This window comes from Mucilaginibacter psychrotolerans (assembly GCF_004519315.1).
GTDB classification, from domain to species: Bacteria; Bacteroidota; Bacteroidia; order Sphingobacteriales; family Sphingobacteriaceae; genus Mucilaginibacter; species Mucilaginibacter psychrotolerans.
This window is the reverse complement of the sequence record NZ_SOZE01000007.1, coordinates 1-57,671: the sequence shown is the minus strand read 5'-3', so window position 1 is coordinate 57,671 and position 57,671 is coordinate 1. Positions and strand designations below refer to the sequence as shown.

General features: G+C 48.6%; 32 protein-coding genes and 1 pseudogene (1 of these 33 running past the window's edge). 29 read left to right on the top strand and 4 right to left on the bottom strand.

The window, feature by feature from the left end; translation table 11 throughout:
* A protein-coding gene (locus E2R66_RS09135) for a sensor histidine kinase (RefSeq protein ID WP_158288365.1) crosses the window boundary here: on the bottom strand, positions 1-163 show its start. 926 nt of this gene lie to the left of the window's left edge; 163 of the gene's 1,089 nt are visible here — the first part of the coding sequence; its start codon is at positions 161-163; the stop codon falls past the left edge of the window.
* A 158-nt stretch (positions 164-321) separates the two neighbouring features.
* Between E2R66_RS09135 and E2R66_RS09130 the strand changes: the two genes are divergently transcribed.
* The 4 genes and pseudogenes from E2R66_RS09130 (at position 322) to E2R66_RS29260 (ending at position 6,305) form a co-directional block, all read left to right on the top strand.
* Positions 322-1,032 carry a LytR/AlgR family response regulator transcription factor gene (locus E2R66_RS09130; RefSeq protein WP_133230107.1) on the top strand — a complete coding sequence of 237 codons (711 nt, stop codon included), beginning with the start codon at positions 322-324 and terminating at the stop codon, positions 1,030-1,032.
* Between the two features lie 263 nt (positions 1,033-1,295).
* Positions 1,296-4,127, top strand: a complete 2,832-nt coding sequence (locus E2R66_RS09125; protein ID WP_133229854.1) for a TonB-dependent receptor domain-containing protein — start codon at positions 1,296-1,298, stop codon at positions 4,125-4,127.
* A complete protein-coding gene (locus tag E2R66_RS09120; RefSeq protein ID WP_133229852.1) occupies positions 4,127-4,909 on the top strand; it encodes a DUF4249 family protein in 783 nt (260 codons plus the stop codon). Before E2R66_RS09125 ends, E2R66_RS09120 begins: the two co-directional genes overlap by 1 nt.
* Before the next feature lie 631 nt (positions 4,910-5,540).
* Positions 5,541-6,305 (top strand): annotated as a pseudogene (locus E2R66_RS29260) (SGNH/GDSL hydrolase family protein).
* A gap of 21 nt (positions 6,306-6,326) precedes the next feature.
* On the opposite strand, the gene E2R66_RS09110 reads toward E2R66_RS29260, so the two are convergent.
* Positions 6,327-7,334, bottom strand: coding sequence for a LacI family DNA-binding transcriptional regulator (locus E2R66_RS09110; RefSeq protein WP_133229850.1), 1,008 nt, complete (start codon positions 7,332-7,334; stop codon positions 6,327-6,329).
* Positions 7,335-8,016: 682 nt separating this feature from the next.
* Between E2R66_RS09110 and E2R66_RS09105 the strand changes: the two genes are divergently transcribed.
* The 18 genes from E2R66_RS09105 (at position 8,017) to E2R66_RS09020 (ending at position 39,020) form a co-directional block, all read left to right on the top strand.
* On the top strand, positions 8,017-8,838 hold the full coding sequence (locus tag E2R66_RS09105; protein ID WP_133229848.1) for an alpha/beta fold hydrolase: 822 nt from the start codon (positions 8,017-8,019) through the stop codon (positions 8,836-8,838).
* A gap of 218 nt (positions 8,839-9,056) precedes the next feature.
* A complete protein-coding gene (locus tag E2R66_RS09100) occupies positions 9,057-10,445 on the top strand; it encodes an SGNH/GDSL hydrolase family protein (protein ID WP_133229846.1) in 1,389 nt (462 codons plus the stop codon).
* A gap of 212 nt (positions 10,446-10,657) precedes the next feature.
* A complete protein-coding gene (locus E2R66_RS09095) occupies positions 10,658-13,210 on the top strand; it encodes a glycoside hydrolase family 38 C-terminal domain-containing protein (RefSeq protein WP_204985895.1) in 2,553 nt (850 codons plus the stop codon).
* Positions 13,211-14,215: 1,005 nt separating this feature from the next.
* Complete coding sequence (locus E2R66_RS09090) at positions 14,216-16,549, top strand: GH92 family glycosyl hydrolase (protein ID WP_133229842.1); 2,334 nt, start codon at positions 14,216-14,218, stop codon at positions 16,547-16,549.
* Positions 16,546-17,931, top strand: coding sequence for an SGNH/GDSL hydrolase family protein (locus tag E2R66_RS09085; RefSeq protein ID WP_133229840.1), 1,386 nt, complete (start codon positions 16,546-16,548; stop codon positions 17,929-17,931). Before E2R66_RS09090 ends, E2R66_RS09085 begins: the two co-directional genes overlap by 4 nt.
* Positions 17,932-18,198: 267 nt before the next feature.
* A complete protein-coding gene (locus E2R66_RS09080) occupies positions 18,199-19,026 on the top strand; it encodes an alpha/beta hydrolase (protein WP_133229838.1) in 828 nt (275 codons plus the stop codon).
* A gap of 301 nt (positions 19,027-19,327) precedes the next feature.
* The gene (locus E2R66_RS09075; protein WP_133229836.1) at positions 19,328-21,067 is read left to right on the top strand and encodes a RagB/SusD family nutrient uptake outer membrane protein; all 1,740 of its coding nucleotides are present in this window, start codon (positions 19,328-19,330) and stop codon (positions 21,065-21,067) included.
* 18 nt (positions 21,068-21,085) lie between these two features.
* Complete coding sequence (locus E2R66_RS09070; RefSeq protein ID WP_133229834.1) at positions 21,086-21,523, top strand: DUF5004 domain-containing protein; 438 nt, start codon at positions 21,086-21,088, stop codon at positions 21,521-21,523.
* Between the two features lie 31 nt (positions 21,524-21,554).
* On the top strand, positions 21,555-22,556 hold the full coding sequence (locus tag E2R66_RS09065) for a DUF4961 domain-containing protein (protein WP_133229832.1): 1,002 nt from the start codon (positions 21,555-21,557) through the stop codon (positions 22,554-22,556).
* Between the two features lie 97 nt (positions 22,557-22,653).
* On the top strand, positions 22,654-25,746 hold the full coding sequence (locus E2R66_RS09060) for a SusC/RagA family TonB-linked outer membrane protein (RefSeq protein WP_133229830.1): 3,093 nt from the start codon (positions 22,654-22,656) through the stop codon (positions 25,744-25,746).
* Positions 25,747-25,773: 27 nt separating this feature from the next.
* Complete coding sequence (locus E2R66_RS09055; protein ID WP_133229828.1) at positions 25,774-27,489, top strand: RagB/SusD family nutrient uptake outer membrane protein; 1,716 nt, start codon at positions 25,774-25,776, stop codon at positions 27,487-27,489.
* 38 nt (positions 27,490-27,527) lie between these two features.
* Positions 27,528-30,653 (top strand): SusC/RagA family TonB-linked outer membrane protein, encoded by a 3,126-nt coding sequence (locus E2R66_RS09050; RefSeq protein ID WP_133229826.1) that lies wholly within the window; start codon positions 27,528-27,530, stop codon positions 30,651-30,653.
* A 230-nt stretch (positions 30,654-30,883) separates the two neighbouring features.
* On the top strand, positions 30,884-32,050 hold the full coding sequence (locus tag E2R66_RS09045; protein ID WP_133229824.1) for a prolipoprotein diacylglyceryl transferase: 1,167 nt from the start codon (positions 30,884-30,886) through the stop codon (positions 32,048-32,050).
* A gap of 29 nt (positions 32,051-32,079) precedes the next feature.
* The gene (locus E2R66_RS09040; RefSeq protein ID WP_133229822.1) at positions 32,080-33,258 is read left to right on the top strand and encodes a DUF4185 domain-containing protein; all 1,179 of its coding nucleotides are present in this window, start codon (positions 32,080-32,082) and stop codon (positions 33,256-33,258) included.
* 187 nt (positions 33,259-33,445) lie between these two features.
* Positions 33,446-34,108, top strand: a complete 663-nt coding sequence (locus E2R66_RS09035) for an SGNH/GDSL hydrolase family protein (RefSeq protein WP_133229820.1) — start codon at positions 33,446-33,448, stop codon at positions 34,106-34,108.
* A 113-nt stretch (positions 34,109-34,221) separates the two neighbouring features.
* Positions 34,222-36,498 (top strand): GH92 family glycosyl hydrolase, encoded by a 2,277-nt coding sequence (locus E2R66_RS09030; protein WP_133229818.1) that lies wholly within the window; start codon positions 34,222-34,224, stop codon positions 36,496-36,498.
* A gap of 141 nt (positions 36,499-36,639) precedes the next feature.
* Positions 36,640-37,863, top strand: coding sequence for a sugar MFS transporter (locus tag E2R66_RS09025; protein WP_133229816.1), 1,224 nt, complete (start codon positions 36,640-36,642; stop codon positions 37,861-37,863).
* A 134-nt stretch (positions 37,864-37,997) separates the two neighbouring features.
* Positions 37,998-39,020: a LacI family DNA-binding transcriptional regulator gene (locus E2R66_RS09020; protein WP_240049270.1), complete on the top strand. Its 1,023-nt coding sequence runs from the start codon at positions 37,998-38,000 to the stop codon at positions 39,018-39,020.
* A 196-nt stretch (positions 39,021-39,216) separates the two neighbouring features.
* Here the strand turns inward: E2R66_RS09020 and E2R66_RS09015 are convergent, their stop codons facing one another.
* On the bottom strand, positions 39,217-41,883 hold the full coding sequence (locus E2R66_RS09015) for a glycoside hydrolase family 2 protein (protein ID WP_133229812.1): 2,667 nt from the start codon (positions 41,881-41,883) through the stop codon (positions 39,217-39,219).
* A gap of 91 nt (positions 41,884-41,974) precedes the next feature.
* Between E2R66_RS09015 and E2R66_RS09010 the strand changes: the two genes are divergently transcribed.
* The 6 genes from E2R66_RS09010 (at position 41,975) to E2R66_RS08985 (ending at position 52,113) form a co-directional block, all read left to right on the top strand.
* Positions 41,975-44,323: an alpha-L-rhamnosidase-related protein gene (locus tag E2R66_RS09010; protein ID WP_133229810.1), complete on the top strand. Its 2,349-nt coding sequence runs from the start codon at positions 41,975-41,977 to the stop codon at positions 44,321-44,323.
* 338 nt (positions 44,324-44,661) lie between these two features.
* Complete coding sequence (locus E2R66_RS09005) at positions 44,662-47,970, top strand: SusC/RagA family TonB-linked outer membrane protein (RefSeq protein WP_204985894.1); 3,309 nt, start codon at positions 44,662-44,664, stop codon at positions 47,968-47,970.
* A 34-nt stretch (positions 47,971-48,004) separates the two neighbouring features.
* The gene (locus E2R66_RS09000; protein ID WP_133229806.1) at positions 48,005-49,588 is read left to right on the top strand and encodes a SusD/RagB family nutrient-binding outer membrane lipoprotein; all 1,584 of its coding nucleotides are present in this window, start codon (positions 48,005-48,007) and stop codon (positions 49,586-49,588) included.
* Positions 49,589-49,653: 65 nt separating this feature from the next.
* Positions 49,654-50,478 carry a tyrosine-protein phosphatase gene (locus E2R66_RS08995; RefSeq protein ID WP_133229804.1) on the top strand — a complete coding sequence of 275 codons (825 nt, stop codon included), beginning with the start codon at positions 49,654-49,656 and terminating at the stop codon, positions 50,476-50,478.
* 31 nt (positions 50,479-50,509) lie between these two features.
* The gene (locus E2R66_RS08990; protein WP_133229802.1) at positions 50,510-51,487 is read left to right on the top strand and encodes a metallophosphoesterase; all 978 of its coding nucleotides are present in this window, start codon (positions 50,510-50,512) and stop codon (positions 51,485-51,487) included.
* Between the two features lie 215 nt (positions 51,488-51,702).
* On the top strand, positions 51,703-52,113 hold the full coding sequence (locus E2R66_RS08985; RefSeq protein ID WP_133229800.1) for a VOC family protein: 411 nt from the start codon (positions 51,703-51,705) through the stop codon (positions 52,111-52,113).
* Positions 52,114-52,123: 10 nt separating this feature from the next.
* Here the strand turns inward: E2R66_RS08985 and E2R66_RS08980 are convergent, their stop codons facing one another.
* The gene (locus E2R66_RS08980) at positions 52,124-55,690 is read right to left on the bottom strand and encodes a VCBS repeat-containing protein (RefSeq protein WP_133229798.1); all 3,567 of its coding nucleotides are present in this window, start codon (positions 55,688-55,690) and stop codon (positions 52,124-52,126) included.
* Between the two features lie 260 nt (positions 55,691-55,950).
* Between E2R66_RS08980 and E2R66_RS08975 the strand changes: the two genes are divergently transcribed.
* Positions 55,951-57,270 (top strand): vanadium-dependent haloperoxidase, encoded by a 1,320-nt coding sequence (locus E2R66_RS08975; RefSeq protein ID WP_133229796.1) that lies wholly within the window; start codon positions 55,951-55,953, stop codon positions 57,268-57,270.
* Positions 57,271-57,671: the final 401 nt, after the last annotated feature.

Sequence of the window (57,671 nt, the reverse complement as noted above, 5' to 3'; positions counted from 1 at the left end):
CCAGCAACACGATGTTCGACGTAACGATATTAGTTACGAAATGGTGCCGCATCCATTCGGGCATGTTGGGCGGCCCGTTTACGAAAGGCAGCACCAACAGCAGGAACCACGCCAGCACCGGCAGCAAATTATATACCCAGGGCTTATAGTTTGGCTTGTTCATAGGGCAAAATAGCTTGAAATGCAATAATCCGCAAAAACACTCGACCAATGGCCTCATTGACGAGACCAAACGCGTTAAATAATGTTAAAAAAATAATAATTCGCGCGGCATACTGTTTCTTTGGATAATGCAAGCCCCTAATGCTTGTACAGGTAGATATGCGGTGTATAATTATTGACGACGAACCCCTTGCCCTCGAGCTTTTAGCAGATAATTTGCAACAGGTGCCACGCCTGCAATTGGTAGCCAGTTGCCGCTCGGCTGCGCAGGCCATGGAGGTACTGCGAACTGAAGCGGTTGACCTGATATTTTGCGACATACAAATGCCGGGCATCACCGGGCTGCAGTTTATCAAAAGCCTGGCGCAAAAGCCCATGGTAATTTTTATAACTGCCCACCACGAATTTGCGCTGGATGGCTTCGAACTGGATGTGGTAGATTACCTGCTGAAGCCAGTGCCCCTGGAGCGTTTCCTGAAAGCTTGCAACAAGGCCCTGCACCTTTACGATATGCATAACAAGCCGGCAGCCGCAGCGCCCGAACGCAACCGCGATCACCTGTTTGTATATGCCGATTATAACCTGGTGCGCATAAACCATGGCGAAATTACCTACATAGAAGGTCTTAAAGATTACGTTAAGCTGCACCGTACGGGCGTGGCCAAGCCGCTGTTGTCGCGCATTACCATTAAAGCGTTGGAAGAACAACTTCCTGCCGACCAGTTCTTCCGTACCCATAAATCATACATCGTAAACCTCGGCTATGTGCAATCGGTACGTAAGGGGCGTATTAAACTGAACGATGTGGAAGTGCCTTATACCGATAACTACCGCGATGTGATCAGCCGAATGACGGGGAAAGTATTTTAGGCGCCACTAACCAATAAAACTCTCGTCATGCTGAAATTTTTTCAGCACCCCATCATAAAAATCAACGATTGCAAAGCCGGGGATGCACAGCCACGAATGCAAAGCTTATGAGCTGCCGTGTGGGGTGCCGAAATAAATTCGGCATGACGGCCTGGAATATTCCTCCCCCAATCTCCCCATTGGTCTATACAATACCCCGCTTCATCTCTTTTATTTGATAGGCAGGTATCCATCATCCAAATTAGCAGCATCATGTTAATTTGATGGATAGAAAACTACGTTACACGCTGCTGTTTATTTTGATGAGTGCGGTTGCCTACGGGCAACACCAAAACACCCGCGAAAAACTCAAAAAGATCAAAATCGACCATTTTTTTACCTGCACGCTGGACCAGATGATGGATACCCTTGCGGCTAACTACGATCTCGCCATCGTTTTCGAGCGCGATTCGCTGGTGCAGATGGATATCACTGAACACTTCTTCGATGAGTCGTTGGCCAAAGTGTTCAAATTTGTGTGCAAAGAGAACCATCTGCAATATTGGATTGAGAACGACGGTACCATTTACATACTACAGCAACCCGATGATTTGCCCCGCCTGAAGCTCAAGTACGAGCTTAACCAAACGGCCCGCAATTTTAAGCCAGCGATTATACCCCCACCCGCTGCGCCGCCAAAGCATTACATGTTTGCCCTAACCGGCCGCATTACCGACCAAAAAACAGGCGAATCGCTGCCCGGAGCCAGCGTTCGCATCCGGGGAACAGAGTTGAGCGCGCTAACCAATACCAGCGGCAATTTTACCATCCTCAATATCCCATCAGATACCTCCCTGGTTGATGTATCTTTCATAGGGTACCAACCCGATGTGTTTCGGCTGGACAGCAGCAGCGTAAAGGGCGGCGTTAATTTCTCGCTTTATCCATCGTTGAATGCGCTTAGCCAGGTGGTCATCACCGGTAAAAAGAAGGGGGTACTCAATACCGATAGTAAAAAGGTAAGTGTTATACAGCTTACGCCTGCCTTATTGGATAAGCTGCCCAATATAGGCGAAAAGGATATCATGCGCGCGTTCCAGCTGATGCCGGGCGTTGCAGCTACCAACGAATCCTCATCGGGCATCTACGTACGTGGCGGCACGCCCGATCAGAACCTGGTTACCTTTGATGGTTTTACCATTTACCAGGTAGATCACTTGTACGGTTTCTTCAGCGCGTTCAATAGTAATGCGGTGCGCGATGTGGAACTTTACAAAGGTGGTTTCTCTGCCAAATACGGCGGTCGCTTATCCAGCGTTACCGAGGTGCGCGGCAAGGATGGTAACAAAAAAGAAGTGAATATCGGCGGCGATATCAGTTTGCTCAGCACCAACGTTTATGCCGAAACGCCGGTGGGCTCCAACGCGTCCGCACTGATAGCCATCAGGCGCTCGTACCAGGGGCCATTGTATAATAAGTTGTTCGGGCAGTTTAACAGCAGTACGGCCAATACTGGCGGTGGTGCTACCAGGGGTGGTCCGGGTGGCGGCGGCGGCCCAAGTGGCGGCGGTTTTGGCGGCGGCGGTTTCAATAACCAAACTACGCCCTCTTCTTACTTTTACGATTTAAATACCAAGTTCACCTGGTCGCCATCAAGCAAGAATTCATTTAGCTGGAGTATGTACAACGGTACCGACCGTCTGGATAACAGCCGGGAGATGACCTTGCCGTCCTTCCTCACCTCATCGGGCGGTACGCTTAACATCAGCGATGATACGCACTATGGTAACTTTGGTACCAGCGTAAAATGGACCAGCAGCCCGAGCCGGAAATTATTCGGCAATACGGTGCTTAGCTATTCCAGCTTCTTTAGCGACCGCGACCGTGGCACCAACGGTACAATTACGGATAGTGCTACCACCACTACCATCAATAGTGGAATGTTAGAAAATAACCGTTTGAAAGATGCGGGTATCAAAACCGATTGGGAGTGGAATGCAGCATCAAAAATAAAAGTGCTGTTCGGCGGCTTCAACTCCAACGTAAAAATCGATTATACTTACCTGCAGAACGATACCACAACACTCATCAACCAGCATAACAGCGGTTCTACCGCAGGCGGTTACGCGGAGTTAGAATACGAACCGAACGACCACTGGCACATACAGCCGGGTATCCGTAGCACTTATTTTTCGCCTACTGGTAAATTTTACTATGAGCCAAGGTTATCGGCCATTTACCACGTTACAGATCGCATCAACCTTAAAGGCGCCACAGGCAGGTTTTACCAGTTTACCAATAGGGTAATACGGGAGGATGTAAGCGGCGGCGACCGCAACTTTTGGGTGCTGGCCAATGGCAGCAATATTCCGGTAGGGGTATCCGACCATTTTATAGCCGGGGTCAGCTACGAAACCTCAAAGTTCCTTTTTGATGTAGAGGGTTATTACAAGAAACTCAGCGGCCTTACCGAGTATTCTATACGCCAGTTGGGCGGCGGCACAGCCGGCGGTGGCGGTTTCGGCGGGCTTATGGGCGGCGGAGGCACCACCACTACCGTCACCGAGAACTTTTACAATGGCAGCGGCTATGCAAAAGGCATCGAGTTTTTATTGCAAAAGAAAACCGGAGTGTACACCGGTTGGGTAAGTTACACCCTGGCCGAGGCCAAAAACAAGTTTGATGTCTACGGAACCGAATATTTTTCTGCTGCGCAGGATATCAGACACGAGTTTAAATCGGTAAACATGTACCACCTGCAACGCTGGAGCTTTGCAGCAACCTTTATCTTCAGTACCGGGCACCCTTACACCGCGCCTGCCGGTGTGTATAACGTTAATACGCTCGATGGCAACAAAATCACTTACCTATCGGTAAGTACCAAAAATGGCGAACGCTTGCCTGCCTATCATCGTCTGGACCTATCTGCCACTTATGATTTGCTCAAGACCGACGCCACAAAAATAGGCAGCATCAGTTTCTCGCTGTTCAATGTGTACAACCACCGCAATACATGGTACAACGAGTATTATATCCGCGGCAACCAGGTGATTACCACTACTGTAAAATACCTGGGCCTTACGCCCAATATCACCCTTAACCTGAAACTGAAATAATGGTAAAGAGAATTATATATAGCATCATATTGTTTGCCGTCTTGTTTTCGGCCTGCCAAAAGGATAGCACCACAAGCGTTGCCGAGCGGCCGGTAATTATCAGCTACCTGGTAATGGGGCACCCCATAAAAGTTAACGTGTACGAGCAAAAAGCCTTTAGCGATACCGCCGCCTATGGCCCACGCATTGGTGGTTTGCAATTACAGTTGAGCGATGGCGCACAAACCGTGCAGCTAACCGAAACCACTATAGGCAATTACACCTATGCCGATTCTACCTTTTTACAAACCGGCAAAACCTATACGTTACAGTTTACTTATAAAAACCTGGTCGTATCTGCGGGTAGCATAATGCCTGCTGCAACCACGGGTTATACCGCCTCTAAAACCAAATTTGCCATACTGGTTGGCGCTAGCCCGGCCGAATCTGATTCTACGGCCATAAGGTTCACCTGGAACAACCCCGATTCGATTTACCACGTGCTGGTATTCAAATACGATGAGGCCAACCAGTACGCCAATGGCAACGGCAATTACCCATCCAATTTTACTATCAACGCCAAGCAAGCCGCCTATTACGATGTGCCTTACCGCCCGTTCAGGTATGCAGGGAACTACAGTGCCATACTTTATACCGTAAATAAGGAGTACGTGGATATCCTCACCAGCAATACCAATACCAACTCGCAGCAACTAAATAACCCGCCAGGCAACATCACCAATGGCTACGGTATTTTCACGGCTATGCAGGCAGATACCATAAGGCTGGCGTTGAGCAATTAGCGGGGATGTTATATGCGGCGAGCCATCACCACATCGTCTTTGCGAGAAGCAGCGCGGGCCAATTGCGTTTGGGGCGACGAAGCAATCCTCGGTTAGCAGAGTGCCTTTGCAAGTGCGACCTTCGCACCGATGATTGCCGCGTTATCACTCGCAATTACATAGTTGGGTATAAGCTATCATCTTTATACTTATGCGCGCTCCCCCTTGGGTCGGCTTTTCGTTAGAGAGGGGATTATACAGACATTCCGTCACCACATCGTCTTTGCGAGAAGCAGCGCGGGAAAAGCGCGCTGGCGGCGACGAAGCAATCCTCGGCCAGCAGAGCGGCTTTGCAAGTGCGACCTTCGCACCAATGATTGCCGCGTTATCACTCGCAATTACATAGTTGGGTATAAGCAATCGTCTTTAAACTTATAGGCGCTCCCCTTTGGGTCAGGCTTTCCATTCTTACGCCTGCAGGCCTTAATCCGCTAGCCCGCGGCCGGTATCCACTTCAATCCTTAGCGCAGGATGAGGCCGCCGCTCAGATTTGACAACTTTTAAAAAGTTGTCAAATCTCAATCGCGCCAATACAACCGATTGCGGCTTATCCCTTTTAATCCTACCTTACAGCATCAAAACCAATAGACTGATGCCATCATCGCGAAGAGATTTCATAAAAAATGCCGCCCTTGCCGGCGCAGCGGCTATTACTTTACCATCTGCCCTAAACGCAACCGCTTTACCAGACACTAACAAAGATGGTGAAGGCTATACTTTCTTGTTCCAGGGCGATTCGATTACCGATGGTAACCGCACCCGCGATAACGACTGGAACCATATCCTGGGTCATGGCTACGCTTATTTGATTGCCGCGCGTTTATGGTACAACTTCCCGCAGAAAGGCTTTCACTTCATCAATCGCGGCATCAGCGGCAACACCGTGCCGGATCTGACCGCCCGATGGGACATCGATACCCTTGCCCTAAAGCCCAACTTGCTGAGCATTTTGATAGGCGTAAACGATACCATGCATGCCGTTTGGGGCGATAAAGGCTATACTGCCGAAAGCTATGAAACCAATTTCAGGGCGTTGCTTACCCAAACCATGCAGAAGATGCCCGATGTGCAATTGGTTATATGAGAACCCTTTATACTGCCCGTAGGTAAAGTAAGAGAGCAATGGGACAAATACCTGAGCGAGATAACCCCACGACAGGCTACGGCAAAAAAACTGGCTGGGGAATTCAATGCCATTTATGTACCCCTGCAGGAGCATTTTACCAAAGCTGCAGCGCAGCACGGCCCGCCCGAATACTGGATGTGGGATGGCATACACCCTATGCCCAACGGACACGAATTATTTGCCCGCGAGTGGATAAAGCAGGTAAGCAAAAACCTAAAATTTATAAGGTAATCCCGACCGGGATGTGGCCTGTTAGGGGCAGTACAGTTCAGTGTCCAGTACGCGCGTTTCAAATTCGGTTATGGGGTAGCGGCTTTCTATCAGCTTCAGCAGCATTTCAACCGCTATCTTGCCCATTTCAAATGCCCTTTGCCGTACGTAAATGATGGATGGTTGTAACAAATCCACCACATCCGAGTTGGAGAATCCGGCTATTTTGATGCCCCCGGTATCCAGCCCCAGGTTTTTGATAGCCCTGATGCAGCAGATACTGATACTGTCGCTACCGATGAAGATGGCATCGGGTTTATCGGTATTGGCCAACAGCTCCTTTAAGGCGTCCTCTACTTCCTGGTAATCGCTGCCGCCTTTATAGCAGTATCTAACCAGGCTTTCGCTAAAAGGGATATGGTGGTGTGACAGGGCTTCTTTATAACCGGCAAGCCGCTCGTTAGTGATAGATAATTGCGGGGCGCTGGCCAATAAGGCAATACGGCGGCAGTCCATACCAACCAGTGCCCCGGTTGCCTTAAATGCACCGCTCTGATTGTCGGAGGTTACTTTAAAAGTGTCTATCTCGTCTATTATCCTGTCGAAGAAAACAATCGGCAGTCCGTTTTTATTCAGTCTGGTCAGAAAATCGTAATCCGTTGTGCCCGATGACATGGATATCAGCAAACCATCTACCGAGCGGTTAGCCAGATGATTCACGTTGATGCTTTCCCGTTCGGTAGAATCGTGCGTTTGGGAGATAATGGTGTGATAGCCCTTTTCGTAAGCTACAGATTCTATACCGGCAATAGCTTGCGAAAAGAAACTATTGGCCAGCTCCGGCACCACGATGCCTATCGAATAACTTCGTTTGTTTTTTAGTCCCAGCGCATTCGGGTTCGATTTATAGTTTACGCTTTGCGCGTAAGCCACTACGGTCTTTTTTGTTTCGGCGCTTATTTCATAGCCATCGCGCAGCGCCCGCGATACGGTGGAGGGCGATAGGTTCAATGCCGCAGCGATATCTTTTATGGTAGCCGGTTTATACATTTATTATAAAGCAATGTACAAGTATAAAGCAATTTGGTATTGCCTTTAGTATAAAGAATCAAACAGATTCTTTCCAGGGAAATCGCCTTTAGATTAGAGGCTGATTGGGGGGCACCTATGCAGCCTTCGGGCTTTTGTTACTGCCGTTATAAACACGATCCCCTAACGGAGTGTTTAGCTCGAATTGAGTTTTACGCTACGTTAGGGGTATTGTGTTTATAGAAAATTAACAGGCAATGCTGCGGGCTTCGTAGGTGCCCCCATTTAAAAGCGGATCTCCCCGAGGTTTTTCCCCTAACTAATCAAATTCTACTCGCACACAAGTATGGCTGCCCAATTAGGGTGCTGTTTAAAGATATCCGCAATACTACGCCAGGCGGCACAGTTGGCATGTTTTGCGGCTCGATAGCGGCTTTTTAAAGCCGGTGTTAACTACGGGTCAATTTTGCGTTTTGCGATGATCTTTATGTTAAATTTTTGCTGATTTATCTGTAGTTGCACAAAATTTGCTATTTTGTTTTCGTAAAAAGAAATTGGCGTTAACACTCTCTTGAGCATTTACGTGCAGGTTGTTTCCGGCGCTTCGATGATTACGCAAAGCCGTATAATTGCCCCCTCCTTACGCAACCATCCAAGCAAAATTGCCCTAATTCAGTATTCACACCATAAAAAACAAAAACCAATGAGCACAATTAAAGTAAAAGACGGAACGGAGATTTATTACAAAGACTGGGGGACAGGGCAACCTATCGTTTTCCACCATGGTTGGCCACTATCAGGCGACGATTGGGACCTGCAGATGATGTTTTTTGTAGAGCAAGGATACCGCGTCATAGCGCATGACCGCCGCGGGCACGGTCGCTCTACCCAAACCGCAACCGGCAACGATATGGATACCTACGCGGCAGATGTTGCAGAACTGGTAGCAGCACTTGGTTTGAAGGATGCCATACACATTGGCCACTCTACCGGCGGCGGCGAAGTTATCCGTTATGCAGCAAAGCACGGCAATGGCCACATAGCCAAGGCTGTGCTCATCAGCGCGGTTACCCCCATTATGGTGCAAACGGAAGAGAACCCTGAGGGCATCCCTTTAGCGGTGTTCGATGGCATACGCGAAGGTGTAGCAACAAATAGAACGCAGTATTTCCAGGATTTTACCATGCCATTTTTTGGGTATAACCGCGAGGGGGCTAAAATATCACCGGCTGTTAGAGACAACTGGTGGCGCCAGGGCATGATGGGCGGCATAAAAGCCCATTACGATTGTGTAAAGGTATTCTCTGAAACAGATTTTACCGAAGACCTGAAAAGTGTAGATATCCCCGTGCTGGTGTTGCACGGCGAAGACGACCAGATAGTGCCTTTTCCGCTCACTGCTGTTAAGGCTATCAAGCTGCTGAAAAACGGCACACTGATTTCGTACCCGGGTTTCCCGCACGGCATGCCTACTACCGAGGCTGCAACCATTAACAAAGATTTGCTGGCCTTTATAAAAGCATAATAAAATAATCGAAGCTGTATCAAATTAAGCAATTAGCATGGCGCTGTGCCCCCTCTGTGGCTTCTCTGCAACCTCTGCGGTTAAAATTAACCATCAAGGATTTCGATTTGATACAGCTTCTTTTTTATTATCCGTTGGATTAGGTACCAAAGCGGTTACAAGCACGAAAAATAATTCCAGAAAAGCTAAATTGATTTAGCTTTTTATAACTTTGTTTCATGAAACGAAGTTTACTGGCTACTCTTTTTGTTTTTTATACCGCAAGCAACCTTTACGCGCAAACCATCAAACCCTTTAAAGCGGGCGATAGGGTAGTGTTTACCGGCAATAGCATTACCGATGGCGGGCATTACCACGCTTACATTTGGCTGTATTACCTTACGCATTTCCCCAACAGGCGCATGCAATTCTTCAACGCCGGCATAGGCGGGGACGTTGCCCGGCAGATGTACGAACGGCTGGATGGCGACGTATTCGCTAAGAAGCCAACGGTAGTTACGCTCACCTTCGGCATGAACGATACCGGCTACCAAAACCTCAAAAGCCCTAATGCCGACTCGGTTTACGCGGCAAAAGTGGCCGAATCTTTAAAAAGCTTCGCGTTAATTAGCAGTAAACTAGCGCAATATCCGGGCGTGCGCAAAGTGATGATAGGCTCCTCACCCTATGATGAAACGAGTAAGATAAAGGCTACGCCCTTATTAAAAAAGAATACAGCCATGCGGGCCATTGCCGCAAAACAACAGGCAGAAGCCATAAAGCAAAATTGGGACTACGTCGATTTCGGTGCACCGATGACATCGATCAATCAGCGCGGGCAACTGACAGATTCTACCTTCACCCTGGAGGGCAGCGACCGCATACACCCCACTAACGACGGGCAAATGGTAATGGCCTACGTGTTCCTCAAAGCACAGGGCTTAGCCGGGGGCGAGGTGGCTAGTGTTGCTATAAATGCCCCCAATAAAAAAATCGTTTTAGCAAAAAACTGCTTAATTACGCGGCCAGCCATCAACTCAAAGGACTTACAATTTACTTATCTGGCCAATTCGCTGCCGTATCCTATGGACACCATCCCAAGCGGGTTCGGCCGGCCGGATAAGGCGCAGTCCGAAGCCTTGAAAGTAATACCCTTTACGGAGGAATTTAACCGGGAGATACTACAGGTGAGCGGCCTGCAGGCTAAAACATATCATTTAAGTATCGACGGCAAAACCATCGGCACCTATAGCGGCGCTGAGTTTGCGCAGGGTATAAACCTGGCGCTGATCAAATCAACCCCGCAGTACCAGCAGGCTTTGGCGGTGATGCACATTAACGAAGAGCGCTGGGCAATAGAACGCCGCCTGCGCGAGTATTACTGGATACACTACTCCATCCTGAAACCCAAAGGATTGCTATTTAACGATAGCGAGGCCACGGTAGATTCGCTAAAGCAATACGCCAAAAAGGATTTCTTCGTGGCTATTACGCTTCCATCCTATCAAAAGGCGCGCTTTAAGGCAGTACGCGATGCCTGGCAAAAAGAGATGGACCTGCTCACGAACGAGATGTACACCGTAAACAAACCCTTGCCGCATCGCTTCCGTATCACCTTAGTTAATTGATTTTGATGAAATCCTACCTGAATATCATCCGCGCGACTTGGAAATCGCTTTTTAAAATATCGCGCACGATGGAATGTGCGATTCCCCTCTCGAGAGGAGGGGAGGGGGAGGGGGGTGTTTGCACGCTATGCATTCTGCTATGGCAAGGTGCCGAACACACCCCTCCCCTCATGCAAGCCACCGCGCCACCTCTCGAGAGGGGAACAAAGAATTTGAAAGCGATTTCCCCGCTCCGCGTGATATTAGTGGCGCTTATTGCCTTGATTGCACCCGCTGCATCCGCGCAAACGGCTTATTATATCGATGGGTACCACGGCGGTATATGGGGGCACTACCCGGATTGGAATACCCGCTTTATGGCGGATATGCTGAAGAATAACCCAAACTGGAAGATCAATATAGAACTGGAGCCCGAAACCTGGGCCCGCGCAAAAGCGGTGGACCCGGCAGCCTATGCGGATTTTAAAGCCCTGTTTGCCTGCCAATCCCTCAACGGTCGTATCGAATACGTAAACCCCGCCTACGCCCAAAGCTATAATTACAATATCTCCGGCGAGAGCATCATCAGGCAGTTTAGTTACGGCATGAAGCTGGTGCGGGAGCATTTCCCAACGGCGGTATTTACCAGTTATTCGTCCGAAGAACCCTGCTTTACCAGCGCCTTGCCGCAAATCCTGACTTCTTTCGGTATCAAATATGCATCGCTCAAAAACCCTAATACCTGTTGGGGCGGCTATACGCAAAGTCATAGCGGCGAGTTGGTGAACTGGATCGGTCCGGATGGCAGCAGTATCGTCACATCGCCGCGATACGATGTGGAAAAGCTCTCGCCAAAATCAACCTGGCAAACCATCGCCTGGAACAACGCACCACATTATATCAACGCTGCCATTGCCGCCGGAATGCCCCACCCCATCGGCATGACCTTACAGGATGCCGGCTGGAAGGAAGGCCCCTTCATCGGCAGCGGGCAAAAGGGCACTATCAACAGCATCTACACCACCTGGCGCAACTATTTTGGCAACATTGCGAAAAACGATGTACGCGAAGACTGGCGGTTCTCGCAGGAAGATGTACTGGTGAGCCTGGTTTGGGGTTCGCAGGTGATGCAACAGATTGCGCAGGAGGTGAGGGTATCAGAAAATAAGCTGGTGATGGCCGAGAAATTGGCGGCTATGGCCAAAATATACAAGGGTACGCCCTGGCCGCAAGCGCAGCTCGATTCGGCATGGCGCACGTTGCTGTTATCCCAGCATCATGATTGCTGGATAGTGCCCTACAACGGCAAACCCGGCGATACCTGGGCAGATAAAGTGGTTAAGTGGACCAGCAACACCAACGCCATTTGCGATAGCATCATCAACACATCTATGCGAAGCCTCGGCAAGGGCAAGACCCGGTACGTAAACGTTTATAATACCACAGGTAGCAACAGGGCAGAGGTGGTTACTTTTGAATTGCCACCCGGGGTTAGTCCCTACGGATTGGTGCTGTTAGATGCAAAAGGCAAACCGGTATCAGCGCAGCTATCTGCCGATAAGGCCAGTGTGTTGTTTAAGGCAATTGTGCCGGGAATGGGTTCCGCTGCTTACCAGCTAATTTTAAAAAATAGCGCTAATCGGGATGGCAGCTTGCTTAAGCAACTGTCCGATGGGCGATATCTGATTGAAACCGACCTCTACAAAGTCATCATCGACCCGGCGAAGGGTGGTGCAATCAAAAGCATCATCGCTAAGAAACTTGATGGTAAAGAGTTTATAGATCAAACAAACGTCCGTGCCTTTAACGAGTTGCGTGGCAATTTTTATAACGACGGCGGCTTTAAATCCACAGCGGATAACCCGGCGAAGGTGGTGATATTGGAGAATGGTCCGCTGCTGGTTAAACTCGCTATCAAAGGCACCATCAACGGAACGGCTTATACCCAAACCCTTACCCTGGCGCAGGGGCAGCCACGAATAGATGTTACGCTCCATATTGATTGGAAAAACAATACCGGCATCGGCGCGGCTACGCCCAAAGGGACTTACCGTTTAGAAAACCCTTTGAAAGCCTTTTACGATGACCGCGAAAAACTGTTGGCTTACTTCCCGCTGAACCTTAAAGACCAGAAAGTTTATAAAAACGCCCCCTTCGATGTTACCGAAAGTAAACTGGATAATACCTTTTTTACCCGCTGGGACAGCATCAAGAACAATGTGCTTTTGAACTGGGTAGATGTGACTGATGGGGACGGCAAATACGGCATGGCCCTGTTTACCGACCATACCACCAATTACGCCCATGGACAGGATTTCCCTTTGGCTTTAGATATCCAATACGCCGGCATGGGCCTCTGGAACCGCGACCATAGTATAACCGGGCCAACTACTATTCACTACGCCCTGTTGCCTCATGCCGGCGTTTGGGACAAGGCGGGCATAGAAGCAGAAAGCAGGAAATGGAACGAGCCGTTATTAGCGGTAGCATCGGCTGCCGCATCCGCCAATTCGTTGTTACAGGTACCGCCGGGCTATGAAATATCAGCCGTAAACTTTGAGGGTAACGATATGCTGGTGCGCCTCTTTAATACAGGTGCGGGCAACGTACAAAGCAAGGTAATATTTAATTTGAAAGCAGATAAGGTTGAGTTAGTTGAGCTTGATGGTAGGGTTAAAGCTGCGTTACCAATAACCCGCCTAAAAGCAGGTGGCCTAAGCGCAAGCCTTAGCATGCCTAAATTCGGCATCAGGACGGTGAGGTTAGTGAATGCTAGGAAACAATAAAAACGTCATTCCGAAATAGATTCGGGATGACGTTTATTAGTTTTACGTAGCGATGGGTTTGAAACCTCGAGTTTTCGGAGCGTTGTGTTCAAGCAGTTACCGATTGGTTTGAACATACCTAACCTCTAATGCAGCTGTATTCCGTCGACTAAAAGTCGACGGCAATGAAGGTGGGTTTGCGGTCGTTGGCGTAAATTAAAGTACGGTAAAAAATGATGCACCTTCATTGCCGTTCCATTTATGGAACGGATAAGCAATGCTGAGTGGTAATGCAAACACCCCCCCGCCGCGGCATTGTCCACACTTGACGCAACAGCCTTGGTGAGCGTCCACGCTCACGTGATTGGATGGGCTGTTTAATTGCAAACGTCATCTTGAATTTATTTCAAGACCCCATCAGAAAAGTGACCAACATACAAGCGGCTTTGCACGGCATGACTATTATTAGTTTTACGTAACGATGGGTTTGAAACCTCGAGTTTTCGGAGCGTTGTGTTCAAGCAGTTACCGATTGATTTGAACGTAGCTAACCCCGAATGCATCTGTATTCCGTCGACTAAAAGTCGACGGCAATGAAGGTGGGTTTGCGGTCGTTGGCGTAAATTAAAGTACGGTAAAAAGTGATGCACCTTCATTGCCGTTCCATTTATGAAACGGATAAGCAATGCTGATTGGTAATGCAAACAACCCCCGCCGCGGCATTGTCTACACTTGACGCAACAGCCTTGGTGAGCGTCCACGCTCACGTGTAGGGTTTTGCAAAATTTAGTAGTTCAACGAGGACGATTTAAGACAGCTAGCATGCAATTTATGCTCCCGAAAAATATTTCCTCCAAAAATTTGCTAAATCGTTTTTTCTTGTCTAATATTGGGCTTATTATAAAACCGATTAGGCAGCAGCGCCTGTGTTTCTAAGTTTTGTTTTCCAGTGTCCCGCCGGGTTTGTGGCCATCAGCAATCGTTGTGCGTGCCTCGTCCCGGCAAACCAATTGTAAAAGAGCATAAATGTTTAATCTTATCAGAAAATATCTTGCCCTAACGGCATTGCTGGCTTTATCGGCTACGCAGACGCTGCGCGCGCAAACCCCGGCATCGTACGTTAACCCGTTCATAGGGGCAAGTACCAGTACGGCCGATGCCGGCGTGTACCACGGCCTCGGCAAAACTTTTCCGGGTGCGGCTACGCCTTATGGTATGGTGCAGCTAAGTCCCAATACCATCACAGGCGGCGATAATGGCTCGGGTTACAGCTACGAGCATACCAGTATAGAAGGCTTTGCCTTTACACAAATGAGCGGCATAGGCTGGTACGGCGACCTGGGCAATTTTTTGGTGATGCCTACAGTAGGTCCGCTGCGCACAAAGGCCGGCACTATCGCACATCCCGAAGGCGGCTACCGCAGTATGTACGCCAAGCCCAGCGAAAAAGCATCGGCGGGCTACTATAGCGTGCTGCTTACCGATAACAACATTAAGGCAGAAGCTACCGCCGCCCCGCACAGCGGTATGCTGCGCTTCACCTTTCCAAAGAATAAACTTTCGCGCATTCAGATAGACCTCGCCCGCAGGGTAGGGGGTACCTCCACTTTGCAATACGTAAAGGTGGTTGATGCGTACACCATACAAGGTTGGATGAAATGCACGCCCGATGGCGGCGGCTGGGGCAACGGCGACGGGCATGCCGATTATACCGTTTACTTCTACGCCAAATTCAGTAAGCCGCTAAAAGATTACGGCGTTTGGAGCGCCGATATCCCCGATGGCTGGGTGCGCAAGCGCGAAGAAGTAGGCAGCGATAAATACCAGGATGTGGTAGCAAACGCCGCTATTTTAAAGAATATTAAAGAAAAACAAGGGAAACACCTGGGTTTCTACACCAATTTCGCCACGACCGAAAATGAGCGGGTGCTGATGAAAGCAGGCATTTCCTTCGTGAGCACGGCGGGTGCAAAAAACAACCTGCTCGCCGAAATCAAGGACTGGAATTTTGAGGCCCTACGCCAAAAAGCCACCGCGCTTTGGAATATTGCCCTGTCTAAAATAGCCGTACAAGGCGGCACTTTAGAGCAGAAGAAAGTATTCTACACCGCGCTGTACCACACCATGATAGATCCCCGCATCATCAGCGATGTGGATGGCAATTACCCCGGCGGTGATGGCAAAGCACATAAAAGCGCGGTATTCAAAAAGCGCACCATATTCAGTGGCTGGGATGTTTTCCGCAGTCAGATGCCGTTGCAAACTATCATCAACCCATCGCTGGTGAATGATCTGGTGAACTCCATGGTAACCCTTGCCGACCAGAAACAGAAGAACTATTTCGAACGCTGGGAACTGCTTAACGCCTACAGCGGTTGCATGCTGGGCAACCCCATGACCTCCGTTTTAGCCGACGCTTACGCCAAAGGCATCCGCAATTACGATCTAGATAAGGCATACAACCTGGCCGTTGGATCGGTTGAGAAATTCGGCAACGGCGAGAAGGGTTACGCCCCCGGTGGCATTGGCATTGCCCAAACATTAGAATATGCATATAACGAATGGTGCGTAGGGCAGTTAGCTACCTGGCTTAAACACCCGGCCGACGCCAAAAAATACCTGGCACGCGGGCAATCGTACAAAAATATTTTCGATAAGGATAAAGGCTGGTTCCGCCCGAGAGAGGACGAAGGGGAATGGAAAGCCTGGCCCGATTCCGGGCGGATGACGCAATGGTACGGCACCTTCGAAACCAACCCCTACCAGCAGGGCTGGTTTGTTCCGCAGGATGTGGATGGCATGGTGGCATTGATGGGCGGCAAACAAAAAGTACTTGCCGATCTGGATAACCTCTTCGCCAAAACACCTGATAACATGATGTGGAACGATTATTACAACCACGCCAACGAGCCGGTGCACCATGTGCCTTTCCTGTACAATCGCCTTGGCCGGCCATGGCTTACCCAAAAATGGACGCGCGAGATATGCCGCCGCGCCTATAAAAACTCGGTAGAAGGTTTGGTAGGGAACGAAGACGTGGGCCAGATGAGTGCCTGGTACGTACTTGCCGCCAGCGGCCTGCATCCGGTTACCCCGGGCGATACCCGGCAGGAAATTACCAGTCCGGTTTTTGATAAAGTAACCCTAAAACTCGATCCTAAATACGCCAAAGGCAAAGCATTCAGCATCATTGCCAAAAATAATTCGGCAAGCAATATTTACATACAAAGCGCCAAATTAAACGGGAAAACTTATAACAAATGCTATATCGACTACGCCGAGATAGCCGCAGGCGGCACATTAGAGCTCACCATGGGGGCAGAGCCGAATAAAAGCTGGGGTATCAATCAACACATATGAAAAAACTCTATTCATTACTCATAAGTCTCGGGCTATTCGCGGGCGCAAGTGCCCAAACGGTTGCCCCTTTTAAGGCCGGCGACCGCGTGGCATTCGTGGGCAACAGTATTACCGATGGCGGCCATTACCACTCGTACATCTGGCTGTATTATATGACGCACTTCCCCAACCGCCGGGTTACGTTTTACAATGTGGGCATCGGTGGGGATGCCATTGGGCAGATAGCCACCCGTTTTGATGACGATGTGCTAAAGAGAAATCCCACCGTACTAACCCTCACCTGGGGCATGAACGATACCGGCTATTTTGAATGGTACCGCAAGGATGGCCAGCAGTTTATCGATAACCGCCTTACAGGTTCCTACAAAACCTATGAGGAATTGGTGGATAAACTGAAGAAACGTACCGATATCCGCAAGATATTGATCCTGGGTTCGCCGTATGATTTTACCAGCAAATTCAACACTAAAAACCTGTATCCCGGCAAGGCGGAGGCATTCTCTAAAGTGATCGACTACCAGCAGGCATCAGCAAAAAAGAACAATTGGGGTTTCGTAGATTTTTACCACCCGATGGATGCTATCAACAAACGCGAGCAGTTGAAAGATACCACGTTCAGCCTAACACCAAATGATCGCATACACCCCGATAACGATGGCCACCTGGTGATGGCCTACCTGTTCCTGAAAACGCAGGGCCTGTCAAACAGCGTAGTGGCCGATGTAGCCATCAACGCAACTGCCAAAACCGTTACCAAAGCAGTAAACAGCAAGGTGCTGAATTTATCGGCAAATGCTAAATCGATATCCTTCAGTTATTTAGCCAACTCGCTGCCTTACCCTATCGATACCATCCCACGTGCCTGGGGCAATCGCAAAAAGCAATCAGAAGCACTGAAGATAATTCCTTTCACCAACGATTTCAACCGCGAGATGCTTACCGTGAAAAACCTTACAACTGGTAACTACGACCTGCTTATCGACGGCGAAAAAATGGGCTCCTTTAATGCCGATGCCTTTGCCGGCGGTATCAACCTGGCCGAAATTACCGCCACCCCGCAATACCAGCAGGCCATACAAATACGCGAACTGAACGAAGAACGCTGGGAAATAGAACGCCGTTTGCGGAACTACATGTGGATGGAGTATGATTTCCTGAAAGAAAAAGGCATGCTGTACAAAGACAATAACGCGGCGATGGATTCGGTAAAAAAGTATGCTGCTACCAACATATTTGTAAACGGCAACAAGGATAATTACAGCCGCGCCCGTTACAAAAGCCTGCGCGATGCCTGGCAAAAGGAGATGGATGTGTTGATTAACCAGATATACGCTATCAACAAACCGCAAACGCATCGTATAGAAATAATAGCCACAAAATAATATAGTTAAGCTTAACGATGTATTTAACCATAATGTTCCGAACAATAGCGTGCAAGGGGGGCTGTGCGATTCCCCTCTTGAGAGGGGTGGAAGGGTGTGTTCTTGTACCATGCATTGTACTATTGCATAGTGGCGAACACACCCCTGCCATCACACAATCCTGCGCGCCCCCTCTCAAGAGGGGAAAAAATCAACGTTCCGGAAATTATTGTTTCAAACCCATCGCTACTTACAATAACAGCTTTTAATAATACTATCCAGCATACCATGAATATCAAAAGAATTATCGCGCTGCTGCTTATCTGCGCTGCATTTTTTGGCCTGAAGGCATCGGCGGCTACGGTTGATACGGCGCTAACCCATAGCGTCGCTATGAACCGCGACCTGAAAGCCGTTGTGATAAAACCTGCCGACTACACCACCACAAAAAAGTACCCGGTGATGTACCTGCTGCACGGCTTTAGCGGCAACTATACCGATTGGATTAAGAAGATACCCGCCATTACCAAATTGGCCGATACCTATCATTTCATCATCGTTTGCCCCGATGGCGCGTTTGCGGGTTGGTATTTCGATAGTCCTGTAAATAAGGATTTTATGTACGAAACCTATATAAGCAAGGAGCTGGTAAGCTACGTTGATAGCCATTACGCCACCATTGCCACCCGCAAGGGGAGGGCCATTACCGGCTTAAGCATGGGCGGGCACGGTGCGTTGTTTCTGGCGTTTAAGCATCAGGACGTTTTTGGCGCTGCGGGCAGTATGAGTGGGGTGGTGGATATACGCCAGTTTGCCGATAGCTATGGCATTGAGCAATTGCTGGGCAAATACAGCGAACACCCCGAGGTATGGGAACAGCATTGCGTGGTAAGCCTTATTTATTTAGTAAAGCCCAACGCGTTGGCGCTCACTTTTGATTGCGGTTACGACGATGGGATGTACAGCGGCAACCAGGAATTGCACGAGAAACTACTGGAGCGCAAGATACCGCACGATTACACCGTAAGGCCCGGCGGGCACTCCTGGGAATATTGGGGAAACGCTATCACCTATCAGGTGCTGTTTTTTAGCCGGTATTTTAATGGCGATAAATAGGCGGGTATCTTTTATTAAAAACATTAATAATAACGGTTTTAAAACTTGTTAAAATGTTAAACAATAGCCTTGTAGCTAAGCAAATTATCAAAAATAAAAAAAACGCGAAAAAAGTTTGCTAAATCGTTTTTACAAACTATATTAGCATTATAATTTAATACCAGAATTATAAACCAATTATTGCCTTAGTATAATCCCAGCCGTTGAGCGTGTGTTTTCGTAGGATTTGCTAAAACGATTTTAAGCCAAAAAGTATAAAAAGTATTGAAGCTTCGCCGCTTTGTTATAATAACCCTATAGTATGAAAAAAATTTACTTTCAGTTTGTCGCGTATTCCTTTTTCCTGCTGTTGTTCCTCATGGCATCCTGCAAAAAAGATGGCTTTTTGGGGCAAACCACCACATCAAACCTTACCGAAGAAACCGTATTTAAGGATAGCGCCAACACCGTAGGCTTTTTGGCAGGCATTTATGCAAACGTCAATTTCAGTTTCGCGGCCAACAGGTTCACTTATGGTTTCGGTACGCCCAATGGCGGGTTAGATGCCGCTTCAGACGAGGCGGAGGTTTTTAACTCTGGCGGGTCAACCGCGCTGGCCTGGGAAACCGGTACCATCAACGCAGCCGTAGCTACAGATGATGCCTACCGCAAATCGTACACCAACATCCGTGCGGTAAATCAATTGCTCAAGAACCTGCCAAAATCGCCTATCAATACTTTCACCAAAACACAGATGAAAGCCGAGGCGCGCTTTTTGCGGGCATGGTACTATGCTATATTGCTTAAACATTACGGGGGCATCCACCTGGTAGGCGATAGTATTTATAACTATACCGATAAGATACCAGCAGCGCGCAATACCTACGAGCAATGCGTAAACTACATCGTAGCTGAACTGGATGCTGCCGCACAGGATTTGCCAACCACCCAAACCGGCGTAGGCTATGGTCGCGCTTCAAAAGGGGCATGTTTAGCTCTAAAAGCACGGGTATTATTATACGCTGCCAGCCCGCTGTTCAACGGCCAAAGGCTCAGCGGTACTAAAAACGCTGATGTTTTAGGTTACCCCTCAGAAAACAAGGAGCGCTGGAAGGCCGCCCGGGATGCTGCATCTGCGGTAATAAGTTTAAATGCTTACACGCTCTACACCGATAATTCTACGCCGGGTATCGGTTTTCAAACCGTGTTTACCATGCGTTTCAATACCGAATACATTTTTCCGTATATGAGCGGCACAGGCAATGTTGATCTGGAGAATTTGTACCAGCCGCCATCACGCACCGGTCAGTACGGGGCATTCCCGCTGCAGGGTTTGGTTGATGCCTTCCCCATGAAGAACGGTAAAGCGATAACCGACGCAACATCCGGCTACAACCCGCAAGACCCTTACGCCGGCCGCGATCCGCGTTTAGATTTTACGGTCATCCGCGATCAAACGCTGTTGCAAAACAGGCTGCAGTCTGGCCTATCGCCGGTTAATATATACCAGGGCACCTTCAATGGTGTACCCACCGGCCCCGATGCTGTACACAGGGGTACCGTTACCGGTTACTACGGCAACAAAATGCTTGCCCCAAGCGCAGTTGCCAATGATTTTATCCACCGTACCGATCGTGTTTTACCATTAATCCGCTACTCCGAGATATTATTGAGCTATGCCGAAGCCGCCAACGAATATGAAGGCCCCACCAACCTGGTATATGCTGCCGTAGAGGCTATACGCCAGCGCGCAGGCCTTAGTCCTTATCAGCTACCCGTAGGTTTAAGTCAGGCCGATATGCGCCAGGCAATACGCAACGAAAGGCGCATAGAGCTTGCCTTTGAAGAGCAACGTTTTTGGGATGTGCGCCGCTGGAAAATTGCCGATGCAACCGACAATATCCAAACAACGGGCATGGAGGTTAACCGCACGGGTACTGCGGTAACTTATACCATATTCCCGGTGCGTAAACGCAACTTCCGCACGGCGATGTATTTGTGGCCCATACCGCAAAGCGAGGTGGCCAAATCAGCAGAATTGATACAAAACCCTGGTTATTAATAAGCATCAAAAGATTATATGAAAAGGATATACCAAATAAAAACGCTGCTGCTGGTGATGATGGTTGCCGTATTGGCTACAGCCTGCAAAACCGAAAAGGTACTGCCGCAGAAAGAAGCTTTAAAAGATATTACCGGCAGCTGGCAGGTGATAAAGGCTACCCGCAACGGTACCGATTTAACGGCTATTATTGATTTTAGTGGGTTTAAGATAAACTTTACCTCAACCGGCTATGCCTTGGTAAACAAGATGCCTTTCCTGGTAGAGCAGGATGGCACCTTCGCGTTAGACGACCCGGAGTATCCGTACAAAATCACCTTTACAGCCGCCGGCAAAACACCCGTAGCCACTGCATTTACCTACCCTATAGTGAATGGTAAAAGGCAATTAAGCTTAACCTTTAGCCCGGGCTGCGCCAATAATTCGTACGTGTACGTGCTCCAAAAAACCAATTAACCAACCGCCTTCAACCGAATAAAGAGAGATTATGAGACAATATTTACATATAAAAGGCAAGAATTTATGGAGGATGTGCGCCTGCCTGATCATAGGCATTGCACTGGCCTGCTGCGGCGAGGAGATTGCCGGGATAGACCAACCCTCTACTGCCAAGGCGGGCGATATACTGCCTGTTACGGTGCATGTTAATATACCCACTGCCGGTAACGGCGGCCCCGATTACCTGGTGCTGGGCATACTGGTACCAAAAGGATGGAAAATAGCTCAAAATACCACCATTACCTACACCAGCCCCCAGGGCGATGGTACCATGAGCCTTATTCCCGATGGTTCTTTGCCTACCAAAGGCGGTGGCCTAACCTGGTCGGCTTACATGAAACGCACTTTTGGCCTGGCCGGCAACCTGATAGATGATATGGAATGGGTAGTTTTCCAAACCGATAAGCCTTACGCCCACGAGGGTGGCCACACCATTACCGGCGACCTGCACATCAAGATGAAAGTTGGTGCCGATGGCAACAACACCCTGGTTAAAATTGGCTATGCCATTACTGATACCGGCAACGGCCTCACCAGCGACCAGTTTGGTACCTACTACAGCCAAAAAAGTACCGATTGCTTTGAAGTAACCGGCGGTACCGGCGACCTGATAGATTTTTGCAACCCGCAGCTAACCGTTTTAGATCCACCAAAATCACTGGATAACGATATTGTAACGCTAACTTTTGATGGTGCGGTGGTAAATACCCCGGTAAGTGCAGAGCCAGAAGTTTACCTGTGCGCAACCGCTTACACCAGCGACGGCAAAACCATAGTAGTGTGCGAGCAAACGGCTAAAACGCTCATGAAGCAAACCACGGCTACCAGCAAAAGGTACCAGATAACCTTTTGGCCGAAGGCTTTTTTCAACACTACAGATGCGCAGACGATAATAAAGATGGAATACCATATTACCAACAAAGCAGGTACCAGTAGGGTAGGCTATGGTAATACCGATGCGCCATTTGTTTACACATTTAAATGCGGATAACCAGTTTTTGACCATAGCCTTGGGCCCTATCAAAGACCATAGTGTGCCCGGGCTTAAACCATATTATATTTTTTGCCAACAATTTAAACTTTATACAATGGCTAATTGCTACTTAAATAAATATTTTACGGCTTTGGTAATACTGATGCTGGCGCTGGCTACAACCGGTCGCGCTATGCAGCAGGATACCACCGCCAGGGTTGGTACCCGCCCGGGTATGGCCGGCGGGCTTGTGCTTGATGAGTACGGCAACCCGCTAAAGGGCGTAAAAGTTGCCGTAAAGGGCAAGGCAGATACCGCCAGCACCGATAAAAGTGGCCGCTTTGAGCTGAACGCCGCTGCGGGCAGCACGCTGGTATTCAAAGCCGCGAACTACAATGTACGCGAGGCTCGTTTTAAAGGTATCGACCTTACCATAAGGCTGATAGATACCTACATTAAAGCCCCTGCCAAAATAAATGTACTGTATGGCACTGCCGACGCGGATAAGAACCTCGGTGCAGTATCAACCATATACACCAATCAATTGGCCAGTACACCAGCGTCGCTTTATACCTACGCTTTGCCGGGGCAACTGGCCGGTTTATACACCCAGCAGCGCAGCGGCTTTAATAACCCGCAAACTACCGGGCAAACGCAGGCTGATTTTATTGGCAACGTAGTACTGCACAACAACTACCAGGCAAATGATAATACCGAGTTTTTTGTATCGCTGCGCGGACAGGCACCTATAACGATTATAGATGGGGTACAACGTGAGATTTCCTCGCTCGACCCGGAAAGCATCGAATCGGTATCGGTTTTAAAAGATGGCTTGTCAAGCATCCTGCTGGGCCAAAACAGCTCGCGCGGAGTGATATTGATCACTACCAAACGTGCGCAGGCCGGCGCTCCAAGGATATCCTTCACCGCGCAAACTGCATCGCAAACACCGCTGGGCTTACCTAACCCGCTGCCTGCTTACCAATACGCTTATTTGTATAATGAAGCTTTGCAGAACGATGGCAAGCTGCCGATTTATAGTGCAGCCGATTTTGCCACTTACCGCGACGGCAGTGACCCAACACGTCACCCGGATGTAAACTGGTACAACACCATCCTCCGCAAAAACTCGCTCATGACCAGCTATAAGCTTAACGTGAACGGTGGCAACAACATTGCCCGCTACAGCGTATCGCTTAATTACCTTAGCCAGGATGGTATGTTCAAGACCGCATCAGATGTACCCTATAACACCAACCTCAACCTTAACCGCTACATCATCAATACAGATTTAACAGTGAATGTAACCAAGAAATTAGTGGTAGATCTGCAGATGTTCGGCCGCATCCAGTCGGCAACGCAGCCGGGTGCGGGGTATAATAATATCCTGAGCAATTTGTATTCTACGCCAAATAATGCTTACCCCGTGCGTAATCCCGATGGTTCTTTTGCGGGTACCACTACTTATAACAACAACTTGTTGGCCCAAACCGAATACTCGGGTTACATGCGCACCAATAGCAACGATGTACTAGCCAACCTTGATCTTACTTACGATATGAGCAGCGTTACTAAAGGTTTATCGGGTAAAGCCATGGGCAACCTGGCGCTGTCATCGCAAAGCTTGCTGAACAGGTCGCTGCAAAACAATACGTTTTTAATAAAGCCCGATAATACTTATGCGGGCGTGGGTTCGCCATCGTCGCAGGTGAATAACTTTAACAGCTTATCCAGCGCACGCTATTTTTACGGCCAGCTGGCCTTGAATTACGACAGGACCTTTGGCAAGCACAACTTTACCGGTAAGTTGCTCTACGATACCCGAAGCATGAACCTCAACTTCGATTTAACGGCCACCACCACCAATGAGGCCCTTAAAGCAGGCTACAGCTACGATGGCAAATACTTTGTAGAGGGCGCGGTAAACCGCAGCGGCTACAGCAGGTATGCGCCGGGCAGGCAGTTTGGCGTGTTTTACGCAGGCGGCCTGGGCTGGCAAATGGGTAAAGAAGATTTCATTAAAGATAACCTGAGCTTTATTACCTCATGGAAATGGCGCGCCACCTATGGCCTCACCGGTAATGGCAACGTTGATAACTTTGGCTACTATAACTTTATCCAAACCTACAGCTCGCCAAATGGCTACCAATACAGCACCGGTACCAGCCGCAGCGATGTGCAGGGTATTTTTGCCAATGCGCTGGCCAACCCGCTCATCAGTTGGGAAAAAGCCGACAAGATCGATGTCGGCGCAGACATCGCGCTGTTCAATAATCATTTAAGCATTGCTGCCGATTACTACCACGATCGTTATAAAGACCTGCTGCAGATACGCGGACGCAACATACTGCTGCTGGGTACGCCTTACACGGCAGAGAACATCGGCATCGTGCTGAATACCGGTACCGAGCTTACGCTTACTTATCAAAACAACATCAACAACTTTAATTACTTTATATCGGGCAACGCCTCTATACAACAATCTAAAAACGTATTTAGCGACGAAACCCCAACTCCTTACCCATGGCTGCGCCATACCGGCCAATCAACAAATGCTATTTACGGTTACCAGGCACTTGGCTTTTTTGCCAACGCACAGGAAGCCGCCACCAGTGCAACTACTACAGGTTACACCGCCCAGGCAGGCGACGTGAAATACGCCGATTTGAATAGCGACGGTATCATTAACCAATTCGATATCACCAATATCGGCGGTAGCAAGGCGCTTATTTTTTACGGTTCATCACTGGGCTTCAACTACAAAGGTTTCGGTTTCAGTATGCTCATTCAGGGTGTAAAGAACAGGCAGTTCCTGTTTGATAACGCCATGGTTAACGGTTTTGCAGGTATCGGTTTTCTGGGGCTAACCTACGCAGGTCAGGGTTATGATAACCTCACCGGCCGTTGGACACCCGAAACCGCCGCAACCGCAACGCTGCCACGCTTAACCACAGGCAACGCCAACAACACGGCTTACAGCAGCCTGTATGTACGCTCGGGCGATTACATCAGGCTGAAGAATGCGCAGATAAGCTACGACCTGCCTTTTAGCTGGGTGAAGAAATTAAGGCTGCAGGGCGTAAGGTTGTTTGCCAATGGCGAGAATTTAGTAACGTTTTATGGCTATAAAGGCATCGATCCGGAAGTGAGCAACGGGGCATACCCCATACAAAGGGTAGTGAACGCAGGGTTTACCGTTAAGCTTTAATTATTGGTCATCATAAAAAATACGATCATGAAAAATCATCAAAATATTATAGCGGCGCTGATACTGATACTGGCCATTGCCGGCTGCAAAAAATATGAGCAGTTCCCGGTGGATAAGGTAGGTATCGATAAGATCTTCGATAGCAAGGATTCGGCGGGCGTAAACGCGCAGCATTATCTGTATGGCATCTATTCTGTAATGAAGAATGGCCACAACCGCGTAGGTGGCGATTACCTGGATGCCGCCAGCGACGATGCCATATCATCGGCATCGGGGCCAAGCAATGTAGCTACTATACTTTCTACAGCATCATACAACTCCTATACCGTGCCTACCGACGAGAATTTGTGGGGCACGTACTACGCCGGCATACGCCAGGCAAACGAGTTTGTGAACAATATTGATGTGGTGCCGGTTTTGGCCCAGTATAACGGCAAATCGCAAAAATTTGTGTGGAAGGCCGAGGCGCGTTTCCTGCGGGCCTACTTCTACTTCGAACTGATCAAGCGTTATGGCGGCGTACCGCTAATGGGTGATAAGGTATTGACTATTACCGATGATGTATCGTTGCCGCGCAATTCGTTTGATGGGTGCGTAAAATACATCGTTAGCGAATGCGATGCCATACAAGGCTCGTTATACGCCTATCCGCTTACCAACCCGGCCAGCCCCGAGGCTGATAGCCACCGCGCTACCAAAGGCGCAGCCATGGCCCTGAAAGCAAAAGTGCTGCTTTATGCGGCAAGCCCGCTTTTCAACGGCGGCAATATTGATGGCAGTAACCCGCTTACCGGCTATGCATCTGCTGATGCCGGACGTTGGGCCGCCGCTGCTGCTGCCTGCAAAGATGTAATGGACCTGGGCAAATATGCGCTACTGGATAATTACAAAGATGTTTTTATCACCCAGTATAACCCCGAGATATTGTTTTTCCGCCAGGTTGGCAATAACAACAGCATCGAAACCGCTAACGGTCCTATTGGCTTTACCGGTGCAACAGGCAAGGGCCAAACCAGCCCAACCCAGCAATTGGTTGATGCTTTCCCGATGAATAACGGTTTGCCCATAACCGATGCAGCATCGGGCTACGACGTAAACAACCCATACGCCAACCGCGACCCGCGCCTTACCTACAACGTTATTTACAACGGCGCGCAGTGGCTCAATACCTCTATCCAAACCTACGAAGGTGGCCAGAGCAAGCCCAATGGCGTGCTGCAGCAAACCAAAACAGGTTACTATATGCGCAAGTTTATGGGCAACTTCGAAACTACCGGCACCTACAGCTCGCACAGTGCAGACTGGATCATCCTGCGCTATGCAGATATGGTTTTAGGATATGCAGAAGCGCAGAACGAGGCAGCAGGCGCAACGCCCGAAGTGTACAACGCTTTGATAAGCATACGCAAACGCGCAGGCCTGGCAGCAGGCACAGGCAGCCTTTACGGCTTAAAAGCAGGCATGACCAAAGAGGAAATGCGCGCCACCATCCAAAACGAAAGGCGCATAGAGTTTGCCTTTGAAGAGAGCCGCTACTGGGATATCCGCCGCTGGAAGATTGCCGAAAACCTGATGAACCAGCCACGCACCGGCATAAGCATAACCAAAGTGGGCACCAGCCTGAATTATAACCAGGTAAATGTGCTTGCCACCCGGTTCGTATCGCCAAAGATGTACCTGTACCCTATACCTTATGATGAGGTGCAGAAGAACCCGAATATGAAACAAAACCCCGGATGGTAATACCTGAAAGATCAATTAAACCAATTAATTAAGCAGCTATGAGAAAAATAATACTTTTCTTTCAAATCATACTAACATTGCTTCCGGTGGCTTTGTATGCTCAAAACACAACTGTTACGGGCAAGGTGCGCGATATATCGGGCGCGTTGCCGGGCGTATCGGTAGTTGAAAAGGGGATGACCACCAACGGTGTCATTACCGATGTTAACGGCAAGTTCACGCTTACGCTCAAGGGGCAAAGCGGGGTAGTTGTTATCCGCTTTATAGGCTACATCAGCCAGGAGGTAAAGGTGCGCAACGGCCAGCCGCTTGATGTTATCCTGCAAACCAGCACAAACGGTTTGGATGAGGTATCGGTAGTGGCCTACGGTACACGTAAACGTATCACCAACACCGGTGCAGTAAGTTCAATATCCGCAGGCGAAATACGCACCGTGCCAACCGCCAACGTGCAAAACGCACTTACGGGTAAGCTGCCGGGCTTCTTCTCGCAACAAGGCTCGGGCCAGCCGGGTAAGGATGCATCAGACTTCTACATCCGTGGCGTAAGCTCTTTAAACTCGGATGGTAACAAACCGCTCATCATTGTAGATGATATAGAATACAACTACGATCAGTTACAGCAGATAAACGTAAACGAAATTGAAAGTATCTCGATATTAAAAGACGCATCTACCACGGCTATCTACGGTATAAAAGGTGCCAACGGTGTATTGGTAGTAACCACCCGCCGTGGCAAAAGCGGCACGCCTAAGATAAACTTAAGGGTAGAGGGCGGCATGGCGCAGCCTACCAAAACGCCGAAGTTCCTCAACTCCTACGATGCAGCTACGCTGATAAATGAGGCACAGCTGAACGATGGCATACCACAGAGCTTTACCCAGGCAGACCTTAACCACTTCAAAACCGGCGATGACCCATACGGCCACCCGGATGTGAACTGGTACGATAAGATATTCAAGAAACAAAGCTACCAGGCCAATACCAACCTGGATATATCAGGCGGTACCAATGTGTTAAAATACTTTATATCCGGTGGTGCCCTAAACCAGAACGGTTTGGTGCGCGATTTTGCCGACCCACAGGCCCTGGTAAACACCAACTATTATTTCCGCAGGTATAACTTCCGTTCGAACCTGGATTTACGCGTGAACAAAACGCTTGATCTGCGCCTGGATGTGACCACCCGTTTCAGCGATTTGAACCAGCCCTACAACCAGAATGCTGTAGGCGAGATATACAATTTTACCAAACAAACGCCATTTACCGCGCCATACATCAACCCGAACGGCACGTATAGCTATGCTTACTCGTCCTTCAACCCCGATCACCTGCCTACGCTGAACGCCAGGTTGGCTACCGGCGGCTACCAGCACTCGCGCCGTACAGATTTCAACTTCCTGTTTGGTGCTACGCAAAAGCTGGATGCCATTACCGATGGTTTATCGTTAACCGGCCGCATAGCTTACTCCAGCGTGGAGCAATTTACCAAGCAGATATTCAACGAGGGTATCCCGGCCTACCACTATGACCCGGTTACTAATCAATATGCGCTACGCCCGGGTGCTACCTACGTTTACCAAAACTACGGGCTCACCGGTAATACCGATATCAATACCAACAACTATAACCTGCAGGTGTACCTGAATTACGACCGCACCTTTAGCAATACGCATCATATTACAGCCCTTGCCTTGTTCAACCAAACATCCAATACGCTGTTTGCTAACCCATTCCTTAGTGGCGATTTGGTAGGCGTTCCGCAGAAATTTAGGGGAACATCCGGCCGGGTAGGGTACGATTATAAGCAAAAGTACCTGGTGGATGTCAACGTAGCCTACAACGGGACCGACCGTTTTGCCGCCAATCACCGCTTCGGTATTTTCCCGGCTGTGAGTTTGGGCTACAACCTGGTAAAAGAAGGTTTCTTTGCTAAAGCGCTGCCCGTGTTCAGCCTGTTTAAGCTGCGGGCCAGCTACGGTTTGGTGGGTTCTGATGCTGCACCGGGTAACCGTTATGTGTACAACCAGGTGTATAACAGGGGCGGAGGCTATAATTTCGGCCAATCGCAACAGAACTATGTATCGCTTTATGAAGGTTCATTAGGCAACAATGAGGTGGTTTGGGAACGCGCGAAAAAACTCGATATAGGTTTGGATATGAACCTCCTGAGGGATAAGGTGTCGGTAACGATAGATTATTTCCACGATATCCGCTACAACCAGCTCATCACGCCGGGCAGTGTGCCATTGGTACTGGGCGTAGGTTTGCCGGCTGTAAATATTGGTCGCACCCAAAACCAGGGTTTCGACGGAAGCATCAGCTACCATGGCAGCGCGGGCAAAGTGCAGTACAATGCCGGCCTGGTATTCTCGTATGCCAAAAACAAGATATTGGATAAAGACGAAGCCGCGCCTGCTTATCCATGGTTGGCACAAACCGGTTGGCCAATTGGTCAGCAGCAGGGCTACCACTTTTTGGGTTATTATACTGCCGCTGATATCGCCGCGATTGCCGCCTACAAAGCCGACCCGAAGAATAATGGCTCCAATGCAGGCAACCCGATTGCCGTACCCGATAACGGCATACCCCTGCAGCCAGGCGACCTGCGCTACGAGGACCTGAACGGCGACGGTACCATCAACGTATTTGATAAAAGGAATATCGGCAAGCCAAACCTGCCAAATACTATCCTGGGTTTATCGTTACAGGCCGTATACAAAGGCTTTAGCGTAAGTGTGCTTTTCCAGGGATCGTTTAATTACAGCTTTGCAGTAATAGGTACGGGTATCGAACCGTTCCAGAGCCAGTTCCAGCCCATCCACCAGGAACGCTGGACACCTGCAACCGCCGCTACCGCCAACTTCCCAAGGTTGGGTGTCAACCCAACATCTATCAACAGTCCGTCGGCTTACTTCAGCGATTACTGGCTGGTAAACGCCTACTACATCCGTTTAAAAACAGTGGATATAGGTTACCAGCTTCCGACCAAGCTGTTGCCGTTTAAAATTAACAACGCACGCGTTTATGTAAGCGCATACAACCTGTTCACCTGGGATAACTACAACAAGTACCAGCAGGATCCCGAGATATCTACCAACACCGCCGGCGATGCCTACATCAACCAGCGCGTAGTGAACCTGGGTGTGCAGATAGGCTTTTAAATTTGATTGAAATTTAGGCAGCAGGGTCAGGGCCGGTAACGGTTTTGACCTTTGCTGTTTTATAAGGGATGGGATTGTAACGGAATTTGTTGATTTTCTCCGGTTTTCAAAGAAAAACTCGGATTTTTAACGGAAAACACCGGTAAAAATGCCGGGTGCGGGTCTTATAAGCGGTGCCGCCGCATAAGCATTTGGCAGATTATATGCCATGCATTTTATACATTAGCATCATGTTCCCAACTATAGGCGATCTGGTATATTACGTTTTTAATGTAAGGTTAACCTTCCCTATACAAACGCTGGGGTTGTTTATCGCGCTGGCATTTTTTGGGGCCTATTTGGTTTTTACATCCGAGTTTAAACGGTATGAAGCGAACGGAAAAATTCATCCTTTTAAGCGTAAAGTGCTTGTGGGCCAGTCTGCTACGTTGTTGGATATAGCCGTGAATTTTTTGCTGGGCTTCACTTTTGGCTTTAAAGCAATCGGTATAGCGCTTAATTACAGCAGGTTCGCATTCGACCCGAGGGGGTATCTGGCATCTTTGCAAGGCAGCCTGGCGGGTGGTATCCTGGTAGGTCTTGGCTTTTCCCTCTGGGTATATTTCGACCGAAAGAAACAACAATTGCCTGAACCTAAGGTTGTTGAAGAAGTGCGCCATCCCTATCAGCTGATGGGGCTCATCGTTTTCAGCGTGGGTTTTTTCGGCTTTATCGGTGCCAAACTGTTCGATACCCTCGAGCATCTCAATCAGTTCATTTACAATCCCTTAGGTGTGCTGTTCTCCGTAAATGGCTTTGCCTATTACGGCGGGTTGATATTCGGAGCACTTACTTACCTGTACATCGGCTACCGCCACGGCATGAAGCAGGTGCACCTGGCCGATATCGGTTCGCCCGGTATGATGTTGGCTTATGGTATCGGCCGCATAGGCTGCCAGCTATCCGGCGATGGCGATTGGGGTATCGTCAATAATTATTTCAAACCGCAATGGATCAGTTGGTTGCCAAATTGGGCCTGGAGCTTTAAGTACCCACATAATTCCATCAACGCGGGGGTGTCTATCCCCGGTTGTACCGGCAATTACTGCAGTCAGTTGGTGCAGGGCGTGTACCCTACGCCCCTTTACGAACTACTGCTTTGTATAGGCATGTTCGCGCTGATGTGGGCCTTCCGCAAAAAAATAAAGGTACCGGGGCTGATGTTCTCCATCTACCTGATACTCAACGGGGGCGAACGGTTTTTAATAGAACATATCCGCATAAATTTTTATTACAGTTATTTAGGCCTTACTTTTACACAAGCAGAACTAATTGGCGGTTTGATGCTTTTGGGCGGGCTGGCTGGATTGGCCATCATAGTATTTAAACGTTACACATCGCCCAAATTAGCTGCATAACCAATTGATTATTATCCCCTTCCCCTAATATGAAAAAGCTTGCGCTATTGTGTATAATCATTTGCTGCGCCATGCATAATGGCTCGGCCCAAACCACGGCTGTAAACCTTACTGATATTAAATTCACGGTGACCGAAGCACCGGAATGGTCGGCCCTGCTGAAGCGCGATAAGGGCTGGTTTGGCGGCGATGGTATATACACCATTCCGCTAAATGGTATGGAAGGCAGGCAGGCGAACCCTAATGATAAGGTACTGTTCATCTTCAGCGATAGTATGATTGGCCAGATAAAAGACGGTGCCATGCAGCCGGGGTACAAAATGATACACAACGCGGTAGCTATACTTGATGGCAACAAACCATTGGGTAATAAGATAAAGTTTTATTGGGATACGGATGCCAAAGGCCAGGCCGAATCCTTATTTATACCCAAAACCCCGCAAACCGATAGTGTTGATTACTACTGGCTTGGCGATGGTTTTGTAAACGAAAACAACCATGCTACCTATATTTTTGGCTACCGTGTGCGTAACGTAAGCAGCGGGGCATTTGGTTTTAGGGAAGTAGGCAATACATTGATAAAAATACCTGCCGGCAGCAAGCCGCCTTTCCGTAATTTAACGCAAATGGATACCCACCTATACCTGCTGGACGAGAAAGCGGATATAGGCTCTTTTGGTGCGGGGGTGTATGTGAATACGAAAGGCGCCGGTGCGCCTAAGCCTGATGGTTATATTTATACTTATGGTGTACGCGGCATGGCTAAAAACCTGATGGTTGCACGCGTTTTGCCAGCCGATTTTGAAAATATGCGGAAATGGACGTTTTGGGATGGCGCAAACTGGGTGAACGATATAGCCAGGGCAGCCAATATTACCGATGGCGTGTCTAACGAACTGAGTGTCTCTGCCCTGCCCGATGGACGGTACGCGCTTGTTTTTCAGCATGGCGGCATGAGTACTACGGTAGGCATGCGGATAGGTGCCAGCCCCGTTGGCCCGTTTGGTCCCATCATTAAATTGTGGGATTGCAAACCCGATCTGATCGAAAAAACCTTTGTGGTTTACAACGCCAAAGCGCATCCAAGCTTATCAGCCCCCGGGGAATTGATTATCAGCTATAACATCAACTCTGTTGAGTTCATTAAAGATCTTAACGTGCACCCCAACCTTTACCGCCCCAGGTTTATCAGGGTTAAATTTGAGTAGTTAGCGATTTAGTCTAAACTCTATTTTATGGAATTAAAGAATTTTGAAGATTGATTAGTCCTTTTCTAAAAATTCCAGTCATTCGCTTAATTCGAGTTCAGATAAATTCTTAAAATAATTTGCAACTTAAAAAATAATCAATACTTTAGCTAAATCAATTTAGCATTTGATACCAATTTAAACTAAAATGAAGAAAATATTGCTGTTTGCCATGGTTGTTATCATGTGTAGTTTCCAAAACAAAAAACCTAGTAAAATTGTATTCTTTGGCGATTCTATTACCGAGTACGGCGTAAGGCCCGATGGCTATATCACCTTGTTCCAACAGAAGCTAAAAGATAACGGCAAGGCGGGCGACTACGAAGCAGCAGGAGCGGGCATCGGCGGCAACAAGATATATGATCTTTACCTGCGCTACGAAGATGACGTGCTGACCAAGAACCCCGATGTAGTGGTTATTTGGGTAGGCGTGAATGATGTATGGCATAAGCGCCTATTCGGGACCGGTACCGATTGGGATAAATTCGGCAAATTTTATACCGCGCTTATCAAGAAATTCCAGGCGAAGGGCATCAGGGTTACCATTTGCACCCCGGCATCTGTGGGCGAAAAAGCCGATTTCAGCAACGAACTGGATGGCGACCTTAATCGCTACTCCCAAATTATCCGCAACTTGGCAGCACAAAACAATTGCGGACTGATTGATTTCCGCAAGATATTCCACGAATACGGCGTAAAGAACAATCCCGAAAACAAGGATAAAGGCATTCTAACCGTTGATGGCGTGCACCTTAACGCCGAAGGAAATAAGCAAGTGGCTGATTTGATGTATCAGTCGCTCATAAAATAGTTTACTGGTTTTGGTTTATATTTTTGGTTTAAAGGGAGGCGGGAGCGCCTCCCTTCTTTAAGTCTACTTCCCTCAGGTGCTATTTGCCTTGCGCCTTAAAATGAAATTCAACAATGAAAAAACTTTTATATAGCGGCGCAGCCTTGCTATTGAGCACCACTATCCTTTTGGCGCAGGAGCCAAACCTCGTCAAATATGTAAATACGCGGCAAGGAACCAACACCAAATACGAGTTTTCGTACGGCAATACCTATCCCGCTACCTCACTACCCTTCGGTATGAACACCTGGACACCGCAGACCGGGAAAAATGGCGACGGCTGGAAGTACCAGTATTTCGAAAAGAAAATACGCGGTTTCCAGCAATCGCACCAGTGCAGTAGCTGGGTTAATGATTACGCCGTTTTTTCGCTGATGCCCGTCACCGGCAAATTGGTAGTGAACGAGGATGACCGTGCAGCAACATTCAGCCATGATAATGAGATCGCGCAACCCAGCTACTACAAAGTAAAGCTGGACAACAATATCACCACCGAGATGACCCCTACCGAGCGTGGCGCACACCTGCGTTTTACTTTCCCGAACGGTGCGGGCTCCTATCTGGTACTTGACGGCTACACCAAAATGAGCATGGTGAATATCGACCCCCAAAAACGTACGATAACCGGCTATGTAAACAACTGCCGCTGGGCACCGCAAGGGTTTAAAAATTACTTCGTTATCACTTTCGATAAACCCTTTACCGCCTTCGGTACCTGGGAAAATAAAAAGAACACCACTGCAACTGGCAATAAAAGTGCTGAGGGCGAGGGTGTTGGCGCCTACCTCCAATTTGAGGATGGGGAAATGGTGCAGGCTAAAGTGGCTTCTTCCTATATCAGCCCGGATCAGGCTGCACTTACCCTGCAAACCGAATTAGGAGCGTACAAGTCGTTCAACGATACCCGCAAAGCGGCCGATAAAGTTTGGAACGCCTTGCTTGGCCGCATGGCGGTGCAGGGCGGTACCGAAGAAGAAAAGGCCACCTTTTACTCTTGTATGTACCACGCCAACCTGTTTTCGCACCAGTTTTTTGAATACGGTAAAGATGGTAAACCTTACTACTACAGCCCTTACGATGGCAAGGTACACGATGGTTACATGTACACCGATAATGGCTTCTGGGATACTTTCCGTGCGCAATTCCCACTGAATACCATCCTGCATCCCAAGATGGAGGGGCAACTGGTGCAGGCGCTGTTAGATGCACAGAAGCAATGCGGCTGGCTGCCATCGTGGTCTTTCCCGGGCGAAACAGGAGGGATGCTGGGTAACCATTCTATATCTCTGCTGGCTGATGCCTGGATGAAAGGCATCCGTAGTTTCGACCCGAAGCAGGCTTTGGAAGCTTACTATCACGAGGCTACCAACAAAGGCCCATGGGGTAGTGCCAATGGCCGCCCCGGCTGGAAAGAGTACTATGCCAACGGATTTGTGCCTTACACCAAACAAACCGAAGGAGCCACCGCCTGGACGCTGGAGTTCGCTTATGACGATTTTTGCGCCTACCAGCTGGCAAAAGCAACCGGCAATAAGTTTTACGAGGATGTTTTTGCCAGGCAGATGTACAACTACAAAAACCTTTTCGATCCCAAAACGCGCTTTATGCGTGCAAAGGATGCCCAGGGCAACTGGATAGAGCCCTTCGACCCGATGGACTGGGGTGGACCTTACACTGAGGGTAATGCATGGCATTGGACATGGTCGGTTTTTCATGATACACAGGGACTTATCAATCTGATGGGCGGCGATAAAAACTTCACGGCTAAGATCGATTCTGTATTCAGCGAGCCGGGTACCATCAAAGTTGGTGGATACGGGCAGGTTATCCACGAGATGACGGAGATGGCCGAGTTCAAAATGGGCCAGTTTGCCCAGGGCAACGAGCCGATACACCATATGCTGTATATGTACAACTACGCCGGCCAACCATGGAAAGCGCAGATGCACCTGCGCGAAGTGATGGACAAAATGTACAACGCTACCGAGAACGGCTATCCCGGCGATGAAGACGAGGGCCAGATGTCGAGTTGGTTTGTATTGAGCGCAGCCGGTTTTTACAGCGTTTGCCCGGGTACCGACCAATATGTCATTGGCAGTCCGCTGTTCCCCAAGATGACTATCGCGCTGGACAATGGCAACAATTTCATTATAGAGGCCAATAATAACAGCAAGACCAATGTGTATATCCAATCGGCAACCTTGAACGGCATGCCCTACACCCATAATTTTATCACCCAAACAGATATCATGAACGGTGGAGTGTTACATCTTGAAATGGGCGACAAGCCTAATTTAACCCGTGGTCTTGCACCAGAGGATAAACCATTTTCGTTGAGTAAACCGCAGTAACCACCGGAGTATTTTCGGTGTTTTTCTTCAAAAATCTGTGAAAAATTCGTTTTCGGTAAAATGATAGCCGGGGGTTGGTACTTGCAAAACATTTAGGTTATTTTACAGCACCAATAAACCCCATAAATTAAACTTTAGCGGATGAATGCCAAACCCAAGTTTACCGAACGGAAATACCTGTTAGTGCTGTTGTTCGTCACCTCACTTTTTTTGATGTGGGGGATATCCATGACGCTTGGCGATGTGCTGAACCGGCATTTCCAAAATGTGCTTCACATTACTAAGGCCCGGTCGGCGTATGTACAGTTCTCCATATTTGGGGCCTATTTTGTTATGGGCATCCCGGCGGGTTTGTTCATGAAGCGTTTCGGGTATAAAAACGGGGTATTGCTTGGCCTGCTGCTTTACTCGGTTGGTGCATTCTTGTTTATCCCGGCGGCGGATGCCCAATCGTTCACCTTCTTTAGGGCGGCCTTGTTTATTTTAGCTTGCGGGATGGCCACGTTGGAGACCGTTGCCCACCCCTTCGTTGCTGCTCTGGGCGACCAGCGCAGCAGCGATCAGCGCATCAACTTTGCGCAGGCTTTTAATGGTGTAGGTGGTATCATCGGGCCCATCATCGGTAGCGCGGTTATTTTCGGTGGCGAGCAGGATTTAGTGTCGGTAAAGCATCTATATATGGTAATTGGCGCGGTGATTGCGGCTATCGCCATCGCCTTCGCATTTGTTAAGGTGCCCGCGCTTACCAACCCGCATGCCCTTGCTACCGATACCTATGCTGCAGCAGAAGTGGCCCATGCTGATAAGAAACTATTTCAACATAAGCATTTTGTGTTTGCGGTGATAGCGCAGCTGTTTAACGTGGCGGCACAAGGTGGTACCTGGGCCTACTTTATTAATTATGGGCACGAGATCATGCACTTTAGCGATGGCCAGTCGAGCTATTTTTTCTCGCTGAGTATGGTTATGATGATGATAGGACGTTTTGCCGGCACCTATCTGATGCGTTTTATTGCGCCAAACAAACTGCTGGCTGCGTTTGCGCTCGCCAATATTTTGATGTGTATGATTGTTGCGCAAGGTTTTGGCTGGGTATCGTTCGTGGCATTACTCTTTATCAATTTCTTTTTCAGCATTATGTTCCCAACCATCTTTAGCCTGGGGCTCAAGAACATGGGCAAACAAACCGAACAGGCATCTTCATTTATTGTGATGGGGGTTGTTGGCGGGGGACTGTTCCCACTGGCGATGGGGCTTATTGCCAACCATAGCGTAGCGCAGGCCTATTATTTGCCCATAATTTGTTACGTTGTGATCTTCCTTTTTGGTTTTAATTACAGGCGTTTGAACAAAAATCCTGTTTAGGATAATTTTATGCCAAAATAATATTAGGACAGGTTGATTTTATTGCAAATCTTTACAATAAATCGATTTATCAGCCAATTGCGGCGCGCCTTGTCAGCGATATTATTTTATATTTGAATTTATTAATACAGCACGTGAAAAAACTCTCGATAGTTGATATAGCCAACCACCTAAACGTTTCTAAAACAACCATTTCGTTCATTCTGAATGGTCGCGCGCAGGAAAAACGCATCGGTAAGGAATTGGTAGAGCGCGTGCAAAAATTTGTAGAGGAAGTGGGTTACAAACCCAACTCCCTGGCCAAAAGCCTGCGTACGGGCAAATCGAACATTATTGGGTTGATGGTGGAGGATATCTCTAACCCCTTCTTTGCATCCATTGCCAGGCTTATTGAAGATCGTGCCTACAAAAACGGCTACAAAATTATTTACTGCAGCACCGATAACGATACCGCCAAAACCCGCGACCTCATCAGCATGTTCCGCGACAGGCATGTGGATGGGTACATTATTGCCCCACCCGAGGGCATAGAGGAAGACATCGCCTCGTTGATAAAAGATGGTATGCCGGTGGTATTGTTCGACAGGCACCTGCCTAAGGTGAACACCGATTATGTAGAGATAGATAACCGTTTCAGCTCTTACAATGCTACCATGCACCTGGTGCAGCAAGGGTATAAAAATATCGCTTATATCACCTTTGCTTCCAATCAAACGCAAATGCAAGCCCGCTTGCATGGCTATAAAGATGCGTTGGACGAGAGCGGTCTGAAGCATTATATACAGGAAATTGTCTTCAGTCCGGATGAAGAGCTGATCATGGGGCCTATTAAAACCTTTCTTAAGAAACACAAAAACCTCGATGCCATATTCTTCGGCACCAACCATGTGGGTACCTGTGGCCTTAAAGTGATCAATAGCCTGGGCCTAAAAGTACCTGGTGATTTGGCCCTGGTTTCTTTTGATGATTACGACGTATTTAAACTCTTTTCGCCGCCGGTAAGCGCCATAGCGCAACCGATAGAAGCTATTGCTGATAGTGTAATAACCGTACTGCTGAATAAACTCAATACCTCTTCGCAGCACATCAGTTCGCAGTCCATTATACTGAAGACTGATTTTAATATCAGGGGGTCGTCGAAGAGTAATAGCGTTTAATCAAAAGATTGCGAAATATGGAACTATGTCATTGCAAGCGAAGCGCGGCAACCTCATAGGATATTTCGTGAATTTGCATGCATCGGCGCTTGTCCTATGAGATTGCCGCAGCCCCCACCGCTCGGGCCCGCCCAAGGCTTCGCAATGACAAGTTTGTTTTGTTTCGCAATACATGGCTTAGCAGCTGCCGCGCTTTTTAATTATTATACGCCCTCACATCCAGTTTATACCCCTTTTTCAACAACCCCGGCGCGACCTCCACGGTAACCATTTTTGCTTCGCCCTGCATCAAAGAGAAATAACTGTCGCTATAAATAGCCGGTAATATCTGCTTTCCTTTAGCATCCAACAGCTGCACCCTGATGCCGAATGCTGCCGTAATCTTAGAATTATTGGCAACGGTATAAGCAAGCACTTTATTCAACTTGTTTTTCGCAGTAGAAATTTTGGGGGACGTTACCGACAGGCTTGCGCGAACGGATGGCATTTTGTTAAGCGCGGTATAATCGAGATAAGTATTACCCATCCAGTAGAAATTTTCGGATACCAGCTTGCCCGCTTTATCGGTAAGCCTCAGCTTCAGGAAATGTACATCGCTCAGCGAGGGGAGTTTATCGATGCTATTAAATACAATAAAAGCTTCAGTTGCCGAAGTAGGGGTAACGTCCAATATTTTGGTCATGTTATATGCGGTTACGGCTTTGCCATCGCTGTTGTAAACGGTAGCCTGCGCGGTAAGCCCTTGTATGGCGTAAGCTTTGTTGTTGATAACCTTCACCGAATTGGTAGCCGCGTTCCATTGGATATGGATGGGTTCGCAGGCGGTTTTGGCACCGAAGTAGGCGCCGGTAAGGTCGTAATAGTAATCATAGGTTTGCCATATCATAGATGGGTAGGCCGATTGGCTCATCCATATCAGCATGCCGCTCGCATCGTGCCACATGTGGTCGTTCCATGCCTCGTACATAGCTTTCATGGTTTCCACGTTCAGCATCTGGGCTTTTTTGCAAAAATCTTCTATGGATGTTGCCTTGCCGTAGCTGGTGCTGATGGTGTTGATATACTTTACCGGGTCCGAGCCGCCGCCAAGCGCGCCATCGGTACTAAAGTAATGCCTCGCCCACATATTGGTTTTACTGTTCACGGCATCGGGCGTTGGGGCAACCCAATATTCTTTTGGCATGAATTTTTTGAAGCTCTCGATATTCACGAAGGTGGCCGTGCCTAATTCGCTACGCATGCCGTAGGAGTTTTGCGAGAACAGGTAGCCGTTATGCGGGTCGGTAAAATAGGTTTTTGGGTCGGTATTGCTCCACAACCCGCTGCCCGAGAGTACTTTGCTGCCGCCATGTATGGAGAAATTAGGGTTGGTTTCACCGGCGTTGGAACGGGCCAGGTACAATTTATCATCGCCATCGAACTCTTTTACCGCGTTCCTGATGGCCATATTCAGCGGACCTGCCGGGTTGCCGCCCGGCACACCCTCGTTGGCGCCGCACCAGATAGCGATGGAGGGGTGGTTGCGCAGCTTCTTCACTTTTTCAATGGCGTTATTTTTAAAGATATCCAGGCTATCAATCTGCCCGAAGTTGTTGAGCCAGAAATCGTCCCAAACCATAATGCCGTAGCGGTCGCAATAGTCGTAGAACGCTTCATCGGTAACTTCGCCGGTCCAGTTGCGGATGATGTTGAAGTTCATATCCTGGTGGAAACGGATGCGGGCATCGTAATCCTTGCCACGCACCTTCAGCATATAATCGCTCATGCCCCAGTTGCCGCCTTTCAGCAGGATGGGTACATCATTCACATACACCCGCAGGGGGCCATTAAGCGTAGTGGTATCGGCTGTGATTTTGCGGATACCGAACGATTTGCTAACTACATCTGACGGCGCATTGCCTTTAACTGCAAAGCTCACCGTGCAGGTGTACAGGTTTTGCGTGCCATCGGCCCTGCCGCCGTAGCCGTTGGGCCACCACAATTTGGGGTTTTTGATGTGCAGCTGCGCAAAATCGGCCTTATCGTAGCTGATGGTTCGGCTACTGTTGGCTGCCAGGGTGATGGCAGGGCCGCTGAGTTTAACGTTGCCCGGGCTGATGGTAAGTTGTACAACTCCCGTTACTGGCAGGGCCGAGGCATTACGTAGCGTGGCCTTAAAGGTAATGTTTGCCTGGTTCATATCGACCATGGTAGTTCGAATCCATGGGTCTTCGATTGAAACGGGACCCTTTTGCGTGATGGCTACGGTATCGGTAAGGCCACTGTTGAGGCCCGGCACGGCAGGCATCCAATCCCAGCTGCCGCTGCTGATATAAGTTGGGGCCTCCCAGTTGGCCAACGGGTGGTTATGCTCGGGGTCGTTGCGGGGCGGCACCACCAGCACCAGGATAACGTTGCTGCCTTTTTTGTTGAGCAAGCTGGTGATATCATAAATACCCCTTTCCACGATGCCTTTAACCGTACCGATGTGCTGCCCATTGAAGTATATTTCGCCGCGCTTGTGGATGCCGTTGAAGTTGAGCCAGGTGTGTTTGCCTGCCAAAAGCTTGCTGCCCGCAAATTCGGCACGGTACCAAAAGGGGCGGTCGTATTTGGCTTTATCTACCTTAAAGATGTTGTCGGCATAATCGGGGCTGGGCTCTTTGCCCGCCTTTACGTAGGCATAGAACACGGTGCCCGGCACTATGGCATCTATCCATTGTGCTGTATGGAAACCGGGCTGCGCAATTTGGCTAAGCATATACAAGCTATCGTTCTGCGGGAATAATTTCCAATGAAGTTTAACAGACTGTGCCTGCAAGGTGGCATGCAATGTTATAAATAGCAGGGCAGTGGCTAAACTTGCTTTGAAGAGGTATTTCATAATTATTCGATTTCGGCGGCAATTTATAAAAAAATTGCTAAATCGATTTAATAACTATTTTATTATATTGCAGCACAATTAGGAAACCACTATGAAGATACTTTTTACCGCCCTGCTCATCGTTTTCGGTATAGGCCTTGCCAAACCTGCCAATAGCCAACAAACAGTAGCCAAAAGGCAATGGAATTCTTATTGGATAGGCGCGGAGGGCGATAACGGCAGCAGCTACGGCGTGTTTTATTTCCGTAAGAGCATCAACCTCGCGGCAAAGCCCGGAACGTTCCCCGTGCATGTATCGGCAGATAACCGCTATAAACTCTATGTGAACGGTATGCTGGTATCCCTTGGTCCCGCGCGTGGCGACACTTATAATTGGAACTACGAAACGGTAGACCTTGCTCCTTATCTCGCCGCAGGCAAAAATACCGTAGCCGCTTTGGTGTGGAACGAAGCGCAATACAGCCCGGCAGCACAGATTACCGTGCGCACCGGCTTTATACTACAGGGCAGCACGCCGGCAGAAGATTTATTGAATACCAACGATAGCTGGAAAGGCATCCGCGATGTGGGGCACCACCCCGTACCGGGCTACTTTTTTGCCGCCAGCAAAGGCGAAATGGTGGATATGAACCAGGCCTTAAAAGGCGACTGGGCGGCCACCGATTTCGACGATACCGCCTGGCCACAGGTAAATAAACTGGCCGATGGCAGGCTGAAGGGCTCGGCATGGGGGATAGAATGGGCGCTGGTACCCTCAACACTACCGGCAAGGGAGCTGACTTACCAGCGCCTGGTTGCGCTGCGTGCTGCTACAAATACCACCGTACCCGCAGCCTTCCCTGCGGCAAAAGCGGCTATAACTATACCGGCGAATACGATGGCTACTTTAATACTCGACCAAACCTTTGAAACCAACGCCTACGTAACCCTAAACTTCAGTGGAGGGAAAGATGCCGGTATATCGTTGGGCTATGCCGAATCGCTTTATAAAAAAGGCAGCAGGGGTGTAGTTAAAGGCAACCGCAACGATGTAGATGGGAAAGAATTTGTGGCGAGGATAGATAGCCTGATTGCCGATGGCAGCCAGGGGCAAAGCTTCACTACGCTCAACTTCCGCACCTACCGCTACATTAAACTCATCGTAAAAACCAAAGACGAGCCACTGGTGATTGAAGACCTTTATGGCACCTTTACCTGTTACCCCTTTAAACGGGTATCGGTATTTAATACTGCGGATAGCGAGATAACCAAAATGCTGGATATTGGCTGGCGCACCGCAAGGCTCAACGCCTGGGAAACTTATACCGATTGCCCGTACTACGAGCAGCTGCAATACATTGGCGATACCCGCATACAGGCCATGATCACCTACTATAATAGTACTGATGACCGGCTGGCCCGCAATGCCCTCACCCAGATGGACCACTCGCGCCTGCCCGAGGGCGTTACCGCCAGCTGTTACCCATCGCGCGGAACGCAGGTAATATCGCCCTTCTCGTTATGGTATATCGGCATGCTGCACGATTACTGGATGTACCGCGGTGATGATAAATTCATCAAGGATAAACTGCTTGGCGTGCGTGGCGTGCTCGATTTTTTCAGCAAGTACCAGCAGGTAGATGGCTCGGTAAAAAATACACCCTACTGGGCCTTTGTAGATTGGTCGGGCGATTTCGCCGGAGGCGTAGACCGTGTAGACGGCACCGCAGCTATTTACGACTTGCAATTACTATGGGCCTACCAATGGGCGGCAGACATGGAAGGCAAAATAGGCATGCCCGGTTATGCCGCCTTATATAAACAAAAAGCCGCGCAGCTAAAGGCCACCATACAGCGCAAGTATTGGGACCCGGTTAAAAAGCTGTATGCCGACACCAAAGAAAAGAAAGCGTACTCGCAGCATGCCAATTCGCTGGCTATACTTACCGGCGTGGCAAGCGCTGCGGATAGGAAAGCTGTTGCCAATGGGATGCTGAAAGATACCAGCCTGGTACAATGCTCGGTGTACTTTAAATACTACCTGAACCAGGCGCTGGTAAAAGCGGGCCTTGGCAATCAATACCAGGATTGGCTGGGCATATACCGCGAAAACATAGCTATGGGCCTTACCACCTGGGCCGAGTATTCGGACGTGAACACCTCCCGATCAGATTGCCATGCCTGGGGAGCCAGCCCTAACATCGAGTTCTTCCGCACGGTGTTGGGCATCGATAGCGATGCACCGGGTTTCAGCAAGATAAGGATAGAGCCGCACCTGGGTAAAATAACCAAGGTGAGCGGAACGATGCCGCACCCCAACGGGACAGTTGCTGCGGCTTATGTACTGGACAAAGGCAAATGGAAGATAAATATCAGCCTACCGCAAAAGGCCACAGGCGTGCTGATATGGAAAGCAAAACGTTATGTGCTTAAGGTGGGGGAGAACGTGTTTGTGATTTGATTGAGCGAAAGCTTGAATGCGTGCGGGCCCGGCTTGTTACGCTGCCCAAGTACGTTGATTTTGTTATTATGGTTTCATGCTTTGTGTAGTGTTGTGTATAAGTATAAATTGAAACACGCTGCAATTGCCTTTTTTTTATTATTCTGTTAACATTGGATTGCTTTTGTTGCGTTTGTCTTAATACTGGGGCTTATTGTTACAATTATATAAAGTTTTGTTGTTGTTTGGTAAATATAGCCTTAACACAGCGGGGGTAGTTTCGTGGAAAAATCACATTCATGAAACAATCTTTACTCAAATCTTGTTACAGGACGATTTTAGTGCTCATAACGTTAGTTATGCCGCAGCTATTATCCGCCCAAAATAGTGTGCCTGTCAGAGGTATCATTATAGATGATCATAACCAGCCCATCCCCGGCGTAACCGTTATGATACAGGGAACCACATTCGGCACCACTACCGGTGTTGAAGGTCGATTTACAATTTCGGGTACTAAAGGCCAGACAATTGTGATCAAATCGATTGGTTATATCACCAAAGAGGTAGTAATTGGTACCGAAACCAATCTTTCTATCCAATTGGCAAGCGACTCTAAAGCGTTATCGGAAGTTGTAGTAACAGCTTACGGTATCAAAAAAGAAGTGCGCAAGTTAGGCTACTCGGTACAGGAGATAAAAGGTGCCGACCTTGTTAAAGCCCGCGACCCTAACCCAATCAACTCATTGGTTGGTAAAATTGCAGGTTTAACCGTTGGTGCCAACGCCGAGATGCTGGGCAGGCCAGAACTGGTACTGCGCGGCAGCAAGGATTTACTTTTTGTAGTTGACGGTTCGCCGGTTAACTCTGATACCTGGAACGTTAGCCCGGATGATATCGAATCATACTCGGTACTGAAAGGCCCTAACGCCGCTGCGCTTTATGGTGCAAGGGGTATCAATGGTGCCATTGTAATCACTACCAAAAAAGGTTCTAAGGATGCAAAAGGCTGGCAGGTTGATTTCAACAGCAGCACTTTGTTCGAGCGTGGCCTTATTGCTTCGCCGCAGCCGCAAACAGAATACGGCAGGGGTAACGCTTACCACTACGAGTATCAGGCAAAAGATAATTCTAACGTGTATGTGCCATCTGCAGATGTATTGTATGATAACACTAACCGTTTAGGCGAATACGGTCCGCGTTTTGAGGGCCAATTATTGCGCCAGTACGATAGCCCTTACGATCCGGTTACCGGCAAACGCACCGCAACCCCATGGTTGGCTCGTGGCGTTAACAACTGGGATAATTTTATCGAAACCGGTTTGATAACTACCAACAACTTAGCGGTTTCTGCCAGTGGTACAAATTACGCGTTGAGAACTTCTTACACGCATATGTACCAGAAAGGCGTTATGCCGAACACTAAGTTGAACTCTGATAACTTCAACATTGGCTTAAGCTACAATATCACCCCCAAATTATCTGTTGAGGGTAACTTAAACTTAAATAAACAGTACACGCCAAACATTCCTGATGTGAGCTATGGCCCTAACAGCTATATCTACATGTTTAAGGTTTATGGCTCGGCAGATTATGATGTAAGGGATCTTACCGACATATACAAAGGCCCGCAAGGCGTTCCCGGTCTGGTGCAATACGCACAGGAATATGGCCGCTTGAACAACCCGTACTTTATGGCGCAAAAATGGCTGCGCGGCCACGATAAAACCGATATATACGGTTACTTAAAGCTGAACTACAAAATCAGCAATGACCTTACCGTTGCTTTGCGTTCGCAGATCACCACTTGGAACCAGAAACGTACAGAGCAGGTGCCTTCATCAGCAAACTTAAATGCTTACACCTCATGGTATAAATTCGGCTGGTACGGTGATTACCGCGAAGATGACCGTAACCTGTTCGAAAACAACACCGACTTACAGTTCAACTACAACAAAACAGTGGGCAAATGGTCGTTCAACTTACTGGCAGGCGGTAACGCACGTTCGTTCACATACACTTCATTCTATGGTACTACGCGTGCTTTGGCTATACCAAACGTATATGTATTATCTAACTCGGTACAAACGCCGCTTTCGTACACCTGGGATTCGAAGATGCAAATCTATAGCTCTTTCTATTCAGCAGACATCAGCTACGATAAATACTTCAACATTAATACCACAGGCCGTTACGATAACCTGTCGACCTTTATTCCCGGTAAGCGTGGTTATTTCTACCCATCTGTTTCGGTTTCATCGGCAATATCCGATTATGTTGAGTTGCCAACCGCTATCAGCTTCCTAAAAGTAAGGGGTTCTGCCGCAATGGTAAAAGGTGGTTTAACAAACCCTACCGTTGGTACAGCGTACCAACAGGTTACCGGTAGCACCACAAACTCATTATTAGGTTATGGTACAGAACTATATAGCTCTTACGATGGCCCAAGTTATACCAACCAAAACACAGTAAGCTTCAACACATACTACAACAACCTGCCATCGGTAAGCTACAGCACCAACCTTGCCGACGCTAACCTGCAAGCTTACAAGCGTATCTCTTACGAAGGTGGTGTTGACGTTAAATTCCTGAACAACCGTTTAGGTTTAGATGCAACTTACTTTGATACGGAGAACGGACCGCAGATTTATCCTTTGCTTGCTGCTCCATCAACCACCTATACATCAAGGAACGCTAACGCTATTACAACCAAGCGTTCGGGTTTCGAAATCTCGTTGACAGGTGCACCATTCCGTAACCCTAATGGTTTCTCATGGGATATCAATGCCAACATCTCTACATTCAGGGAAACGATATCTTCTTTGGGTGGCGGTTTAACCGAACTTGCTTTGGGCAACCACAACTTTAAAGTTGGCGATAGGGTAGACGAAGTTTTCGGTACCAAATTCCAGCGCGATAAGAGCGGCAACATTGTTTACGATGCAAGCGGTAACTTATTGAAAGCAACAGGCAGCAACAGCCAGATATATGGTTCTTTAGGTCACCTAAACCCCGATTTTTCTTTCGGTATCAGCAACAGGTTCGCTTACAAAGCGTGGAGCTTCAGCTTCCAGTTTGATGGCCGTATAGGTGGTAGAATATACGATTACAACTACTACGCAGCACGCCAGGGCGGTACAGATCTTTCTACCGTGCAAGGCGTTATTGGCGCAGCACGTTTAGCGGAGTGGAATTCTACCAAAACAGGCACACAGGCACCAACCCCTGCTTTGATCGGTAACGAATTTGGCCCGGGTGTTAAGATAACCGGCGGTACCCCTAAATACCAGGACGGCGTTATCACCAACCTTGATGAGCTTACATTCGCACCAAACACCACGCCAATCACGGTTCAGGGTTATTTGAACGGTACCGTTAAAGGTATTGATGAAGCGTTTATGATCAGCAGGAGCTACGCTAAACTGCGCGAGGTGACTTTAGGTTATACCTTCAACAAAACCTTCCTGCAGAAAGCCGGCATCAAAGCGGCCACGTTCTCATTGGTTGGCCGTAACCTGTTATACTTCGCAGCACGCAAAGATTTCGATATCGACCAGTACGCTTCGGGTTACAACTCTGCCGACAGGACTACAGGTGGTGCCCCTTCAAACGGTGCTTTACAAAGCTCAACCTTCCGCAGGTTCGGTTTCAACATCAACCTGAGCTTCTAAAACAACCGCTTCTAAAAACATTAAAAGAATTAAGATGAAAAATATAACAGTAAAAATAATTTCGGCTTGCCTGCTGCTGGTACTTTCGGTATCGAGCTGCCAGAAAGGCAACCTGGATGCTAACCCGAACGCGGGTAACGCTAATTCGGTTGTTCCGGTGTCGCTGATACTGAACCACCTTACCGCTACGTTGATCCGTGCCGATGAGATGCCATTTGCCAGCAGCGAATACATCCCCTATAAAGGTGCTCAGATGCAGGTATCTAACTACGCCAAATATTGGGGTACTAACGAAGATACCTGGAGCTACAGCGCGCACAGCTACGAGATTTTGAAATATGCTATCCAATTGGAAACACAGGCACAGAGCCAGGTTGGTGCAAACAGCAAATATGCTGCCGTTGCCAAATTCTTCCGTGCATACTCGGCCATTTGGTTGTCGCAACGTGTAGGCGATATTCCGATGACACAGGCAGGCGACCCTAACTTCCTGACCCCGGTTTTCGATACCCAGAAAGATGTTTACAAAAACTCACTGAAGTTATTGGAAGATGCTAACGCAATCCTGAATGCTACAGTAGCGGCTCAGCCAGGCGTTATATTTGATGGTGGCGACATTTTTGGGTTCACCAACCTGCAATGGCAAAAACTGATCAATACCTACCGCTTAAGGATACTCATCAGCCTGAGTAAAAGGGCCGATGATACTGCCGACCTGGGCATCAAAACTCAGTTTGCAGCAATCCTTACAAATACGGCTACCAACCCTATCATGACCGCTAACAGCGATAACATGGTTTACAAATGGGTTGCTTCTAACCTTTACCCACCGTTTGCTACCGGTAACAACTCTTACAACAACTTCCAAAACGTAGGTAAACCGGTGCTGGATATCACCACCTCTACAAAAGATCCACGTACATTTGTTATTGCGAGCCCGGTTACAGCGGCCGGTTTCGCTTCATTCGGCAGCTATATCGGTGCAGATCCGGGTACTGCATTGGCTACGTTGCAAAACACTGCGGCTAACTACTCAACCTTTAACGGTGCACGTTATTTCACCAACAACTTAGGTGCAACTGCCGAGCCATTCTTCCTGGTAGGTTATCCTGAAATGTGCTTCAATATTGCCGAAGGTATCAACAGGGGTTGGGCACCAACGCTTACCGTTGCCGATGCTAAATCATGGTACGATAAAGGTATTGCCGCTTCGTTTGCCAACTTTGGTCTTAATGTTAATGCAAACTCAACTGTTACCGTTTCTGACGTAGGTGGCAAGGCTTTGGGTACCGTTACTACAGATAACCCAACCTTTTTGGCTAATGTAGCTTATAACGTAGCCGACCCCTCTGCTGCACTTGCGCAGATCATGCAGCAAAAGTATATCGCGTTCTTCATGAACTCGGGCTGGGAAGCTTTCATGAACCATCGCCGTACCGGTCTGCCTGCATTTAGCGAAGGCGGCGTAGGTTTAGGCACGGTTGGTGGTAAAATACCACACCGTTGGTTATATCCTTTGGACGAGATCAACGCCAACAATGCCAACTACAAAGCATCTATCGGCACCCAATATGGTGGCAGTGAAGATGTGTTTAAGGATATGTGGTTGATTAAATAATCAACATTTAACTATACACAGCAGGGGTTGCATTTGCAACCCCTGCTTTTTAATTATAAAAAGAAATGAAAAAGATATTCTTCGCATTAACCTTACTCGTGGCCTTCGCGGCTGGCAGCAAAGCACAGGTTGCAGATAGCGCCAGGCGCATGGTAGCTTTGCATGGCGCAGCAAACTTCAGGGATCTGGGTGGTTACAAAACCACATCGGGCAAAACGGTTAAATGGGGAAAGGTGTACCGTAGTGCTGATATCAGCAGGCTTACCGATGCCGACCTGGCTGTGCTGCGCGATAAGAAAATATCCTACGATGTTGATTTGCGCGGGCACCAGGAAGCGCAGCAACAGCCGGATAAGCTAAACCCCGGTACCGACTACGTTTTGTGCCCGGCCGGAAGTGATAGCTTAAGCTTTTGGATGAAACAGATTATGACCGCGCCAAAAAACAGCGGAGACTCTATCATGACGGCTTACTACAGCAATACCCGCTACCTGGCCGAACGTTACCGCCCCTTCTTTGATAAATTGCTTGCCGTACCTGCCGACCAAAGCCTGGTATTCCATTGCACCGCCGGTAAAGACCGCACCGGCATTGCCGCTGCCCTGTTCCTGTACAGCCTGGGCGTACCCTACGAAACCATAATGGCCGATTACACCGCCACCAACTATTACCGCACAGCCGATAACGACCGCTCGATTAAAGGCATGGTGGGCATGATGCATATGGACGAAGGCACCGCCCGCTCGATGATGAGTGCCAAGAAAGAGTATCTGGATGCTACCTTCGCCGCTATCAATAAGCAATATGGCTCGGTAGATAATTTTATAAAGGAGCAGTTGAAGCTGAACAACAAACAGCTTACGGCCCTTAAAAGCAAATACCTGGAATAGTAGTAGCTTTAAACATCAGTACAGTAGTATTATGAAACGGAGAGATTTTGTGAAGAACGCCGGCTTGACGGCTTTCGGTGTATCGTTATTGGGCCCGCTGGAGGGCATAGCAGATAGCGGCATTACCCATTTAGATAGCGAAGATGTATCGCCACGCGCCGCCAATGACGACGGTTACGACCTGCACTTTATGGCGCTTGGCGACTGGGGCCGCAACGGCGAATATGACCAAACTGAAGTAGCCAAACAAATGGGTCTTTGGGGTGCGGCCAACCCTAATGATTTCGTAATATCTGTAGGCGATAATTTTTATCCCAAGGGCGTTATCAGCGAGCGTGACCCGCTATGGAATTTCTCCTTCGAGAATATTTATACAGCGCATTCCCTGCAATGTGATTGGTACCCCGTGCTGGGCAACCACGATTATATTGCCGACCCCGATGCACAGATACGCTACAGCAAGGTAAGCCGCCGCTGGTGCATGCCCGCGCGCTATTACGCCAAAGAAATGAAGCTGGATAAGCACAAACCCGGTACCGTACTATTTGTGTTTATCGATACCGATCCGATGCTGTTTGAGGACAAGAAAGACTACGTAGATAAGCAGATGGTTTGGCTGGATGAAACCTTCAAGAATGCATCAGCCGAAGTGAAGTGGAAGATCGTAATAGGCCACCACCCGGCCTATACGGTTGGCCCGCGCATCAAAAACTTCGATACGCTTACCGTGCGCAAAATCATTACCGATACGCTGAACAAGTACAAGGCCGACCTATACCTCTCCGGCCACGATCATTCCCTGCAGCACCTCAAACCCGAAGGCTTTACGCATCAGTTTATCTCCGGCGCAGGGTCTGAACTTACACCTGTTACCACAGGCATCCCCTATGCAAAGTTTCAGGCATCAGAGCATGGCTTTATGTACTTTTCTATCAATGCAGATAAGCTGAGGGTTAAGGCCATCAATTATAGCGGCAAGGTGCTTTATGAAACTGAGCTGAGTAAATAAAAGGCACCACGAACAGGCAATATAGGCGGTTATTGGCAAAGATTAATTTGGCCGATAACCGCCTGCGTGCTTTAAATACTACCACTGTTTTTTTAACACAATTAGAAAAAAAGCCTGGTCCTGCTGACATAGGGTTGTCACCGGTGGTTTTTAGTTTTACTATTCAAAGCACTGCCGGTATTCGGCCTGCTGTTTTAGATATAAAAATAGACAATATGAACTTGGTTTCAATTAGGATTATCGCCGCAGATGTTGAAAAATTAGTAGGCTTTTATGCGCATATAACCGCCGTGCCCGCAACATGGTTTACCGATAGTTTTGCCGAGCTGCAAACCAAATCGGCTACGCTGGCATTCGGCGGTACGGATACCTTGCAATTTTTTGGCGGGCCGGAGATTGCACAAGCTGCACAGAACCGTACAGCCATTATAGAGTTTTTGGTTGAGGATGTAGACCAGGATTATGTACGCCTTAAAGATTTCCTTGGCGAGGCATTGGTGCAAGAACCCACAACAATGCCCTGGGGAAACAGATCACTCCTCTTCCGCGACCCGGAGGGCAACCTGGTTAACTTTTTTACGCCAGTAACGCCGCAGGCCATCAAAAAGTTCAGCGGTAAAAACTAAAGAGGGAGGGCTAAAAAGAAATCTTCACCTCCCTTTTACTGCCATTGAAGCTTGTGATGGTAACCGTAGTTATGTTCGACTGTAGCTTCAGCACGCGTGATGATTGCGACAGGTAGGTTGAGCCATAGTAGAATTCTACCTTTTGCTTACTGCCGTTTTTGTAGGTAATCTCCGCACAGAAATCTCCCGGGTTCAGCTTAAGCCATTTCGCTTGTTGGTTGCCGGCCTTTTGGTAAACCTGCATGCTGCCCTGGTTTTGGGTGGCCACGAATAGTTGTTTGTTGCCGGATACGATGGTGGCCAGCGCTTTGCCATCACCGTTTATACAGATGCCGCTTTTGGGCATATCGACAGGTGCGAAGCCGCCTTTGCCATTGCCTTTTAAATAGAGGCCCATAAAGGCATCGTGCCTGCCGGTAAAGGGTTCCATCCCGAAATCGTTGCCGCTCATCAGTAGGTCCAGGTTGCCGTCAAGGTCGATATCTTCGGCCACCATGCCGTAAACCGGGGCCATCTGGGCAGCCAAAGGCATAGCCGCTATGCTGAATTTGCCGCTGCCATGGTTTTGGATATAGCTGGTATTCATATCGGTAGCGGTCAACTCCAACGCACCTTCTTTATCCTGTGCGCTCCAAAGATTCTGCATAGTGGCCCGGCCGAAGCCTTTATAAGTTGGATACTTTTTGCGGATGCCGATAACCTGGCTAATGAGGTCATCGCGGGTGTGCATGGGGAAGGCTTTTTGCGTGCCGTCCTCCGCTTTCATGTAACAGAATATCATGGCATCGAAAGAGCCATTGCCATCTACATCCTTGCCGATGATGCTCATAGGTTGCGTTGCCGATGCTTTGTAATTGGAATTTTGGCCGAGGTTGCCGGCAATGTAGTCCGTTTTGCCGTCCTTATTGAAATCACCGGCTACGATGCTGTTCCACCAACCTACATGGCTGCTGATGCCCGATGCCGCATTAGCATTGCTGAAGCCGCTACCCGTATTTTGGTAAAAAGTAACCGGCATCCATTCGCCAACTACAACCAAATCTATCTTGCCGTCGTTGTTAAAATCGCTCCAAAGGGCATCGGTAATCATGCCGCCTTGCGCCAATTGAGGGCATAGCTGCACGGTAACATCGGCAAATACGCCGTGGTTATTTTGCAGGATATGGCTTGCCGGAGAGGAGGGGTAGGCCCCTGAAACTGAACGCCCGCCAACAAAAAGGTCCAAATCGCCATCGCCATCGTAGTCAGCAGCGCGCACGCAGGAACCGTTATCGTATTCTACCGGGATAGCCGCATAATCGCGCTCGAACTGCCCTCTGCCGTTGTTGATGTATAACCTGTCTTGTGCAGTGGTGTGGCCCTTAGGGAATTCAAAGCTGCCGCTTGCTACATACAAATCCAGGTTGCCATCGCCATTGGCATCAAACAAGATGGCACCCATATCTTCTTCCTCTTTAAACTCCTCGTTCAGGAAGCGTTTATTATCCATGGTGAAATGACCGCCCGCGCTTTGCATAAAAAACACGCCTTTGTTACCAGCCGAGCCACCCACGAAAAAATCGTCGAAGCCGTTTTTGTCGATATCGCCAACGGCTATGCATGGGCCATGCTGGCTTAGCTTATGCGGTAGCGTAGGTTGGATGTTGTAGTCGATAGCATCCTTTTCCTGGTGCGTGTAGTTGATGCCCAGCTCGACGTTCACAGGCTTAAAGATTGGGCTTGCTATGGCCGGTATGCCCGGCGGGTAGTTCCCTGCACTATTTTTATACTTGAGCTTTACCGTTTGGCTAGTTTTAAGGTTGGTTAGCAGTTGTGTTTTGCCATCGGCCCAGCGTATTCGTAACGAATCTACATTGGTAGCCGCGCCCAGCCCGAAATGCGCCAGCGCATCTACCGTGCTCATGTAGCCGCGGCAAGGCTGCTGATCGTAAAATTGTTGCTTGCCCTGGTAATAAATGCGGATGGTCGCACCTATGCCGCCCTTGTTTTTATCGTCTCCCTCCAGCGCGACTTTGAGGTAATTGTGGGATTTATCCAGGTGTGTTTTACTTTTGAGGGTGTTCTCATACACGAATGCATCATCGTTGATGTTGTTGATGACCAGGTCCATATCGCCGTCGTTATCCAGATCGGCATATACGCCGCCGGTAGAGAAGGTTGGCTTGGTTATCCCCCAGTCTTTCGATTGGTCGTTAAACATATACCCGCCCTTATTGCGGAACGCGTAACTGGCTGTTTTTACCACCGGGAAGGAATCTGCAGCGGCAAGCGTGGTGTTTTCTTTTACGGTGCGGCCCTGGTCGTTGGTGTATAGAGCGTGGTCCAAATCCGTTACGTCGCGCGGGTAGCCGTTGGTGATCACCATATCGCGGTAACCATCGTTATCAAAATCGGTCACCAAAGGTGTCCAGCTCCAGTCGGTTTGGTAAACGCCTGCCATATAGGCCACCTCGCTAAATTGCGGGTGCCCGCCCGGTAATTGCCCCTGGTTAAGCTGCAACACGTTGCGGATGTATTGGTGGTCGTATTTATACTTATCGTTGTTGATGTAGGTGATGTAGTTATCGCCAACCAGCATGGTTTTTTTGCGCAGGTTTTCCTCGGGAAGCATCTCCAACGATACCAGGTCGGCCATGCCGTCGTTGTTGATATCTACCATATCCGAACCCATTACACTCCAGCCCGAGTGCTTAAAATACTCGGACGAGCGGTTGGTAAAGGTGCCATTTTTGTTGTTGATGTACAGGATGTCGTTAGAAATGAAATCGTTGCCCACATAAATATCCGCCCAGCCATCGTTGTTTATATCCGTCTCCGAAACGGAGTTGCCGAATCCCTCCAGCAGGATGCCCGCCTGTTTGGTAACATTGCTGAACGTGCCGTTGCCGTTGTTGTGGTACAGGCGGTCGTTATTTACGGCGCTGCCGTCGTTAAGTTTAGGGCGATAGGCAACGGGGGTATCCTTACCCAGGAAGTTGGTGAGCAGGTACATATCCAGCCAACCGTCATGGTCATAATCGAAGAATATCGCCTGGGTGCTGTAGCCGGTATCCTGCAAGCCATTAGCCGCTGCCGATTCTTTGAAGGTTGGAATGCTATCCTTACCGATACCCTGGTTGATGAACAGCATATTCTTGCGCTGGGCAGGATCGTTTTTGAAGGACGCGCACACGTAAATATCCAACCAACCATCGTTATTGATATCTATTACCGATATGCCGGTACACCATTGCCCGCTGCCGCCAACGCCCGCAGCGACGGTCGCATCTTTAAAAGTTAAATTCCCTTTGTTGATGAATAACTTGCTGGCTACCATATTGCCGGCAAAATAAACGTCGGGTTTGCCGTCGCGGTTAAAATCGCCTATCCCCACGCCCGCACCGTTGTACAGGTAGGGGTGGTTGAGTATGTTGAGGCTATCGCTTTCGGTAATGGTATTCTTAAATTCGATGCCGGTTTGCGAGGCGGGAAGCAGTTTAAACAGGGTGTCGGCATCTGGTTTTTTGGAGCATGCGGTTAGTAAAAACAATGCCGAGGCTAATAACGCTATACAGGGGTTTTGCTTGCAAGTAAACATCACGGATATTATCAAAAAAGGTATGTGCGGCAGGGCTGGTTAAGCTTGCTTTCTGAGCGAAGTAAGGCCATATGCCGCAGGTAAATAATTGGTATTTAAATGTAAAGAAAACGTATTTTAAATGATGCTATTCGTCAAATCATCTCAAAAGTTAGCAGAAACGTATCGCGGCAGCTAAAGCTGCTTTAAGCGTATATATTTGCCTTGTCAATTTAAAAAGCTGCGCATGCCGCAACCAACCTGATAATTTGTAGCCGTTTATGAAGAAGATATGCATTGCCCTTGCGGCGTTATTTTTGCTTGCAGCATGCCATACCAATAGCAACTGGCAAAAGCTTGCCGAAAACCCGGAATTCATCCACCGTTCTGTAAGGCAGGTGACTGATGTAATGGTGCATGATATTTACTCGCCGCCGGTGGCCAGCCGTATTTATGCCTACGTTAGCGTGGCGGCTTATGAGGCCGCAGTTAATGGCGATAAGAACTACATCTCACTTTCCGGCCAACTGAATGGCTTGGATTCTGTGCCGAAACCCGAGGCCGGTAAGCAATACTGCTACACGCTTGCCGTAGCCCATGCAGCACTTACGGTAGGTAAGATCATGATTATGTCTGAAGGGCGGATAGAGAGCTACCATGATCAAATGATGGCCGAATTTAAAGAAACCGGCATGCCCGATGATGTTTACGATAACTCAATACAGTACGGCAAACTCATTGCCGACAGGATATTGAAATGGGCCGGGAAAGACAATTACAAGCACACCCGCTCCCTCTCCAAATACGATGTGCAAACCGACGATGCCACCTGGAAACCCACACCACCCGCCTATATGAAAGGCGTAGAGCCGCACTGGAACGAGATACGCCCCTTTCTGCTCGATTCGGCGCAGCAGTTTAAGCCGGCAAAGGCCGTGAATTTTTCCACCAAACCCGACAGCTATTTTTATAAACTTGCCCTGGCCGTGCGCGATACCGGCCTGCATTTAACGCCGGAGCAAACCGCAACCGCGACTTTTTGGGATGATAACCCCTTTAAGGTGAATAACAACGGGCACACCATGTTCGCCATCAAGAAGATATCGCCCGGGGGGCATTGGATAAATATTGCAGCCGAAGTTTGCCGCCAAAACAAGGCCAATTACGTGCGCAGTGCCGAGACCTATGCCTGCCTGGCCGTAACTATTGCCGATGGCTTTATCAATTGCTGGGACGAGAAATACAAAAGCAAGGTAATACGCCCCGAAACCTATATCAACCAGTACATTGATGAGCGTTGGGCACCCCTGCTGCAAACCCCGCCCTTCCCCGAATATACCAGCGGGCATAGCGTGGTATCCAATGCATCCGCAGTGGTATTGGGTAAACTATTTGGCGATAAAACGGCCTTTACCGATTCTACAGAGGTGCAGTTTGATATCCCTGCGCGTACCTTCCCGTCTTTTAAAGCGGCCGCAGCGGAGGCATCTATCAGCCGGTTTTATGGCGGTATTCACTATATGCCATCCATAGTGAATGGTGTTGATGAAGGCCGCAGGATAGGGGAGTTTGCATTGAGCAGATTGAAGACGCGGAAGTAGGGAGTTGTTGGTGGCAATGTCAACAATGTTGAAAATCAGTAAATTGAATATGTTTGAAGTAATTAAAAGCGGGGGCGATGTGCGATTCCCCTCTTGAGAGGTGTGGAGGGGGGTGTTTGCACGCTGTGCATTACGCCATGGCTTGGTGGCGAACACACCCCGCCACTACACAATTCAACGCGCGCCCCTCTCAAGAGGCATAGCCGTCAACTTAAGGGTAAAAAAATGATTTTAGCGCAAGAATCGAGACACAAAAGTTGGGAAATTTACTACAATCTATTAGTAATGAGGTTTTTAATGAGGGCCTATTAAGGAAGTTGGCTTTATCCTCGGGAGCGGTCAAGCGTTTCCGGAAGCTGTCAGGCAGCCAGTTGTTCGACTTGCTGTTGTTCGATGGTAAT

Bases quoted from the DNA above. Each gene is read 5' to 3' on its own strand.
- E2R66_RS09130 (WP_133230107.1), top strand. From the start codon at position 322: ATGCGGTGTATAATTATTGACGACGAACCCCTTGCCCTCGAGCTTTTA.
- E2R66_RS09125 (WP_133229854.1), top strand. From the start codon at position 1,296: ATGGATAGAAAACTACGTTACACGCTGCTGTTTATTTTGATGAGTGCG.
- E2R66_RS09120 (WP_133229852.1), top strand. From the start codon at position 4,127: ATGGTAAAGAGAATTATATATAGCATCATATTGTTTGCCGTCTTGTTT.
- E2R66_RS09110 (WP_133229850.1), bottom strand. From the start codon at position 7,334: ATGTATAAACCGGCTACCATAAAAGATATCGCTGCGGCATTGAACCTA.
- E2R66_RS09105 (WP_133229848.1), top strand. From the start codon at position 8,017: ATGAGCACAATTAAAGTAAAAGACGGAACGGAGATTTATTACAAAGAC.
- E2R66_RS09100 (WP_133229846.1), top strand. From the start codon at position 9,057: ATGAAACGAAGTTTACTGGCTACTCTTTTTGTTTTTTATACCGCAAGC.
- E2R66_RS09090 (WP_133229842.1), top strand. From the start codon at position 14,216: ATGTTTAATCTTATCAGAAAATATCTTGCCCTAACGGCATTGCTGGCT.
- E2R66_RS09085 (WP_133229840.1), top strand. From the start codon at position 16,546: ATGAAAAAACTCTATTCATTACTCATAAGTCTCGGGCTATTCGCGGGC.
- E2R66_RS09080 (WP_133229838.1), top strand. From the start codon at position 18,199: ATGAATATCAAAAGAATTATCGCGCTGCTGCTTATCTGCGCTGCATTT.
- E2R66_RS09075 (WP_133229836.1), top strand. From the start codon at position 19,328: ATGAAAAAAATTTACTTTCAGTTTGTCGCGTATTCCTTTTTCCTGCTG.
- E2R66_RS09070 (WP_133229834.1), top strand. From the start codon at position 21,086: ATGAAAAGGATATACCAAATAAAAACGCTGCTGCTGGTGATGATGGTT.
- E2R66_RS09065 (WP_133229832.1), top strand. From the start codon at position 21,555: ATGAGACAATATTTACATATAAAAGGCAAGAATTTATGGAGGATGTGC.
- E2R66_RS09060 (WP_133229830.1), top strand. From the start codon at position 22,654: ATGGCTAATTGCTACTTAAATAAATATTTTACGGCTTTGGTAATACTG.
- E2R66_RS09055 (WP_133229828.1), top strand. From the start codon at position 25,774: ATGAAAAATCATCAAAATATTATAGCGGCGCTGATACTGATACTGGCC.
- E2R66_RS09050 (WP_133229826.1), top strand. From the start codon at position 27,528: ATGAGAAAAATAATACTTTTCTTTCAAATCATACTAACATTGCTTCCG.
- E2R66_RS09045 (WP_133229824.1), top strand. From the start codon at position 30,884: ATGTTCCCAACTATAGGCGATCTGGTATATTACGTTTTTAATGTAAGG.
- E2R66_RS09040 (WP_133229822.1), top strand. From the start codon at position 32,080: ATGAAAAAGCTTGCGCTATTGTGTATAATCATTTGCTGCGCCATGCAT.
- E2R66_RS09035 (WP_133229820.1), top strand. From the start codon at position 33,446: ATGAAGAAAATATTGCTGTTTGCCATGGTTGTTATCATGTGTAGTTTC.
- E2R66_RS09030 (WP_133229818.1), top strand. From the start codon at position 34,222: ATGAAAAAACTTTTATATAGCGGCGCAGCCTTGCTATTGAGCACCACT.
- E2R66_RS09025 (WP_133229816.1), top strand. From the start codon at position 36,640: ATGAATGCCAAACCCAAGTTTACCGAACGGAAATACCTGTTAGTGCTG.
- E2R66_RS09015 (WP_133229812.1), bottom strand. From the start codon at position 41,883: ATGAAATACCTCTTCAAAGCAAGTTTAGCCACTGCCCTGCTATTTATA.
- E2R66_RS09010 (WP_133229810.1), top strand. From the start codon at position 41,975: ATGAAGATACTTTTTACCGCCCTGCTCATCGTTTTCGGTATAGGCCTT.
- E2R66_RS09005 (WP_204985894.1), top strand. From the start codon at position 44,662: ATGCCGCAGCTATTATCCGCCCAAAATAGTGTGCCTGTCAGAGGTATC.
- E2R66_RS09000 (WP_133229806.1), top strand. From the start codon at position 48,005: ATGAAAAATATAACAGTAAAAATAATTTCGGCTTGCCTGCTGCTGGTA.
- E2R66_RS08995 (WP_133229804.1), top strand. From the start codon at position 49,654: ATGAAAAAGATATTCTTCGCATTAACCTTACTCGTGGCCTTCGCGGCT.
- E2R66_RS08990 (WP_133229802.1), top strand. From the start codon at position 50,510: ATGAAACGGAGAGATTTTGTGAAGAACGCCGGCTTGACGGCTTTCGGT.
- E2R66_RS08985 (WP_133229800.1), top strand. From the start codon at position 51,703: ATGAACTTGGTTTCAATTAGGATTATCGCCGCAGATGTTGAAAAATTA.
- E2R66_RS08980 (WP_133229798.1), bottom strand. From the start codon at position 55,690: ATGTTTACTTGCAAGCAAAACCCCTGTATAGCGTTATTAGCCTCGGCA.
- E2R66_RS08975 (WP_133229796.1), top strand. From the start codon at position 55,951: ATGAAGAAGATATGCATTGCCCTTGCGGCGTTATTTTTGCTTGCAGCA.